Origin of the sequence: Gelidibacter salicanalis (assembly GCF_007997285.1) — a bacterium.
In the GTDB taxonomy this organism is placed as follows: Bacteria; Bacteroidota; Bacteroidia; order Flavobacteriales; family Flavobacteriaceae; genus Gelidibacter; species Gelidibacter salicanalis.
This window is the reverse complement of sequence record NZ_VORX01000003.1, coordinates 576,714-634,384: the sequence shown is the minus strand read 5'-3', so window position 1 is coordinate 634,384 and position 57,671 is coordinate 576,714. Positions and strand designations below refer to the sequence as shown.

At 38.9% G+C, this 57,671-nt stretch carries 53 protein-coding genes (2 of these 53 cut by a window edge); 32 read left to right on the top strand and 21 right to left on the bottom strand.

From position 1 onward, the window contains the following. The 3 genes from ES711_RS09015 to ES711_RS09005 form a co-directional block, all read left to right on the top strand. On the top strand, window positions 1-700 hold the end of the coding sequence (locus tag ES711_RS09015; protein WP_146892753.1) for an SGNH/GDSL hydrolase family protein. Its footprint begins 917 nt before the window's first position; 700 of the gene's 1,617 nt are visible here — the last part of the coding sequence; its start codon lies off the left edge, out of view; it ends in the stop codon at window positions 698-700. A gap of 190 nt (window positions 701-890) precedes the next feature. Continuing rightward, entirely contained in the window at window positions 891-2,399 is a 1,509-nt protein-coding gene (gene atpD, locus ES711_RS09010) for a F0F1 ATP synthase subunit beta (protein ID WP_146892751.1), read from the top strand. Window positions 2,400-2,475: 76 nt separating this feature from the next. Further along, on the top strand, window positions 2,476-2,751 hold the full coding sequence (locus ES711_RS09005; RefSeq protein WP_146892749.1) for a F0F1 ATP synthase subunit epsilon: 276 nt from the start codon (window positions 2,476-2,478) through the stop codon (window positions 2,749-2,751). Between the two features lie 59 nt (window positions 2,752-2,810). Here ES711_RS09005 and ES711_RS09000 read toward each other — a convergent pair whose 3' ends face one another. From ES711_RS09000 to ES711_RS08990, 3 genes are all read right to left on the bottom strand, one after another. After that, window positions 2,811-4,598: a M61 family metallopeptidase gene (locus tag ES711_RS09000; protein ID WP_146892747.1), complete on the bottom strand. Its 1,788-nt coding sequence runs from the start codon at window positions 4,596-4,598 to the stop codon at window positions 2,811-2,813. 90 nt (window positions 4,599-4,688) lie between these two features. Beyond that, on the bottom strand, window positions 4,689-4,895 hold the full coding sequence (locus ES711_RS08995) for a helix-turn-helix domain-containing protein (protein ID WP_146892745.1): 207 nt from the start codon (window positions 4,893-4,895) through the stop codon (window positions 4,689-4,691). A 2-nt stretch (window positions 4,896-4,897) separates the two neighbouring features. Continuing rightward, a complete protein-coding gene (locus tag ES711_RS08990) occupies window positions 4,898-5,374 on the bottom strand; it encodes a DUF2975 domain-containing protein (protein ID WP_146892743.1) in 477 nt (158 codons plus the stop codon). A gap of 500 nt (window positions 5,375-5,874) precedes the next feature. On the opposite strand from ES711_RS08990, the gene ES711_RS08985 reads away from it, so the two are divergent. From ES711_RS08985 to ES711_RS08940, 10 genes are all read left to right on the top strand, one after another. Further along, entirely contained in the window at window positions 5,875-7,041 is a 1,167-nt protein-coding gene (locus ES711_RS08985; RefSeq protein WP_246139160.1) for an aminotransferase class I/II-fold pyridoxal phosphate-dependent enzyme, read from the top strand. Then, window positions 7,038-7,454: a putative signal transducing protein gene (locus tag ES711_RS08980; protein ID WP_146892741.1), complete on the top strand. Its 417-nt coding sequence runs from the start codon at window positions 7,038-7,040 to the stop codon at window positions 7,452-7,454. Before ES711_RS08985 ends, ES711_RS08980 begins: the two co-directional genes overlap by 4 nt. Then, the gene (bioD, locus tag ES711_RS08975; RefSeq protein ID WP_146892739.1) at window positions 7,451-8,059 is read left to right on the top strand and encodes a dethiobiotin synthase; all 609 of its coding nucleotides are present in this window, start codon (window positions 7,451-7,453) and stop codon (window positions 8,057-8,059) included. Before ES711_RS08980 ends, bioD begins: the two co-directional genes overlap by 4 nt. 79 nt (window positions 8,060-8,138) lie before the next feature. Further along, entirely contained in the window at window positions 8,139-9,404 is a 1,266-nt protein-coding gene (bioA, locus tag ES711_RS08970) for an adenosylmethionine--8-amino-7-oxononanoate transaminase (RefSeq protein WP_146892737.1), read from the top strand. Window positions 9,405-9,528: 124 nt separating this feature from the next. Then, a complete protein-coding gene (locus ES711_RS08965; protein WP_146892735.1) occupies window positions 9,529-10,695 on the top strand; it encodes a beta-ketoacyl synthase N-terminal-like domain-containing protein in 1,167 nt (388 codons plus the stop codon). Window positions 10,696-10,780: 85 nt separating this feature from the next. Beyond that, the gene (locus ES711_RS08960; RefSeq protein WP_170245252.1) at window positions 10,781-11,626 is read left to right on the top strand and encodes a serine hydrolase; all 846 of its coding nucleotides are present in this window, start codon (window positions 10,781-10,783) and stop codon (window positions 11,624-11,626) included. A 48-nt stretch (window positions 11,627-11,674) separates the two neighbouring features. Beyond that, entirely contained in the window at window positions 11,675-11,890 is a 216-nt protein-coding gene (locus tag ES711_RS08955) for a hypothetical protein (protein ID WP_146892731.1), read from the top strand. Between the two features lie 178 nt (window positions 11,891-12,068). Then, entirely contained in the window at window positions 12,069-13,163 is a 1,095-nt protein-coding gene (gene bioB, locus ES711_RS08950) for a biotin synthase BioB (protein WP_146892729.1), read from the top strand. 167 nt (window positions 13,164-13,330) lie between these two features. Further along, entirely contained in the window at window positions 13,331-14,197 is an 867-nt protein-coding gene (locus ES711_RS08945; RefSeq protein WP_146892728.1) for a cupin-like domain-containing protein, read from the top strand. A 59-nt stretch (window positions 14,198-14,256) separates the two neighbouring features. Further along, window positions 14,257-14,748 (top strand): DUF6646 family protein, encoded by a 492-nt coding sequence (locus tag ES711_RS08940; protein WP_146892726.1) that lies wholly within the window; start codon window positions 14,257-14,259, stop codon window positions 14,746-14,748. A gap of 121 nt (window positions 14,749-14,869) precedes the next feature. Here ES711_RS08940 and ES711_RS08935 read toward each other — a convergent pair whose 3' ends face one another. Continuing rightward, complete coding sequence (locus tag ES711_RS08935) at window positions 14,870-15,340, bottom strand: regulatory protein RecX (RefSeq protein WP_146892724.1); 471 nt, start codon at window positions 15,338-15,340, stop codon at window positions 14,870-14,872. Between the two features lie 115 nt (window positions 15,341-15,455). Here ES711_RS08935 and ES711_RS08930 point away from each other — a divergent pair, with 115 nt between their 5' ends. Next, window positions 15,456-18,773, top strand: a complete 3,318-nt coding sequence (locus ES711_RS08930) for a choice-of-anchor D domain-containing protein (protein WP_146892722.1) — start codon at window positions 15,456-15,458, stop codon at window positions 18,771-18,773. A gap of 35 nt (window positions 18,774-18,808) precedes the next feature. On the opposite strand, the gene ES711_RS08925 is transcribed toward ES711_RS08930, so the two are convergent. From ES711_RS08925 to gdhA, 4 genes are all read right to left on the bottom strand, one after another. Then, window positions 18,809-21,220, bottom strand: coding sequence for a TonB-dependent receptor plug domain-containing protein (locus ES711_RS08925; protein WP_146892721.1), 2,412 nt, complete (start codon window positions 21,218-21,220; stop codon window positions 18,809-18,811). A 17-nt stretch (window positions 21,221-21,237) separates the two neighbouring features. Next, on the bottom strand, window positions 21,238-21,957 hold the full coding sequence (recO, locus tag ES711_RS08920; RefSeq protein WP_146892719.1) for a DNA repair protein RecO: 720 nt from the start codon (window positions 21,955-21,957) through the stop codon (window positions 21,238-21,240). Between the two features lie 19 nt (window positions 21,958-21,976). Next, a complete protein-coding gene (gene porZ, locus ES711_RS08915; RefSeq protein ID WP_146892717.1) occupies window positions 21,977-24,349 on the bottom strand; it encodes a type IX secretion system anionic LPS delivery protein PorZ in 2,373 nt (790 codons plus the stop codon). A 127-nt stretch (window positions 24,350-24,476) separates the two neighbouring features. Then, complete coding sequence (gene gdhA, locus ES711_RS08910) at window positions 24,477-25,817, bottom strand: NADP-specific glutamate dehydrogenase (RefSeq protein ID WP_146892715.1); 1,341 nt, start codon at window positions 25,815-25,817, stop codon at window positions 24,477-24,479. 291 nt (window positions 25,818-26,108) lie between these two features. Between gdhA and ES711_RS08905 the strand changes: the two genes are divergently transcribed. Then, entirely contained in the window at window positions 26,109-26,918 is an 810-nt protein-coding gene (locus ES711_RS08905) for a THC0290_0291 family protein (protein WP_246139158.1), read from the top strand. 68 nt (window positions 26,919-26,986) lie between these two features. On the opposite strand, the gene ES711_RS08900 is transcribed toward ES711_RS08905, so the two are convergent. After that, entirely contained in the window at window positions 26,987-28,126 is a 1,140-nt protein-coding gene (locus ES711_RS08900; protein ID WP_146892713.1) for a cystathionine gamma-synthase, read from the bottom strand. 97 nt (window positions 28,127-28,223) lie between these two features. On the opposite strand from ES711_RS08900, the gene ES711_RS08895 reads away from it, so the two are divergent. Both ES711_RS08895 and ES711_RS08890 read left to right on the top strand, forming a co-directional pair. Beyond that, window positions 28,224-28,949: a DUF3298 and DUF4163 domain-containing protein gene (locus ES711_RS08895; RefSeq protein ID WP_170245251.1), complete on the top strand. Its 726-nt coding sequence runs from the start codon at window positions 28,224-28,226 to the stop codon at window positions 28,947-28,949. 46 nt (window positions 28,950-28,995) lie between these two features. Continuing rightward, complete coding sequence (locus ES711_RS08890) at window positions 28,996-29,352, top strand: arsenate reductase family protein (RefSeq protein WP_146892709.1); 357 nt, start codon at window positions 28,996-28,998, stop codon at window positions 29,350-29,352. A 5-nt stretch (window positions 29,353-29,357) separates the two neighbouring features. Here the strand turns inward: ES711_RS08890 and ES711_RS08885 are convergent, their stop codons facing one another. Then, complete coding sequence (locus ES711_RS08885) at window positions 29,358-29,840, bottom strand: acyl-CoA thioesterase (RefSeq protein ID WP_146892708.1); 483 nt, start codon at window positions 29,838-29,840, stop codon at window positions 29,358-29,360. Window positions 29,841-30,036: 196 nt separating this feature from the next. Here ES711_RS08885 and ES711_RS08880 point away from each other — a divergent pair, with 196 nt between their 5' ends. Genes ES711_RS08880 through nadD form a run of 3 tightly spaced genes read left to right on the top strand, consistent with a single transcriptional unit; the run spans window position 30,037 to window position 32,162 of the window. Then, window positions 30,037-30,894: a YicC/YloC family endoribonuclease gene (locus ES711_RS08880; protein WP_146892706.1), complete on the top strand. Its 858-nt coding sequence runs from the start codon at window positions 30,037-30,039 to the stop codon at window positions 30,892-30,894. Between the two features lie 46 nt (window positions 30,895-30,940). Then, window positions 30,941-31,534 carry a guanylate kinase gene (gene gmk / locus ES711_RS08875; protein ID WP_146892891.1) on the top strand — a complete coding sequence of 198 codons (594 nt, stop codon included), beginning with the start codon at window positions 30,941-30,943 and terminating at the stop codon, window positions 31,532-31,534. A gap of 46 nt (window positions 31,535-31,580) precedes the next feature. After that, window positions 31,581-32,162, top strand: a complete 582-nt coding sequence (gene nadD, locus ES711_RS08870) for a nicotinate (nicotinamide) nucleotide adenylyltransferase (RefSeq protein WP_146892705.1) — start codon at window positions 31,581-31,583, stop codon at window positions 32,160-32,162. Between the two features lie 184 nt (window positions 32,163-32,346). Here the strand turns inward: nadD and ES711_RS08865 are convergent, their stop codons facing one another. The 3 genes from ES711_RS08865 to ES711_RS08855 form a co-directional block, all read right to left on the bottom strand. Next, window positions 32,347-34,146, bottom strand: a complete 1,800-nt coding sequence (locus ES711_RS08865; protein WP_246139157.1) for a hypothetical protein — start codon at window positions 34,144-34,146, stop codon at window positions 32,347-32,349. Window positions 34,147-34,455: 309 nt separating this feature from the next. Next, the gene (locus ES711_RS08860; RefSeq protein ID WP_146892703.1) at window positions 34,456-34,815 is read right to left on the bottom strand and encodes a YraN family protein; all 360 of its coding nucleotides are present in this window, start codon (window positions 34,813-34,815) and stop codon (window positions 34,456-34,458) included. Window positions 34,816-35,079: 264 nt separating this feature from the next. Then, a complete protein-coding gene (locus ES711_RS08855) occupies window positions 35,080-36,099 on the bottom strand; it encodes a S66 peptidase family protein (RefSeq protein WP_146892701.1) in 1,020 nt (339 codons plus the stop codon). A gap of 160 nt (window positions 36,100-36,259) precedes the next feature. Between ES711_RS08855 and metG the strand changes: the two genes are divergently transcribed. The 4 genes from metG (at window position 36,260) to ES711_RS08835 (ending at window position 42,215) form a co-directional block, all read left to right on the top strand. Beyond that, window positions 36,260-38,341, top strand: coding sequence for a methionine--tRNA ligase (gene metG / locus ES711_RS08850; protein ID WP_146892699.1), 2,082 nt, complete (start codon window positions 36,260-36,262; stop codon window positions 38,339-38,341). A gap of 78 nt (window positions 38,342-38,419) precedes the next feature. Then, complete coding sequence (locus ES711_RS08845) at window positions 38,420-38,887, top strand: META domain-containing protein (protein WP_146892698.1); 468 nt, start codon at window positions 38,420-38,422, stop codon at window positions 38,885-38,887. An 87-nt stretch (window positions 38,888-38,974) separates the two neighbouring features. Then, complete coding sequence (locus ES711_RS08840; RefSeq protein WP_146892696.1) at window positions 38,975-39,760, top strand: copper resistance protein NlpE N-terminal domain-containing protein; 786 nt, start codon at window positions 38,975-38,977, stop codon at window positions 39,758-39,760. Window positions 39,761-40,088: 328 nt separating this feature from the next. After that, window positions 40,089-42,215, top strand: a complete 2,127-nt coding sequence (locus ES711_RS08835) for a Tex family protein (RefSeq protein ID WP_146892887.1) — start codon at window positions 40,089-40,091, stop codon at window positions 42,213-42,215. 1 nt (window position 42,216) lies between these two features. On the opposite strand, the gene ES711_RS08830 is transcribed toward ES711_RS08835, so the two are convergent. From ES711_RS08830 to ES711_RS08820, 3 genes are all read right to left on the bottom strand, one after another. Next, window positions 42,217-43,176, bottom strand: coding sequence for a calcium/sodium antiporter (locus tag ES711_RS08830; RefSeq protein ID WP_146892694.1), 960 nt, complete (start codon window positions 43,174-43,176; stop codon window positions 42,217-42,219). Window positions 43,177-43,354: 178 nt separating this feature from the next. Continuing rightward, on the bottom strand, window positions 43,355-43,858 hold the full coding sequence (locus ES711_RS08825; protein WP_146892692.1) for a hypothetical protein: 504 nt from the start codon (window positions 43,856-43,858) through the stop codon (window positions 43,355-43,357). A gap of 81 nt (window positions 43,859-43,939) precedes the next feature. Beyond that, entirely contained in the window at window positions 43,940-44,284 is a 345-nt protein-coding gene (locus tag ES711_RS08820) for a hypothetical protein (protein ID WP_146892690.1), read from the bottom strand. 148 nt (window positions 44,285-44,432) lie between these two features. Here ES711_RS08820 and ES711_RS08815 point away from each other — a divergent pair, with 148 nt between their 5' ends. Beyond that, window positions 44,433-45,383: a hypothetical protein gene (locus tag ES711_RS08815; protein WP_146892688.1), complete on the top strand. Its 951-nt coding sequence runs from the start codon at window positions 44,433-44,435 to the stop codon at window positions 45,381-45,383. 68 nt (window positions 45,384-45,451) lie between these two features. Continuing rightward, window positions 45,452-46,354, top strand: a complete 903-nt coding sequence (locus ES711_RS08810; RefSeq protein WP_146892686.1) for a histone deacetylase family protein — start codon at window positions 45,452-45,454, stop codon at window positions 46,352-46,354. A gap of 79 nt (window positions 46,355-46,433) precedes the next feature. Here ES711_RS08810 and ES711_RS08805 read toward each other — a convergent pair whose 3' ends face one another. Further along, complete coding sequence (locus ES711_RS08805; RefSeq protein ID WP_146892685.1) at window positions 46,434-46,769, bottom strand: single-stranded DNA-binding protein; 336 nt, start codon at window positions 46,767-46,769, stop codon at window positions 46,434-46,436. Window positions 46,770-46,951: 182 nt separating this feature from the next. Here ES711_RS08805 and ES711_RS08800 point away from each other — a divergent pair, with 182 nt between their 5' ends. Beyond that, window positions 46,952-47,596 (top strand): spermidine synthase, encoded by a 645-nt coding sequence (locus ES711_RS08800; RefSeq protein ID WP_146892683.1) that lies wholly within the window; start codon window positions 46,952-46,954, stop codon window positions 47,594-47,596. 60 nt (window positions 47,597-47,656) lie between these two features. After that, a complete protein-coding gene (locus ES711_RS08795) occupies window positions 47,657-48,007 on the top strand; it encodes a hypothetical protein (RefSeq protein WP_146892681.1) in 351 nt (116 codons plus the stop codon). Window positions 48,008-48,018: 11 nt separating this feature from the next. Here the strand turns inward: ES711_RS08795 and ES711_RS08790 are convergent, their stop codons facing one another. Together ES711_RS08790 and ES711_RS08785 are read right to left on the bottom strand one after the other, a co-directional pair. Then, window positions 48,019-48,756: a hypothetical protein gene (locus ES711_RS08790; RefSeq protein WP_146892680.1), complete on the bottom strand. Its 738-nt coding sequence runs from the start codon at window positions 48,754-48,756 to the stop codon at window positions 48,019-48,021. A gap of 40 nt (window positions 48,757-48,796) precedes the next feature. Next, window positions 48,797-49,291 (bottom strand): CBS domain-containing protein, encoded by a 495-nt coding sequence (locus ES711_RS08785; RefSeq protein WP_146892678.1) that lies wholly within the window; start codon window positions 49,289-49,291, stop codon window positions 48,797-48,799. 111 nt (window positions 49,292-49,402) lie between these two features. Here ES711_RS08785 and ES711_RS08780 point away from each other — a divergent pair, with 111 nt between their 5' ends. The 3 genes from ES711_RS08780 to ES711_RS08770 all read left to right on the top strand — a co-directional run bounded on the left by ES711_RS08780 (window position 49,403) and on the right by ES711_RS08770 (window position 53,298). Beyond that, complete coding sequence (locus ES711_RS08780; RefSeq protein ID WP_146892676.1) at window positions 49,403-51,703, top strand: M28 family peptidase; 2,301 nt, start codon at window positions 49,403-49,405, stop codon at window positions 51,701-51,703. Further along, a complete protein-coding gene (locus tag ES711_RS08775; protein WP_246139156.1) occupies window positions 51,696-52,505 on the top strand; it encodes a Rossmann-fold NAD(P)-binding domain-containing protein in 810 nt (269 codons plus the stop codon). The genes ES711_RS08780 and ES711_RS08775 overlap by 8 nt, the downstream gene beginning before the upstream one ends. Window positions 52,506-52,608: 103 nt before the next feature. Beyond that, on the top strand, window positions 52,609-53,298 hold the full coding sequence (locus ES711_RS08770; protein ID WP_146892674.1) for a tetratricopeptide repeat protein: 690 nt from the start codon (window positions 52,609-52,611) through the stop codon (window positions 53,296-53,298). A 175-nt stretch (window positions 53,299-53,473) separates the two neighbouring features. On the opposite strand, the gene ES711_RS08765 is transcribed toward ES711_RS08770, so the two are convergent. After that, on the bottom strand, window positions 53,474-55,540 hold the full coding sequence (locus tag ES711_RS08765) for a M13 family metallopeptidase (RefSeq protein ID WP_146892673.1): 2,067 nt from the start codon (window positions 55,538-55,540) through the stop codon (window positions 53,474-53,476). A gap of 162 nt (window positions 55,541-55,702) precedes the next feature. Further along, entirely contained in the window at window positions 55,703-56,236 is a 534-nt protein-coding gene (locus tag ES711_RS08760) for a hypothetical protein (protein ID WP_146892671.1), read from the bottom strand. A gap of 217 nt (window positions 56,237-56,453) precedes the next feature. On the opposite strand from ES711_RS08760, the gene ES711_RS08755 reads away from it, so the two are divergent. Further along, window positions 56,454-57,671, top strand: the 5' portion of a protein-coding gene (locus ES711_RS08755) for a hybrid sensor histidine kinase/response regulator (protein ID WP_146892669.1). Its footprint extends 1,221 nt past the window's final position; only the first 1,218 of its 2,439 coding nucleotides appear in the window; it begins with the start codon at window positions 56,454-56,456; the stop codon falls past the right edge of the window.

Sequence of the window (57,671 nt, the reverse complement as noted above, 5' to 3'; positions counted from 1 at the left end):
TGTGTTTTCTGAAACGGCAGCAAGCGCAGTGGTTATCTACGACGAAAGTTTACAGAATATTTCACCAATAATTGAAGGCGCTCTTAACGCAAGTCCAACATTTCCTGCATTTATTGCACAATTTGGTTTGCCAGCTCAAGCTGCCCCATTAGTTGCGAATTTATTAGCTACAACTTATGGTCAAACAAGACAAGCTACAGCTAGTGATTTATTAGTATTACCAAGCAGTTCAGTTATTGGCACAGTTAACATGAGTTCTGTACAAGCCTTAATGGCTAAAGGTTTACCTCAAGCTTTAGCAGGTCAATTTTCTGTAGAAGGTGTCACCTTACCACTTGCCGACAAATGGGTTTTAATCCCAAGTGAACAAGCTGAAATTAAAGCCGCAACTGATGCTTACAATCAAACTATCGCAGCCGTTGCAGCCGCTAAAGATTTAGCTCTTGTAGATTTTAAAACCATTTTAGAGACCGCATCTACAGTTGGTTTTGCTGATGGCGATTTTATCTTTAATACAAAATTAGTAAGTGGTGGACTTATTAGTTTAGATGGAATTCATTTAACTTCTAGAGGTTATGCACTTATGGCCAATGAATTCCTGAAAGCCATTGACGCTCAGTACGGCTCCAATTTTATTGCTGCTGGCGTAACGGCAAATGCAGGAGAATATCCAACAAACTATAGTAAAGACTTAAGATAATTTACAGTAAAATAGAGATTCCAAAACACCTTTCAAAAGAAGGTGTTTTTTTATGCTTAAAAAAGCCAATAAAGGAGTTTATAATTAGGTAAAAAACTATATCTTTGCAGCGCGAAAAACTAAGTATTCGACTTGTTTGGGTATCAATGTTTTTGCAGAAAATTTCAATTCAACATTAAACATATAAGTAATGTCAAAAGTTACAGGTAAAGTTGCACAAATCGTTGGTCCAGTTATCGACGTAGCCTTTAAAGCGGGTTCAAGCCTTCCAAAAATCTATGATTCTTTAGAAATTAAAAGACCTGATGGTTCTTTATTGGTACTAGAAGTTCAATCTCATATTGGTGAAGATACAGTTCGTACCATCGCTATGGATTCTTCTGATGGACTCAGCAGAGGAACTGAAGTTGTAGCAACAGGCGCTCCTATTCAAATGCCAATTGGCGAAGATGTTTACGGACGTTTATTTAATGTTATTGGAGATGCTATTGATGGATTAGGCGATTTGCCTAAAGCTGGCGACGCTGGTTTACCAATCCACAGACAAGCACCTAAATTTGAAGATCTTTCAACTTCTACTGAAGTTTTATTCACAGGTATCAAAGTAATCGATTTGATCGAGCCTTATGCAAAAGGTGGTAAAATTGGTTTATTTGGTGGTGCTGGTGTTGGTAAAACAGTATTAATTCAGGAGTTGATTAACAATATTGCAAAAGGTCACGGTGGACTTTCAGTATTTGCTGGAGTTGGAGAACGAACTCGTGAAGGAAATGACCTTTTGAGAGAGATGTTAGAGTCAGGCATTATCAAGTATGGTGATGACTTTATGCACTCTATGGAAGAAGGGGGATGGGACTTATCCAAAGTAGATAAAGAAATAATGAAAGATTCCAAAGCGACCTTCGTTTTCGGACAAATGAACGAACCTCCTGGAGCACGTGCACGTGTGGCCTTATCAGGTTTAACCATTGCAGAATATTTCCGTGATGGTGCTGGAGACGCTCAAGGTAAAGACGTCCTTTTCTTTGTGGACAACATTTTCCGTTTTACACAAGCGGGTTCTGAGGTATCTGCATTATTAGGTCGTATGCCTTCTGCTGTAGGTTACCAACCAACATTGGCAACAGAAATGGGTGCCATGCAAGAGCGTATTACCTCAACAAAAAGAGGTTCTATTACATCTGTACAAGCGGTTTACGTACCTGCGGATGATTTAACGGATCCTGCACCGGCAACAACGTTTGCCCACTTAGATGCCACAACGGTATTGTCTCGTAAAATTGCTGAGTTAGGTATTTACCCTGCGGTGGATCCATTGGATTCAACGTCACGTATCTTATCTGCAGATATTTTAGGGAGTGAGCATTACAACTGCGCAACTCGCGTTAAAGAATTATTACAACGCTATAAAGAACTTCAAGATATTATTGCCATCTTAGGGATGGAAGAATTATCTGAAGAAGATAAATTAGCGGTAAATAGAGCAAGACGTGTACAACGTTTCTTATCGCAACCCTTCCATGTTGCTGAACAATTTACTGGAATCCCAGGAACATTAGTTGACATCAAAGAAACAATTAAAGGATTCAACATGATTATGGAAGGTGAGTTAGATCACTTACCAGAGGCTGCATTCAACCTTAAGGGAACTATTGAAGAAGCTATCGAGTCAGGAGAAAAAATGCTTGCTGAAGCTTAAAAATAAGTAGGTAGGCTTCAGTTTTCAGTCTTTAGTGATTGGATACTGCAGCCTGCGGACTGCAAACTAAAAAACTATGTATTTAGAAATTGTATCCCCAGAAGCATCCTTATTTAGCGGTAACGTTGTTAGCGTTACGGTACCTGGTGTTGAGGGCGAATTCCAAATGTTGAATAATCACGCCGCTATTGTAGCGATTCTAGGTAAAGGAAAAGTAAAGTTTAAAGGCGATGCAAGCTTCGTTGATGGACAAGAAAAGAACTTTGTTCAAGAAGATGGCCAATGGGTGCTCGATATCAACAGCGGGACTGTAGAAATGAAAGAAAATAACGTTATTGTTTTAGTAGATTAAAACTAAACGAACACTTATAAGATAAAAAAAATCACGCCTTTCAGCGTGATTTTTTTGTGTTATACTTTACTATTTAACCAATCGGCTTGCTGCTCCTTAATTTTTTTGGTGAATTCTTTAGCACTGCCCTCCATATAGTGCAGCTTATAGGAGATTTCTGTTCCAATAATTAGGGACAATTCTTTTTCACTGCCGTGGCGCTCCACCTTTACAGCCACCTTATCACCTGTTTTAAACGTGCTTAGTACGGAATTGATACTCACGTTGCCGTCTAGCATTACCGCCCCAACTTGAAGGAGCTTATCGCCTTTCTGGAAGCCTGCTTTATAAGCCGAGGAGCCCATCTTAGGGTTATTAACTAATCTCTGGCTTCTGACCATGGCACCAAAATCAATAGCATCTTTTGTCTCCAAAATTATTCCCATGTTTTTCAATAGGCTTTCAAAATCTGGCATTCCACTCTTATGAATATAATTTCCAAAGAAGTCATTTGCAAATTGCTGTCCTGCAAAATCACTCAAACTTTGCTGTAATTGCGCTACAGTATAAGGGGTTTCAGGCTTTCCATACTGCTTCCAAATTGACCTCATATAAGCATCCAAAGTTAGGTCTTCTGCCCTGAGAAACATATCAAGCGCCAAACCTAACATACTGCCGTACGAATAATAAGAAATAAAAGTGTTCTCTCTATTGGTTTCGTCAACAGATCTCGCCGCATCCACAAACGGTGCTTGGTAACTCATTTCAATAGGATTAAAGAATTGTCGTCCCGGAGAGGTCCAAACGTAATTGAAGGTTCCTGCCAACCCTTTCAAGTATTCTTCCCTACTTATGATTCCTGATCGCACTAAAGATAGATCGTCGTAATAACTGGTAAATCCTTCAGCAAACCATAAATCGCCACTCATATTGGCTTTTGAAAAATCGAAAGGCTCCAAGGATTTTGGACGTAAACGTTCCACATTCCAACAATGAAAAAATTCGTGCGCCACAGTGCCTATATTTCCGTCCATCCCACCTTGGGTCAAACTCCTCGAACTTGGTATTGAAGTGGAATTACGGTGTTCCATGCCATCACCAGAAGCATTGGGCATATAGCAGGCTAAGAATAGATACTCGCCGTAATCAAAGGTTGGAAGTTCGCCAAATACCATCATTTGCTCTAAAACTACCTTCTTTACCTTTTCAAAATACATATCTAACTCTGAGTCTGAAGCTTCCTCATCATGCAGCACCAACACAATATTTTGTCCTTTTAGGTCAAAAGATCGGGTTCTAAAATTTGCAATTTCGATAGGACTGTCCATCAAATATTGCAAATCTCTAGCGTAGTAGGTTTGGTCTTGTTGCTGTTTTAATTGGGTGGCCACCTTCCAATCTAAATCATCTCTCAGCTTAAAAGTGACTTCCATTTCTTGATGTTCAAGTTCCGGAACGTACATAAAGGTAGCTGGGGCATTTAGATGCGCATGAGTCTCATCTATTTGAGCATAAGTGCCATCACCATGGTTGGCAAACAAAGTATAGCTCACCTGAATAGTTCCATCATGACCCTTCACTTCCCATGAATACGGATCAGGCCTGGTGGCAATCAATTCATTTCCTTTACCATCGGTTACTTTTACATTGTATACGTTTTTTGCAAATTCATGCAACGCATAACGTCCAGGGGACGACCTGCTCATCCGAAACGTTGCCGTTTCAGATTTTAAATTTGTGAAATTTGCTTGAATGTTGGCCTCATGATGAACAGCATTCTCAAAAGAAAGAATATACTTTGAAGAAATTTGGGCTTGAAAAACAAATGATGATAAGACAAACGTCAAACCAAAAATAATACGAACCATAATTTAAAATTTTGATTCTCAAATATACAATGTTTTAGATTCCTTTCTTAGACCTCACAGGTTTTTAAAACCTGTGAGGTCTGTACAGAACTACTCCTCAATAAACTCTAAAATATCTCCCGGTTGACAATCCAAGGCTTTACAAATAGCGTCTAAAGTTGAAAACCGAATGGCTCTCGCTTTACCCGTTTTTAAAATGGAAAGATTGGCGGGAGTAATACCAATGGAATCCGCTAGCTCGTTACTTTTCATACCTCTTTTCTCTAGTATGAGGTCAAGATTGATTATTATGGACATGCTTAAATGGTTAATTCATTGTCTTGCTGCATTAAACTTCCATTTTCGGTAATATCAGCTATAATAAAAAGACCATAACCAATGAGCAAAACAAACATATCTTGACCCATAAAACCTAAATGAGTAACATCCTGCGTAGCATAAAACAAATATGATTCTAGACTCAGACGAGCTATTCCAGAAATAATAAAAAACGTACCTGCAATTTTAAAAACCTTGACGTTATGTTCAATAAAATATCCCTCTTGAACAACTTTTTTCAACCCTAAATAAATATAGATTAATCCGAAGATTAAAATGAAAGAAAAAATAGATTGGATATCTCTCGTATGAGAACCTAAAATTAGTTTTTCATCTATTTTGTTGATACCTGCACCAAATTCTGTGAAGCTTGAGATATATAGATTTCCAACGAAAAAAACAAGATTCATTAAAATCAGGAATAAAACAAAGCCGTTTAAAATTTTAATTTTCTTCATAACTAGATTGTAAGCATTTTATCTTTTAAACATAAGCTACCTTCTTTCAATATGTCATCCATAATATGATAAAGCTTGAAGATAGAAAGATTATAAAATCCAAATAATTACATTAGATAAATTTAAAAGTGATTTCTTATCAAAACAATAAAATTATCGTTTTTCAATAACAAATATAAATAAATTCATTGTTGTCCGATAAAGAATCAAGACCGCTTGCGCTGTTAGAATAAAGAATTAAGACTTGTTTGCAACTCACTGACAAACAACGATCATTTAAATTAAAATCGCACATTCCCTCTCGGTAGAAACAGTTTCTAAAATGCAAGGTCTCATTTCGGAAATCTGCTAATGTCCATTGCTTTAAATGAGTTTGTTAATTTATTATTTATTTTTATCGGACACTAATGAAATAAATTATCGATTATCAATAATTTATTGCTAAAAATTTTTAAAATTTCATACTTCTAGTTGCGTCTTTATGCTACAAAGAACATTAAATGACTTCGTATCTTTACGCCATGATTCCAAAGAAACTCCTAGACAAATTAGAGGCACGAAAAAAAGAAAATACCTTTCGCAAATTGAGCCCACCACACCAATTGGTCGATTTTGCCTCAAATGATTACTTGGGCTTTTCCATGTCTAAAGACATTTTTGATCATACCCATTATTATTTAGAAGAGGCCTTTATTTTTCAAAACGGTTCGCGCGGGTCTCGCCTTTTAACCGGGAATCACGAGTTGTATAAAGATCTAGAAGACTTAATTTGCAAAACACATTATTGTGAAAGCGCCTTGATTTTTAATTCGGGCTATGATGCCAACCTAGGTTTCTTTTCCTGCGTTCCGCAGCGTGGTGATGTGGTGTTTTACGATGAATTGATTCATGCGTCAATCCGTGACGGAATTCGCTTGGGTAGCGCCCATGCCTTCAAGTTTAAGCATAATGACCTCGAAGATTTAAAGCGCCTATGCCAACGTCATTTAGAAAAAAAACAGAATAATTCTGAAGTGTATATTGTTACGGAATCGGTATTTTCTATGGATGGCGATACACCCGATTTAAAAGCAATCGCAACGTATTGCAACGCTCACAAATTCAGATTTGTGGTCGATGAAGCCCATGCAGTCGGGGTTTTTGGAGAAAGAGGAATTGGGTTAGTCCATAGTTTGGGTATTGACACTTCAATTTTTGCACGTCTCATCACTTTCGGTAAAGCACTAGGATGCCACGGCGCCGCCATTTTAGGAAGCGCCCACCTTTCTGATTACTTGGTCAATTTCTCAAGACCGTTCATCTACACTACTGCCCTACCGCCGCATTCGCTGATGACCATTAAAGCGGCTTATAAAGAATTGGAGCAAACCCACACTATTGAACAATTGCACAAAAATATTATTCTTTTTAAAGCCCGAGTAAGTGAACTCCAGCTTCAACCTCACTTTATTGACAGTAATTCTGCAATCCAATGTTGTGTCATTCCCGGAAATGATCAGGTAAAACAAGTTGCAAAACATCTCAACCAACAGGGTTTCGATGTTAAGCCCATTGTCTCCACTACTGTTCCTGAGGGTCAAGAACGACTGCGTTTTTGCATCCATGCTTATAATACAAGGGAGGAAATAAATCAAGTATTACAACTTCTAGCAACATTTATAAAATGAAAAATGGAACCTTTACAACTGTTGCGGTGTTTCAATATTCGTCAGAAGCACAGATTATTAAAGGCCGATTAGAATCGGACGGCATTGAGGCGTTCCTTGCAGATAATCTTACCATTGATACCGATCCGTTAGTCAGCAATGCCATTGGTGGCGTGAAGTTGAAAGTACTTTCTACTCAAGTTATGGCCGCAAAACAGATTTTAAACGCCATACAACCTTATGCCATAGACGATGAGGGAAAACCCCTGCAATGTCCCAATTGTAAAAGCACCCATGTCGAATTATTCTCTACAATAAAAGACCTAAAATCCTTTTTCTGGTTTATTTTTGGTTTCTTATTTTCATCACTTCCATTTTATACCAAACACAAGTATACATGCGAGGTGTGTGCAACCGAATTTGACCTAAAATGAACACATATTTTATAACCGGAATTTCTACAGATGTTGGAAAAACCATCGCTTCAGCAATTTTAGTAGAAGCCCTCAACGCCGACTATTGGAAACCTATCCAAGCAGGCGATTTGGAGCATTCAGATACTACCAAGGTTCAGCGCCTAGTCTCCAATAAAAAATCGAAGTTCCATGCAAGCAGTTTCTTACTGAACACGCCCATGAGTCCGCACGCAGCAGCGGAAATTGATGGCGTCTCCATGTCTGCTAAAACCATAAAAGCACTAAAAACCAAAAAGAATTTGGTCATAGAAGGTGCCGGTGGCATTTTGGTGCCCATCAACGATTCTGAAACAATTTTAGATCTGATCAAACCTGGCTACAAAGTCATTGTGGTGTCGAGACATTATTTGGGCAGCATCAACCATACGCTTTTAACGGTAAATCTCTTAAAATCTAAGGGTTTTGAGGTGGCTCTGATTTTTAGTGGACAAGCGCATCCGTCTACGGAAACTATCATCGAAAAAATGACTCAAGTTCCCGTGATTGGCCGCATCGATGAAGAACCTTATTTTGACAAGAATGTGGTTTTGGAATACGCTGAAAAATTTAAAGAGACTCTATAATACCACGAAGAACTTCCTGAGAGGTTAACCCATCACCTGCATTTCGACTGCTCTCAATGCGACAAAATACCCTATACAAATGACCCTAAAAGAACGCGATAAAAAACACCTTTGGCACCCTTTAACACAACACAAATTGCATCCAGAAACCATCGCTATTGTAAAAGCGAAAGCGTGCACTCTGACGGATGAAGATGGCAACACCTATATTGATGCTATTGCCTCTTGGTATACCTGCATGTACGGACATTGTAATCCGTTTATTACAGAGCGCGTAACCACACAAATGCAGCAGTTGGATCAGGTGGTTTTTAGCGGATTCACGCATGAACCTGCCGTGAAACTTTCTGAAGCGTTAATTGCAATTCTTCCAGACAATCAAAATAAACTCTTTTTCAGTGACAATGGTTCGACCAGTGTTGAAATTGGAATCAAAATGGCCCTACAATACCATTTTAACCACGGGGACAAACGCAGTGTATTATTAGCTTTTGAAGATGGCTTTCATGGCGACACCTTTGGTGCAATGAGTGTTTCTAGCTTATCGGTATACAATGGACCTTTTGAAGACTTTTTTTTGGACGTAAAGCGCATTCCGACCCCGAACGGCGACAATCACGAGGCGATCTTAAATCTCCTAGAAAAATTAGTTTTGGAACATGATATTGCCGGTTTTGTTTATGAACCCTTAGTACAAGGGGCTGCGGCCATGAAAATGCACAATGCAGAAGGCTTAAACCAAATTTTAAAATTTTGTAAGGCTCATCAAATCATTACGGTGGCCGATGAGGTGATGACCGGATTTGGAAAGACGGGCAAGCACTTTGCTTCTGATTATATGGACACGATGCCTGATATCATTTGTATGAGCAAGGCCTTGACTGCAGGATTATTGCCAATGGCTATTACCTCGTGTTCTCAAGACATTTACGATGCATTTTATAGTGACGATATGAGTAAAGGATTGTTCCACGGACATACCTATTCCGCTAATCCCTTGGCCTGTACGGCGGCTTTGGCTGGTATAGAGTTGTTACAATCAGATGACATTCAACAAAACATTCAGAGAATTTCGGCAGCCCACCAACAATTTAATGCCCGAATCAAAAACCACCCAAAGGTAAAAACGACTCGGCAAACTGGGATTATTTTTGCCTTGGACTTGGATATAGAAATGGAGCGTTACGGGAATTTACGCGATAAATTGTTGGTGTTTTTTATGGACAACGGGGTGTTTTTAAGACCCTTGGGAAGCACTATCTATATTCAAGCCCCATATATCATTACGGACAGCGAGTTGGAAAAAGTTTACAAAACTATTGAAAATGCCTTAGAAATTCTTTAAAAATACCTGTTTCTAAATTAGATGCCGCAGAAGTAAAAGTTCAAACTGCAATTCCTGTCAAAATAGTCCCGCCTTTTCTCCTGAAGCCTCTGAGATAGTTTTATTTTTACAAAAATTCAAAATTTTGCAACATCCCGTTTCTATTACTGCCATCAGTTCTGTGTCTCCTCTGGGAGAATCCAGCTCAGACATTTGGAGCACTTATCAACATAACCAGCATTCCCTTTCTGAAAAAGTATTTGGTGAGCAGAAAGCAATTGTTGGCCAATTACCAACATCGGTTAAAAAAGCTATAAACAATTTAAAAACCGATAATTCCCATTATAAAAATTTAGACCATTCGGTACTTTACTCCATATACACTGCGCGAAAAGCGGTTGCTCAAGCAGGTTGGAGTGCTCATGATAATTTCGGCATCAACATTGGCTCTTCGCGCGGCGCGACGGCACTGTTTGAAAATTATTACGAGAGATTTCTCAAGCAAGGTAGAGCAGAAACCTTGAGCTCGCCTACCACAACCTTGGGTAATATAGCCTCTTGGGTGGCTCATGATTTGCAGACCCAAGGCCCAGAAATAAGCCATTCCATTACCTGCTCTACCGCATTGCACGCCTTATTGAATGGTGTGGCTTGGATTAATTCCGGCATGTGCACTAAATTTTTAGTTGGTGGTAGCGAAGCGCCTTTAACCGGATTTACAGTAGCGCAAATGCAAGCTTTAAAGATTTACGCGGTATTACCTCAGAAAGGAATTCAGAAGGCTTATCCGTGTCGGTCTCTAGATCCTGACAAGAAAAAGAATTCAATGGTGCTCGGTGAAGCAGCGGCCATGGTCTGTTTAGAACAAGGAATTATTAAAAATGCATTAGCCACCATCATTGGTGTCGGCTACGCCACGGAAATATTAGAACACAACGTGTCCGTTTCTTCAAACGCCATATGTTTTCAGCGCTCCATGAAAATGGCCCTTGGCCAACATCATCCTGACGAGGTGGATATTATCGTTACCCATACCCCAGGAACTTTAAAAGGTGATGCTTCAGAAGTCAACGCGATTAACGCTGTGTTCACCAACAAGATTCCTGCACTAACCTCCAATAAATGGAAAATTGGCCATAGTCTTGGTGCTTCTGGAGTTTTAAGTTTAGAACTGGCACTACTCATGCTGCAACACCAAGAATTCATCAATGTGCCTTTTATAAAGGCGCAAACCCCTAAACGGATCGCGAAGATTATGGTGAATGCTGTAGGATTTGGTGGCAATGCCGTATCCATTTTAATATCAAAGTAAAAGAAGAGACTTGTCTTTGATGTTGAAACCCGTTTTGAATTGGTTAAAAATTTCTATTCTTAAACCTTTTCTTTATTTTTATGGTATGAACTATGTCAGCTTCCTTGCATTCCTATTTATAGTGGGTTGTGCCTCCGTCAGTCCAATTAAGAAAGCCATAACTTCTGATGATGTGAAGCTTAAAAGCGTCTTCTCCAATTTACCGTCACATGAAGTTCAAATCCTGTTTTCTGAAGTTTTTAGAGATAAAGATGGCCAAGTACATTTTAAAGACGATCAATTTCAGGTCGATGACGCCACCTATTTCTACCCAGCCAGCACCGTTAAATTACCCATCGCCTTATTGGCCTTAGAAAAGCTGAACCAAAATCCATTAGTGAACAGAAACACAGCTTTTCAAGTGGAGAATGACAGCATCATTTCAACTTTTGCCAAGGACATCATAGATATTTTCGCCGTAAGTAGCAATACGGCCTTTAATAGATTATTTGAATATTTAGGCCAAGACGCCATCAACGAACATTTGAAAGACAAGGGCATAAATGCTCAAATTAACCACCGGCTGTCTGTCCCCAATTCTGCCGAGCTCACTACAAAATCGGTGTTGTTTTACAAGGATAATCAAGTGATTTACAAGACTGAATCCAAGACAAATAGGCAAATAGCGCCCTTACGAATGCATAATCTGAATAAAGGTGTGGGCTATACCATAGGCGACAGCCTAGTTAACCAACCCATGGATTTTTCCACTAAAAACTATTTACCCATTACTTCTTTACAGGGTATTTTAAAACGCTTGCTGTTTCCCGAAGCCTTTCCAAAACACCAACAATTTGCGCTGAATGAGTTGGATCGAAAATTTATTATTGACGCGATGGCCATGATACCAAAAGATGCGGGATATGACCCTGTAGACTATCCTGATACTTAGGTAAAACACCTCGTGGTAGGCGATTCTAAAAGTGCAATCCCAAAGCATTTGAAAATCCATAATAAAACAGGTTATGCCTATGGGTATCTAACGGACTCGGCCTATATCATCAATAAAAAGACCAACCAAGAGTTTCTGATTACCGCCACCATTCACGTCAATAAAAACAAAATTTATAATGATGGTATGTATGAATATGATGCTGTTGGAATTCCTTTTTTAGCAGCACTCGGTCGGCAATTGATACGGGAATACTCCAAATAATGTTTTAAAAAATGAAATTCTGCAATACCGATAATGATTTATTTTTTATGGCCATTGTGCAGCTGAAAGACAATAGTTTGAATGTCCCGCAGAAGACTTTGCTGAAATTTATGGACCTATTGGAGAATTCTTTCATATTAAATAAGTTATTTTTACCTCATCATTGAAATTGACTAACATGACCAACATCAGACACAACTGGACTAAAGAAGAAATTCTTACTATTTATAATAAACCATTTATGGAGTTGCTTTACGAAGCGGCAACCGTTCACAGACAGCACCACGACCCTAATACGGTTCAGGTGTCGACCTTGCTGTCCATAAAAACGGGGGGTTGCCCTGAAGATTGTGGGTATTGCCCACAAGCAGCGCGCTATCACACAAATGTAGAAGGCAATGATTTGATGAGTGTGCAACAAGTAAAGGCCCAGGCTTTGCGCGCAAAATCTACCGGAAGTTCTCGCGTATGCATGGGCGCCGCCTGGCGAAATGTAAAGGATGGCGCTGAATTTGACCAAGTTTTGGAAATGGTACGTACCATCAATAAATTGGAAATGGAAGTGTGTTGCACCTTAGGCATGATTACTGAAAATCAGGCACACCGTCTTGCTGAAGCAGGTTTATACGCTTATAACCACAACTTAGATTCTTCAGAAGAATATTATAAAGAAGTCATCTCAACCCGAGGGTACGAAGACCGCTTACAAACCATAGATAACGTGCGCAAAACTAATGTGACCGTATGCAGTGGCGGAATTATTGGCATGGGAGAAAAAATTGAAGATCGCGCTGGTATGCTCGTTGCCTTATCTACTTTAAATCCGCAGCCAGAATCTGTGCCTATTAATGCTCTCGTTGCTGTAGAAGGCACCCCGTTGGCGGACGAAAAACCTGTTGAAATTTGGGATATGATCCGTATGGTAGCGACGGCCAGAATTGTAATGCCGGAAACTCAAGTCAGATTAAGTGCAGGCCGCACCCAAATGAGTAGAGAAGGCCAAGCTATGTGTTTCTTTGCTGGAGCTAATTCCATCTTTGCTGGCGATAAACTATTGACCACACCAAACCCTGACGTAAATGAAGACCTGAAAATGTTTGAAGCTTTAGGCCTTAATCCGCAAAAGCCATTTACTAAAAAGGTACAACCTCAAACCGTGGAAGCAGCAGAATCTCAATTTCAAGCTTTAGGTGAAAAGCCAAAATGGACCCGCCCAGAACATAAGATTGAACGTAATGAAGTGGCCAAACAGCAGTCTAAAATTCTAAAATAAGCCGGAATTGCGTTAGGGATGGCAGCGGCACCCTTTTTGCATTTTTTTGCAAAAAGGTATAGCGTACAGCCCGACGGCGCGTTAGCGCAGTAACGCCCAAATATTTAACATTCCTTTTAAAAGCATTACTTACGATTTCTTAACTTTGCAGGCTAAACTTTTAAACTTTGGAATTAGACCTTAAAGACATTCCCCGTGTAAAGACTATTACCAAGGAAGATTTTATAAAAAATTACTTTAAGCCTCAAAAACCTGTCGTCATTGAGCACTTTATTGAAGATTGGCCAGCTTATGAGAAATGGAGTTTAGATTACATTAAAACTATTGCTGGTGATAAAATTGTACCGCTTTATGATGACCGTCCCGTGCATCATGAGGATGGTTTTAATGAGCCTCACGCCAAAATGAAAATGGCGGACTATATTGATCTACTTAAACGTGAACCCACCAAATTCCGAATTTTTTTATGGAACGCATTAAAGGAAATTCCCCAACTTCAAAAAGACTATTCCTATCCTGATTTTGGTCTCAAACTGATGAAGGGCTTGCCCATGCTTTTTTTTGGCGGTCAGGATTCGCACACGTTTATGCATTATGATATTGATTTAGCCAATATATTCCATTTCCATTTTAGTGGCAAAAAATTGTGCATATTATTCGATCAAAATCAGAATAAATACCTGTACAAAATTCCACATTCTTTAATTACGAGAGAGGACATCGACTTTAGCAATCCGGATTTTGAGAAATGGCCAGCGCTAAAACATGCCAAAGGCTACAAAACGGAGTTAAACCATGGCGAAGTACTCTATATGCCGGAGGGTTATTGGCATTATATGAAATACCTGACCCCTGGATTTTCCATGAGTTTACGTGCCATCGCAAGACATCCAAAGAATTTAGGAAAAGCAATCTATAACATTGTCGTCATGCGGCATTTTGACACGTTGATGCGCAAGCTGAAAGGCCAAAAATGGATCGAGTGGAAAAATGAACAAGCGTTTAAGAATACCCAAAAGACTTTAGGCCAATAGTATTTGCATTTTAAAAAACATAAGTATCTTTGCCTCACCTAAAACACAAATATTTTATAATGAAAAAACTAATTGTACTATTAAGCATATTAAGCGTTTCTTTTGCAAATGCACAGGCTTTTAAAGGTAATACGGATAACAAATTACAAATTGGTGCCAATATTCAAGAAAATGCAACAGGAATAAATGTCGCTTTTGACTACGGATTGGGCGAAAACATTTCTGTAGGTCTTTCGGGAGCCTATGCTTTAGGTGTTAAGGAAGAATTAGATGCCAGTTTTGGAGATCGTTTTGATATCAAAGGGCGTTTAAATGCCCACTTAGGAAGTGTTTTAAACATTGATGAAAACTTTGATCTTTATCCAGGTTTAAACTTGAGTTTAAAGAATTTTGGAGGTCATGTAGGCGCGCGCTATTTTTTCTCTGATGGTTTTGGAATTTATGCCGAGTCCGTATTTCCATTAGCAAAATACGATAATGACATTATAAATCCAGCACACCTGATCCATAACCAGTTTGTGTTTAATTTAGGTGCTACATTTAGCTTATAAAACAATTGATAGCGTATATTTAAACTGCATTGTTCTTAAGGATGATGCAGTTTTTTATTGGACTATTCTTACAAAAAGTATCCATACGACTTCTCACTCCTCACTCCCCACTCCCCCAATTTCAAAACAACTCATTAACCTTATCATAGACCAAATGGCTTTCCCATCCTCTGTACAACAGATAATCGGCAAGTTTTTTCTTTTTCTTCTGTGGGTTGGATTCTCGGATGGTTTCAGCTTTCTTTTCTGCCAGTATATGGAAGGTTTCTAAATAGTCCTGATCATTGATGGTTTGAAGCGCCATAGTGATTAGCGTTTTACCAATATCTTTCTGTTTGAGCTCTCGGGTTAAGCGCTGTTTACCCCATTTCTTAATTCTGAATTTTCCGCTGACGAATGCTTTCGCATAGCGCTCTTCATTTAGGAAATTATCCTGCATTAATTTTACCACAATATGATCGATAGCTTCAGGAATCATTCGTATGGTGTAGAGCTTTTGGGCAACTTCCTTATGGCAGCGCTCCTGATAACTGCAGTAATGTTCCAGCTTTTTTATGGCTTCGTCTACCGTATAGGTCTTTTGTGAGTGCATATACAAAAATAGAAACATTTTGTTAATAAATTCAAATTCATAACCATCTGACTGTTAGCGTTTTTGAATTATATTTACTTACTTGTGTAGGTAACAGGGAATTATTTATGTAGCTATGGATAAACTTAACCTCGTCTTATTTGCCTCATTGAGCTTTGCATTTTCCGCCGTTGGCCAAATTCCAGAAATTAAAGTTGAAGGAAATGTGGGCACCTTTCCAGAAATTGTCAATGGCGATTCCAATCCGCAGGGCACAGATAACACCTTATTTGCAGCTCAATTTATAGGGGCAACCCAATCTAAATCTTATCGAATTCGCAACTTAGGTAACGGAGATCTTCGCATCACAAAAGTCAATGTTATTGGCGTAAATTCTTCGGATTTTACCATCACCGTAGTCCCTGAATCTGTGATTGCTCCTCAAACCTTTTCCTTATTTGAAATTCAATTTTCTCCCTTGGCTGCTGGGGTAAGAAATGCTATCGTTTCCATCATCAACGACGATAGTGATGAAAACCCATACACTTTTGCCGTTCGAGGCACGGGACGCTGTATGTCTTCAAGTACAGCTTTAACACCACGTAGTGGACCAAGTGGAACGCTTGTAACGCTAAACGGGTCTAATTTTGGTCCAACCACCTCAGCTACTATCAATGGGAAGGCCATGCAAGTCCATGTGATCAATTCAAATACAGTGCAAGCGCTAATTCCTGTTGGGGCTGCCACTGGAAATATAAGAGTTGTGGACGATTTAGGCTGTACGAGTATCTCACCATTTACGGTGATTGACAGCAGTATTGGCGGGTGTGAAGGCAGTAGTACGCTTTCAGATCTGATCATAAGTGAGGTGACCGATGCAACCGCTGGAGGACTGAGTTATATTGAAATTTATAATGGCACCGGGACTAGCATAGCGTTGGAGAACTACGCTTTGGGCATTTACCATAATGGGGCGGCTAACCCCACCAACACCATAAAGCTCAATGCTGTAAATTTAGCCCACAATGCGCTCTATGTCCTTGCAGTTGGCATTACTAATTCGCCCACCGCCAGCAATACCTGCCCACAACTTGGTGGCAACGGACAGCTGGCGCGTCAAATGAGTACATTGGTCGGCATTAATAAAAAAGATGGTGAACATGATGTTTTTAGGTTGCTAAAATCAAATAATACCGTAGTTGTTGACGAATTTGGTGTGTATTTGGATAAGAATTGGATGGACGCCACGATTATTACTGGCGATCGCGGTTTTAATTTTAGACGCCTACCTTCAGCGTCCAAACTGCCTAATGCCAATTTTAATCTGGCCGATTGGAATATTATCGATTGGGTGGGGTCTGGCGAATCATCATGTAAAACCAATGATTATTCTAATATTGGCATCTTCGATTTTTCAGGTGGTGCAGCTCCACAAATCACTCATCAACCCTTGGTTTTAGCTTCTAAATGTGCCGTGTTTGCTTCCTTAACTGTAGCTGCTCAAGAAGGGATTTTGGGAGGTTTCCCGTTGGCCTACCAATGGTTTTACAACGCACCAAATAGCACCGATTGGCACGAAATACAGCCCATGGATTCTTCTTATTCTGGACAACAACATTCTACCCTTAACATCTTAAGTTTAGAAAATCGTAATGGCTATCAATACTACGCTCAGGTTCGGGAAAACAGCGCCACATGTTATAAATCGAGCACGGTCATCCCTATCCATATAGAACAGAGCAGTTGGAATGGGCAGCATTGGTTCCCTACAGCCCCAAACAACAATACCCTTACGATCATGAATGATAATTATTCTACAGGTGCATCAAACCCGAGCTTTACGACCTGCAGTTTAGTAGTCAAGTCAGGGTATACACTCACCATAACCGATGATCATTATGTAGAAGTTTTGACTGATGTAGTCGTAAAAGGGCTTTCGCCTGAAGCATTTGGAAAAATTGTGATCGATACTAAAGGCGCTTTCATCCAACGTGGTGACGGTAATGCCGCAGGCACTTTTACCCTGCATGACCACGGGACTGCAGTCGTTAATAAGTCGACACCTCTCAAACAAAAGTGGTATACCTATACCTATTGGAGTTCTCCAGTACGTCATATGCTTGTTGAAAACGCGCTCAACATGGCCTTACCTAACCGACGCTTTTATTTTGAGGCATCAAATTATTTGGATACGAATGGCGATAATATTGATGACAATGGTGATGATTGGCAACTGGCCACCGGCAGGATGATTCCTGGCGTGGGCTATGCTGCAACTTCCAAATCTACCAACATTCCTTTTCCCAGAATTGATGAGACGACATTTATTGGCCCCTTTAATACTGGTAATATTGAAACACCGATTATTACGAACAGCTTTCCTACCGATAACGATTGGAATTTAATTGGAAACCCTTATCCTTCTGCCATCCATTTCGATATGCTTCATCAGGAAAACAACACTGTTATAGATGGCGCTGCCTATTTATGGTCGCAGTTTTCACCCCCTTTGGCCAGCAACCCTGGGAATCAAGTACTTAATTTTAACAGTGCAGATTACGCTATTATCACCACAGGAAGCGGTAATACGGCTGGGGCTAGCAAAATTATGCCCACTAATTTTATTCCGTCAGGTCAAGGCTTTTTTGTGAAAGGGATCCATAACGGCGGAACCTTGACATTTAAGAACTCCATGAGGATGGCAGATCATACTAGCAATGCACAATTTTTTAGAGATGATATGACACCGGTAGCCAACAAACTATGGATCAACCTGACTTCTGATACCGGACTTTTTAATCAGATTTTAGTAGCTTATGTAGAAGGTGCCACAGATGATTTTGACGGTTTTACCTATGATGCGGAACGACTTGCTTTATCAGTAGGTGCGAGCATCCATACTCTTATCCCAAACCGTACGCAAACTTATGCAATACAAGGTAAGGCGCCCAGTAGTTTAACCTCAGAGGAGGTGATTCCAATTGCCTTTCAAACCACACTTTCACAACCCACGGTGTATAGGCTTTCTGTGGCCCAAACCCAAGGTTCCTTTTTTGACGACCATCACCTTCAGCTTCAGGACAATTTACTGGAGCGCTCACACACGCTTTCTAATAGCGATTATAGCTTTACCTCTGCAGCAGGTGTATTTAAAGATCGGTTTGAAATTCATTTTAAATCTCTTACTCTTGCCTCAGAAGCACCCATCACCCTAACTGAAGAATTGATAATTAACGAACTTAGTAACGGTCATGTTCAATTTTCAATTGGCCAACACCTAACCATTAAATCTGTAGAAATAATAGATCTTTTGGGCAGAATAGTTCATAGTTTTAAAGCCAACAAACACACTGAAATTTATGATCTGAAACATATAAGTCAAGCCGTCTACATTGCGCGCGTTGTGCTTTCCAATGATCGAGTAGTGACCAAACGCATCTTAAAACGCACTTAAGTTTTAAAACAGACCGGATGTTGGGCACCTGTTTTTTACAATGTATACTTTAAGGAAAATATCAAATTTCGACCTGGAGCAGCGATTCCCGAGGAATAAGTTTTATAACGTTGGTCTGTGATATTTTCTAAACTCGCCGTTAAGGATATCGCCTTATTAAATTGATATTGGGTTCTAAAATTTAACGTATGCCAGCATGGTGCATAAGGATTTCCATTCGCATCTGAAGCATACATATAACCTTTACCTTGCTCGGACGGCGCCAATTGATTGTTGGACAATTCGCTATTGTAGGTTGCAAAGGCATCAACATGCAATTTTTTACGTTGCCATATGAGATGGGTAGCTCCAAACCTTGGGGCGGCATGACGTAGCGGGGTTCGGTTTCCAAAATCATCTTCCTCCCTACCCCCAATAATATTATAGTCAGATTTTAGTTTTAAAGCCTCGGTAAAATTGACCATAAGGCCCACTTCAAGTCCGTAAATTCGAGATTCTGCGGCATTTTGAATGGCCTGAACAGTGCTCAACTCCCCGTCATACATAATTTCAGTAGCCCCATTAAGAGTAAAATCCCGTCGTACCAAGGTGTTATCTAATAAAGTGTAGTAGGTAGCCATGTCCAAAATTACTTTATTTTCAATATTGAATTTTATCCCAAGTTCGAGCCCGTAGGCATATTCCGGTTGTAAATAGTCATTTGGCACTACTACAGCACCCGGCTCTGAATCGAATACTTTCCCAATGTCATCAATGTTTGGGGCTCTAAAAGCCGACGATGCGTTTAATTTTAGGGCAAGCATTTGGTTAGGATTCCAATTGACACCAGCTGTCCCCGTAAAGGCACCTGTGTTGATTTTTGTTTTGGTATATGGCAGATTTAAATAGGCGTTATTCTCTGTAAAATCAGCATGAAGTACAACGTGATTGTAACGAACTCCAGTTTGAAAAACAAATTTCGGGTTGGGCTTATACTTTAAACTCGTATACGCTGCTACTGATTGCCAATTGGAACCATTCGGATAGCGTGAAACTGTAGGAAATGCGGTGCCAGTTCCGATATGTTCTTCACTACCTGAAGAGGCTACTTGATTGTATATATATTCTAAGCCATAAAACAATTCTGTTTTTGTGCCCAACTGTTTTTCTAAATCCAAATTGGCCGAAATTGCATCAACAGCCTCTTCCCTGATATTTCGCTTTGGCTTTCCAAAATCTCGATCCATACGACTTTCCTGAAAATTCTGGTAGGCCATAGTTGCCTGAATCTTGTCGTATAAATTAGAATTACTACTCAGTTTAGTAACCTGAATATTTCCCATAAACCAACGTTGAGGTCCGTAATTCCATTCTGCGGAACGCAAATGATCCCCTTTATAACGGATCAATCGGTCGTATCTCGAATAGTCAGAAGTTGTGGTGTAATACAGGCCTAAATCAAAGGTCCAATCTTCTTGAGGTTTATAACGTACTTTCTGTAAAAAATTAATCTGGTCATACCCCGTCGGCATCTGAATTAACGGATTGATATTGGCAACCATCAGATCCGCGCCATCAATCGTACGCACGTATTCAGGTCTTAAATATTCTGAAGGCCCATGGCTTCCCATACGCAAATCGTCAAAATCAGTATAACTGACACTACTATAAAATGCCCACTTTTTCAGACCAAAATTCAGGTCGAGATGTCCCGTTTTTTCTTTATTGGCGGTGGCGTATCGCACTACAGCATTGGCTTTAAATGACAAGGTATCAGAAGTAGACAATTGCGGATTTTGAGTATAAAAACTCATTACCCCTCCAAGCGCATCACTTCCATATACCACGGAACCCGCACCAAGTGTCACTTCAGTGTTTTGAATTGTAAAAGGATCTATTGAAATGACATTTTGTAAATTCCCGTCTCTAAAGATGGCATTATTCATCCGTACGCCATCTACGGTAATTAAGAGCCGATTGGTAGACAAGCCTCTAATCATAGGGCTTCCACCTCCCATTTGACTTTTTTGAATATACACATTCCCGCTACTCTCTAAGAGATCTGCACTGGTTTGCGGATTGGAAAACGCTATAGATTTTGCACTGATACTGATGATTTTTTGAGGAATATCGCGCTTGCTCTGCTGAAATTTTGAGGCCGAAAGTACAATTTCATCCAACCCTTCAATTTTTGGTTTTAAGAAAATGGTTTTCTCTAGGATGGCAGACAATTTAAAACTGCTTGTTTCATAAAGCAGATGTTCAATAAACACCCAATCATCAGAAGAAAATTGACCCAGTTTGGCTACACCATCAATGCCAGACATGACAGAGGTCGCCTTTGATTCATTATAAATGATTGCCCCGACAATAGGAAGGCTTGTAGTTTCTTCTATAATTTTGACTTTTTGTGACTGTGCTGAAATGCACATTAGCAGAAAGACACCTAGGGACAACAAAAATTTCATATGAGAGAGGGTCAGTTTTAGTTAAAGACTTGCTGTAATACTTGTAGGGATTTTGGTTTTCTAAAATCGGACAGATGTAATTCAAAATAAAATAATAATGTGTTTAATAACGTTTGCCGCTGTGCAGACGCCATTTTTACTGTACTTAGCTCATCAAATTTTATGCCCATTAAGGCTTTTAAGAATTTTAAGTTTTCACCTGAAACGGTATAATTTTGATGCGGTTTTAACTCGAAACTCCCGGTACTTAAATTGAAATACGGAAAGCTGGATTGCTCCGTATCTGGATAAAATCCCAAATGTTTGCTTAATTCTAGCAAAAACAGGAGATGGAAGTTGGCAAAATCAGTTTCATGATCGAGCCACTGCAAAGTGGTTTCCAAAAACTCATACAGTGTCAAATTACTTTCTTCCTCTTTTAGGGTGGTCGCTAGAACTTCAGATAAAAACATGACGATTGCAGCTTTTAAAATATTGGTATGCATGCTATGGTACGGCACGCTAAGTTTGACGTCCGTTATAAAATGTAAAGACTGATGTGCCTTGTAATTTTCTTCTATTTCTAATTGTGAAAGTGGTTGGTAATAGGCAATTTTTGAATTGCTGCGTTTACTTTTTAAGATGCCTTTCAACAAATAACTGACCACCCCACGATTTTTTGTGTAGCACTTCACAATCACATCATGGTCACCATACTTCAATTTAGAAAGTACAATGGCGTTGGTTTTGACTAACATAGTTTCTTAAGTAAGATCATTATCTAATAATCAGCAATTTTAATACTTTGCTTTCAAACGTATCCAGGTCAGAAATCATAATTAAATAAACGCCTGACGATACAATGTGATTGGCCAAGTTTTTTCCATTCCAAATGGCGGTTCCCCCATCAATAGCAAAGTTATAACCAGAACGTGAGGCCCGTAAATTGACCCATGACTGTGCTTCAGCCACAAGATTTCCTTCAATATCTGTAATCTTAATATTAACGTTTTCAGTGAGGCTCTTAATTTTAACCCCCTTGGTTATATCATTTAAATTGTTTGCACCCAGACTATGATATTCAGGTCGAACGGGATTGGGATATACATACGCTTGAGACAACGCCTCTTTAGGGCTGGACGCTCCGGAAGTAAAGGACATAAGTCCTTTTGCGGTGGCTATAAATACCTTTCCATTTTGCGCATCTATAGAGATGTCTTTTACAAAGTTAGAAGGCAAGGGCGAGTTGGCCGTTGTAAAATGATAAATGGTTTGCTGTCCGTCTGGAGAAAAACAGAATATTCCTGCATCAAGCGTTCCAATCCATTTATTATTTGAACCATCAACCTTAATATCCGTAATGTATTGATTGGACAATAATTCTTGAGGAATGCCTTCATCCAGCACCACTATTTCCTTGACGGTGGCGTTGGAGTCTTCAAAAAATCCTGCCGTATTGTAAAGTACCCTAAGACCTTTGATGGTGCCAATCCACAATTGGTTATTATGATCTACGGCCACTGCATTTACCACGCTGCTTGGCAAGTTTTGTGCTTCAGTATTTAAATTTTTAATCTTCGCCCCGTTTTCATTGTATCCTATCAGCCCTTTGTTAAAAGCGCCAATCCATTTGGTGCCATTTCTATCCATAGCGATATCTCCAAAACCCAATTCGTCATGAAAGGCATCCGGAATAATGTCCTTAAAACTATAACCCCGCCACTCGCCCGTACTGGGATTAAATGATTTTAATGCTTTATCTACACGGCATGTGAGCGTCCACAATACGCCATTTCTATCAAACATTGAGCCCGTTTGTCTTACTGAAATTGTAGATGGAGACGACGGCACGCGCATCGATTCCAATCCGCTATTGGTGTGATCTAATAAATTTCCAGCAGTATCGTTATTCAGTTCAAGAAGGCCTTGTTGACATGCACTTATAAATACTTGGGAGGGATTAAACGGATTGACCGCAATATAATTTAAGTTTTGGGCATTGAGAAGTTCATCAAAGGGGGTATTATTCCAAGTCTCATTATTTAAATGACTTATCCCATAACTTCGCAAGGGAAATGGGTTGTAGGACTCCGTATAATCGCCATAGGTGACCCATAAATTGCCATGAGCTGCTTCAATTTTAAAAGCATCGTTCAGCAAAGGACCTTCAGGTTTGATTACCTCAAAAGTATTGGAATTGAAAAAATTTGACTGTAAAACCCCTAAATGTTGTGTTCCCACAAAAATTGTTGATTCAAGGATTACAGCACTTGTAAATTGGGTGTCGTATTCTGAAGTAAGGGCAACGCTAGTGATCAGATTCAAATTACTATCGTATATGTAGACATGATCTTTGGTGGTGAGGACCAACTGATCCTTGACAGATGTGGCATCTAAGGGCAAACTTGCATACTTGAAACGTGCCGTGACGATGTTGTTGGTGATTTCGTAAATACTTTGATCAGTTTTGACGGCATACAAACGTGTGCCCACCTGTTGTACCGCAACAAAACTTCCTGTGCCCAAGGTTTGCCATTGCTGAAAATCTATAAGGTTTGGGTTAGATAACGCTGCTGATTTTATAGCGTTATTGTCGCCACAGGCAGCGTACAATGTCCCATTTGATGTGGTGGTCTGTTGGACTTTAACGTGACTGCCTTTAGCCCCCATAAAATAGGAATCGCCAAATTCAAGACGTTCTAAATCGTAAACTGAAATCCCAAAGTCTGTGGCAATGTACACTTTGTCTTCAGCAATATTAAAATGATTGATGGCTTTTAAATTGGGAGGTATCGTTTGTTTATCTAATATATCAACAACCGATAAAATCTGATTTTCTGGTCCTGAAACAATTTCAATAAGGCCGTTAGCGTAACCAATCATCAAAGTATCATAACGATCACTGTAAGCAATGGTGGTGATGGTCTGCCCGGACAAACCCTCTATAGTGGTAATCGTCTTTAGTGCTTTTGTAGACAGATCATAGGTAAACACCGCATTCTCTGAGGCAGCAAATATTTTATTTGGACCTGCAACAACATCTTTAATCGTATTGTAAGAAAAGTAACCTTGCCATAAAGCTGAAAAATCCTGAGCATGACAAACACTTATCATACACAAAAGAATAAGCGTTGCAACCTGTTTTATCATAGGTGTTTCATAAACCTCAAAGATATTTATAACTGAGGACTTTTTAATAGTATTCAAGCGGCAAAGCGCATAAAAAAAGACTTCTATAACACTTTACAGAAGTCCATTTTTAAACATTAGATATCTTTTAAACCACACCTTGCGCCAGCATAGCATCAGCAACTTTTACGAACCCAGCAATATTTGCACCTTTTACATAATCAATAAAACCATCTTCCTGCGTACCATAGGTCACACAGGATTGATGGATATTATCCATAATATCGTATAATTTGCCATCCACCTTCTCACGGTCCCAATTGAGACGTAAGGAATTTTGACTCATCTCTAATCCTGAAGTGGCCACGCCACCAGCATTGGACGCTTTTCCAGGGCCAAACAAAACCCGTGCCTCTTGAAAGGCTTCTATAGCTTCTGGAGTGCAGGGCATATTTGCCCCTTCCGCAACTGCGATCACCTTATTATTAATGAGCGCCTTGGCTTCTTCTTCATTAAGTTCATTTTGGGTGGCACATGGCAAGGCGATATCACAGGCAACATGCCATGGGCGACCGGTGTGAAACGACGCCGATTCATAATGTTCAGCATATTCGCTAATTCTTCCCCGTTTCACATTTTTCAACTCCATAATAAATGCGAGTTTATCAGCATCTATCCCTTCAGGATCATGGATATATCCTGACGAATCGGACATGCTTACTATTTTTGCTCCAAATTCAGTGGCTTTTTCACAGGCATACTGCGCGACATTGCCCGCACCTGAAATAGAAATTATTTTCCCTTCTAACGTCATGTTCTGAACGGCCAACATGTTTTTTACAAAATAGACACAGCCATATCCTGTAGATTCTGGTCGGATTACTGAACCTCCATAGGACATCGCTTTGCCAGTCAAAATGCCCGTAAATTCATTGCGAATTTTTTTATACTGTCCAAACATATAGCCAATTTCGCGTGGACCTATACCGATATCGCCCGCTGGAACATCAGTATTTTGACCAATATGACGGTATAGTTCGGTCATAAAAGATTGGCAAAAACGCATTACTTCATTATCTGTCTTACCTTTAGGATCAAAATCAGAGCCGCCTTTACCGCCTCCTAAAGGCAAGGTGGTCAAGGAGTTTTTAAAGGTTTGTTCAAAGCCTAAAAACTTAAGAATGCTTAAGTTTACCGTAGGATGAAAACGCAGCCCACCTTTGTAGGGGCCTATAGCCGAATTAAATTCGACTCTAATACCTCTATTCACATGAATATTGCCTTTGTCATCAACCCAAGGCACCCTAAATATGATGGTGCGCTCTGGCTCTACCATGCGCTCAAGCAACATTTTACCTTGATATTTGGGATGCTCCTCAATAAAAGGTATTATGGTTTCTGCAACTTCATGCACTGCTTGTAAAAACTCTGGCTCGTGGGGATTATTTTTTTTAACCAGCTCTAAAAAAGAATCAATTTTGTCTTTCATGTATTAGCTTTTTAAGAATAAATATAATATTTGGTATCTCAAAGATACATTATATTGAAGTTTTTTGGGCTACACTTGTCCACGCAATAGGCTGTTTACACGAAAATTATGCTAAGAAATCGATTGCGTTCAAAGTTTTTTTGACCTCTGTTCCCAAAACATGAAATAACTAAGGATTTTTTAACGTTACCTAAAGCAACTGGCAATACTCCCCTATGAATCTTTAGTTTGTAGGTTACGTCGGTTTTCCTATATTTGTTTTGACCAATCATCGTAACTACAATCGAGCATATGACGCTTAAAATAAATCAGTTAATCTTTTTAGCGCTTTTTGCTTTAAGCTCTTTAGCCGGATTTGCTCAACTAGGTTTTTCTCATGAAATTGGAATTATTGCCGGCCCAGTCGCATTTCAGTCCGATTTTGGCCAGCGCTATGATTTCGATACTAATTCAGGTAACACAGGCATTGGCATCGGTTTGATCCACTACATCAATTTTTCTTACCGCGCAGATTGCTCCTGCTATACCACTGACACATATTTTAACGACCACTTTAAGTTAAGAAGTGAGATTTCATGGAATTCTACTGAACTCAACCATTTTGGGGAATGGGTCAAACCCTCTAGAAGCGGCCCCAATGTGGAAAAATTAAGAGCCCATTCTGGTCGGGCCACCAATTTAGATCTAGGCATGCAATTGGAATACTATCCATTTAGTATCAGGGCATTTTCTGTTCAGGTTGGGTCTTGGGCACCCTTTGTCAGTTTGGGAGCGCATTTAACCAAATACTACCCAAAGGTAGCGACATCGTACGGTGACCAAGATGTGACTAATCTGGATAATTTCTATGGTCCATGGCACTATCCTTACGGACGGGTAGACAATAACTTTGTAAATGTGCACAACGGCACTACTTGGTCAGTAGTTGGCAGTGTTGGCACCCGTTATAAATTATCAATTCTTTCCGATTTAATGGTAGATTTGAGATGGCAGTACTATTTTAGAGATAACATTGATGGTTTAGACCATCAGTTAGATTCAAATAAAGCGAATGACTATTTAGTATGGTTAAATTTTGGCTATATTTATTATCTCGATTAGCTTTAAAATCATCCCACATAATAATGTCCTTAGCTTAAAGTCGGCAAATCTTACAAATACGTCGCGCTCTACCCTATTGCCTGTTTCAGATCGGCAATCAAATCCTCTTCGTCTTCAATACCTACACTCAAACGGATTAACGAATCTACAACTCCAGTCTTTTCACGTACCTCTTTAGGAATACTAGCGTGGGTCATACTCGCAGGATGCCCCGCAAGGGATTCTACTCCGCCTAATGATTCTGCCAAGGTAAAAATTTGTAGCCGTTCAATAATTTTAATAGCTTCGTTATACTTGTTTCCTTTTGTCGTAAAGGATACCATTCCTCCAAAATCCTTCATTTGCGCTTTTGCAATTGCGTGGTTGGGATGGTCCTCGAACCCTGGCCAATACACCGCTTCAATTTTAGGGTGGTTTTTTAAATATTCAGCAACTGCTTTTCCATTTTCGCAATGCCGTTGCATTCTGATATGCAACGTTTTAATCCCTCGCAACACTAAGAAACTGTCTTGAGGCCCACAAATGGCACCACTCGCATTCTGTATAAAATATAAGCGATCGGCTAAAGCTTTATCGTTTACTATCAGCGCTCCCATAACCACATCACTATGGCCTCCTAGATACTTTGTGGCAGAATGCATGACGATATCGGCTCCCAAATCTAAAGGTTGTTGCAAGTAAGGCGTCGCAAAAGTATTATCCACCGCCAATAAAAGCTGGTGTTCTTTTGCCACCGCCGCTGTGGCTTTAATATCAATAATAGTCATCATCGGATTGGTTGGAGTCTCTACCCAAATCAACTTGGTGTTTTTATTAATATAAGAAGCTATGTTGGCTACGTTTTCCATGCCCACATAGTGGAATTTAATTCCAAACCCTTCAAATATCTTCGTGAACAATCTATACGTGCCACCATAAAGGTCATTGGTAGAAATGACTTCATCGCCAGATTTCAAAAGCTTTAACACCGCATCAATCGCCGCCAAACCTGAACCGAAAGCCATGGCATGGGTTCCGTTCTCAATGCTTGCCAACGCATTCTCTAAAGCCGTCCGTGTTGGATTGGCACTTCGGGAATATTGGTAACCCTTATGTCCGCCAGGCGTAGTTTGCGCATAGGTTGTGGTTTGATATATCGGCGGCATGACGGACCCGTAAGCCTTATCTGGTTCTTGATTTCCGTGAATGGTTTTTGTGTTGAATTTCATAATATCAATTTTTAATGCTAACAAATTTAACCTTTAATTGGTTGGATTCGAAAGGATGTAATACCTTTATTGAATGTTTAATCAAACCCTATCTCCCTTGAAAAAATTAAGTTATTTACTGTTGATTGCCTTAGTGGTAACCGCTTGTAATGAAGATGTCAAACTAAACTTTGAAACCCAACATATCGAAACATCAGCTGATGCGGAGATTGCGATTAATTATCCAAAGGCTATCGGCACTAAAGCGGTGGCAGAAAAAATAAATCAGAAGATTGAACACTCTATTGCCAATGAGATGAATATGGCAGAAACCACTGAACACAACATGTCCTTAAAGGATGCGGTTTCTGAATTTGACAAAGAGTACAAATCCTTTAAAAATGATTTTCAGGACACCAGTCAGAAATGGGAAGTAAAAGTTGATGGGAAGGTACTTTACGAATCTGCCGAAGTTATTTCAATCAGCTTAAAATCTTACATAGATACTGGCGGTGCGCACGGCAACAGCCGATTGACTTACTTAAATTTCAATCCTGAAACAGGAGCACTTTTAGACGAGGACGATATTATAAGTAATCCTAGCGAATTTAAGGCTGTGGCCGAAAAAGCCTTTAAGGAACAAACAAAACCTGAAAATGCAGATGAAACTATTGAAGATTTTTTCTTTGGCGAAGATTTTCAGATGCCTTCTAATATAGGATTTTCAAAAGAAGGCTTGATCCTACTCTACAATAACTATGAAATTGCCGCTTATACCCAAGGGGCGACAAAAATTGTATTGCCTTATAACACGGTGAAAGGCTTATTGCATATAAATCCGTAGGTCAGTTGCCTCTTAATTACAATCCACCAACCACAACCCTTATATTTTGAACACCATTTACCATTTAAAAAGCTGTAGTACCTGCGTCAGGATTATCAAAACGTTGAATTTACCCTCAGATGTGATATTACAAGACATTAAAAGCCAACCCATAACGCCCAGCCAGTTGGAAGAACTACAAAAATTGGCGGGTAGTTACGAGGCACTCTTCAGTAAACGCGCACAACTTTATAAGACCTTAGGTTTAAAAGATCAAGTGCTCACTGAAGATGATTACAAAAACTACATTCTTGAACATTATACATTTTTGAGCAGGCCCGTCCTAGTGTACAACAACCAAATTTTTATTGGCAATAGCCCTAAAACAGTTGAAGCTGCCCAAAACGCGATTCATAGGGGTTAACAATCTTAACTCAACCTAACCGGTTTTTTTCCGAATTTTCGCGTGTCTTCTTTGGTTAAGGTTCTAAAATCAGCCGATATTGGAAACGTATCCATTTCCGTTAAAAATTCTGACGGTAAGGCGGATAATTCCCGCGTTTTTAAATTGATCCAAGCTCCCATAAGCTCACAAGATGCTAAATTCTCACCTTTATGATTGTAGATATTGTGCTCAATTTCAAAGAACATTCCATCCTCACTCAAACCTTTTACTTCCAAGCTTACTCTGATAGGCGTGCCTAAAAAAGCTTCTTTAAAATAGTAGATGTGTTCATAAAAAACAACTGGGCTTATCTTAAATTTAGCCAGATTGGACAATGAAAAGTTATGGTCTTCAAAAAATGCCACACGGGTATGACTCATAAAATTTACATAAGCTGAATTGGCCAAATGCCGGTTGGCATCAACATCGCTCCAGCGTATTTCAAAATCCTTTAGGTAGGTTTTCATAGTTTTCGTTTTAGGATCAGTGCACGTCTTCAATAAAATTCAAAATCAAATCAGCCTCAAATTTATTTTATCTTTTCATGCTTTATCCACCCGTAAATTTATAATATTTTAAGCTTTTAGCTACAATTCCGTCTACTTATTACTCTTTCAAACCTGATGATTTTCATTACCTTTGTGCAACTTTTAAAATCAGTCCATGATACAATCCATGACAGGCTACGGGAAATCAGTTTTACAACTTCCGTCCAAAAAAATATCTATTGAAGTCAAATCTTTGAACAGCAAAAACCTCGATTTGAACACCAGAATGCCGTCTTTATACAGGGAAAAGGAGCTCGGTATTCGCAAATTGATCGCATCAAAATTAGAACGTGGCAAAGTAGATTTCTCCTTGTACATGGAAATTACTGGCGAAGAAACCTCAACCCAGATCAATAAAACAGTTGTAAAGCAATACATCAAACAGTTAAAGGATGTTGTAGATGGTGATGAAACTGAATTGCTGAAAATGGCCATTCGATTACCGGATGCGGTGACCACGGAGCGCGATGAGATGGATGAGGATGAATGGGATGAGATTGCGGCTGAAATTAATACGGCCTTGGATAAAATTCAGCAATACCGTTTGGATGAAGGCAAAAGCCTAGAATCCGAGTTTTTTGATCGGGTTAAAAATATAGCTGATTTGTTGGACGAAATCATTGCCATGGATCCTGAGCGCATTGAAGGCGTTAGAGAGCGTTTACATAAAGGGGTTGCCGAGTTGAAAGAGAAAGTAGATGAAAACCGTTTTGAACAAGAATTGGTGTTCTACATTGAAAAGTTTGACATTACGGAGGAAAAAGTGCGTTTAAAAAATCATTTGGAGTATTTTGTTTCAGCACTTAATAGTGACGATTCCAACGGCAAAAAATTAGGCTTTATCAGTCAAGAAATGGGTCGTGAAATCAACACCATTGGCTCAAAAAGCAACTATGCTCCTATGCAAAAATTAGTAGTCCAAATGAAGGACGAACTCGAAAAAATAAAAGAACAATTATTGAATGTACTTTAGGAAATAGAGTATATAGAATGACATTAATATAGCATTTGTGACCAAAATTAAAGACATTACCCCCCAAGGCAAACTCATTGTATTTTCTGCACCTTCAGGCTCTGGTAAAACCACCTTAGTACGACATTTACTGCAGCAGGAAGAATTAAATTTAGAATTTTCAATTTCTGCCACCTCTAGAGAGAAACGCGATAATGAAACCGATGGAAAAGATTACTACTTTTTAGATGCGCAAGCGTTTAAAAATCGCATTAAAAACGACGAATTTCTGGAGTGGGAAGAAGTGTACCGCGACAACTTTTACGGTACCTTAAAAACTGAAGTAAAGCGTATTTGGGCAAATGGTAAAAATGTTATTTTTGACATTGATGTGTCTGGAGGCTTGCGAATTAAACGAAAATTCCCAGAACAAACCATCGCTATTTTCGTGAAACCACCGAGTATTGACGAATTGAAGATTCGTTTAAAAAAGCGTCAAACGGAAACCAACGATAAGATAAATATGCGCATCGCCAAAGCTTCGGCTGAATTGGCAACTGCGCCGTTATTTGACGTCATCGTCATTAATGATGATCTGGATAAAGCGATTGAGGAATCTTACAAATTGGTGTCTGATTTTATAAATACACCTGAAGATTAATTAAAGCTTATTATCATTTTTCAAAATTACATTGTAAATTATACTTATGAAGATCGGACTCTACTTTGGCACATTTAATCCCATTCATATTGGCCATTTAATTATTGCCAACCATATGGCGGAACACAGTGATCTGGACCAAATTTGGTTTGTGGTCACGCCCCAAAGTCCATTCAAGGTAAAAGCGAGCATGCTCAACAATCACGATCGTTTGGAAATGGTTTACCGCGCTACAGAAGATTATGACAAATTGCGCCCTAGCGATATTGAATTCGGCTTGCCTCAGCCTAATTACACCATCAACACGCTCACTTATTTACAAGAGAAATATCCTCAGTATGAATTTGCCCTAATCATGGGCGAAGACAATCTTAAGAGTCTTCACAAGTGGAAAAATTACGAATTGATTTTAGAAAACCACAACATTTACGTCTATCCAAGAATTTCTGAAGGAGTGGTTGAATCTCAATTTGACCAACACCCAAAAATTCACCACGTGGCTGCGCCCATAATGGAAATCTCTTCCACATTTATCAGGAAATCGATTAAAAAAAGGAAAAATGTGCAACCTCTGTTGCCGGAATCTGTGTGGAAGTATATTGATGAGATGCGTTTTTACAGCACATAAATGCCTCTCCGCCAAGTCCTACTTGGTGAGAGACATTTGACAATCACTTTAAATATTGCTGATTTTTAAGCAGTACCGACTTTCCCTTAAAAGAGATTAATTTCCCAATAAAGAATCCCAACCTTTTGTATAGGCAAGCTCCATTTATACCTTTTAACACGTTTTGTTTCCGAAGGGATGAAATTTAAAGTACGGGAATTTTAATCGTATGTATCTCATTCTTACTAGTTATGAGTTCAGATTGAATATTACGATACTCTACAGTACCTGTGTTTTCAAAAAGCTGTTGGTAATACCCAACACCATCTAACAAATTAGATTTAAAGGCCGACCATTTTTTTATGCTCTTAATAGATAATTCATCAGTATACGTGGCTATATCGTTTTTTAAATACGCAACATACATCTGTAATTCTTTAACAAACATATTTGGTCTGTAAGTCTCTGAAAGCACTGTTGTTTTTCCATAAATGTGTCGTATCATTTCAGACAACGAGACTTCTTTATCAAAATAGGCCAAATTAGGTCCTGGACAAATGACCACACCCTGTTGTTGTCCTTTAATTGGAATATCATTTTCAAGATAAGAAGCATTTGCCAGGCCAACACAAAGACAGGATTTTTCAGTAATCTTAGTTTTAGCCATGTCATAGGTAGACGTGGTCATCGATTCCTTTCTAGCAGCAAGCGCGTCCAACTTAACATCTTGATACTTTTTGGAAGCCGTACAAATTCCTTCAGGGCCAAATTCCTTGCTCAAAGCTAAAAACTTTTTAGGACAAGAACTTCCCGCTTTGTTATTTGTTATCCGCTGTTGTTTATAAAATTCATTAGAAGAGCCCTTAATGGTGTTAAATGGCACTCCTAACGGAGAAATATCGCTCAGATATAGATCTGATTCTTTGGCTTCCGCCAATAATTTCCGCGTATCTACGTCTACAGATGTGGCTTCTGGAACCAGCAAAAATGGACTTCCCCAACCTACAGAATCAACCTGGTAATTGGCAATTAAAAAATCGTGTTCAGCAGCGGTTCCCACACCGCCTTGTACGGTAACTTTAACATCTAGCGGGGCGCTAGGAATTTCGATCTGTTTATCTGCCAAAGCCTTTACAAAAACAGCATGTATATCTTGTTGTAATTCTTCCTTTTTAATTTTAAACTCCTCTAAAATGGGTCCGAGCAAGAATCCTTCAGTGGCGAAAGCATGTCCACCACAGTTCAAGCCAGATTCAATGCGATATTCTGAAACCCACAACCCTTTTTTAGCCAGAAATTTTCCTTGAATCATTGCTGACCGATAGTCGCTGACCTTTAATGTGATTTTCTTTCTCAAACGGTTTTGAGTGTCTGGATAGAAATCTTTAAAGTTTTCAAAATAGCTATAAAGTCTTGGATTCATTCCGGCTGAAAGCACCACTGACGACTCCAAATTACTGTTGGCAAAACCACGAAGGGATGCATGCGCATCATTAAATTCTATAGGTAATTGCTCCGTGCCTTTAAAGTTATCTTTGTCAATCTTTGTCATAATGTTCACATCAATATCACCAGGCTGCATGTGCTCATCAAAATAGTTTTTAATGGTCTCCTTAACGAACAATCCCTCTTCGATCATCTTAGAAAGTCCATCCTTTATGCTCGATTTATTAGGGAGCATGTCTATGAAATTTTCCAAAACTAATTTGCTTGCTGAGACTTCTTCTTTAAACTTTATAAACTTATCCTTGACAATAGTATCTACTAAATTGAGATATGCTGTGATCCGCTTGGCGCGATAATCCTCAACCTTTTGAGATATTTCTTGGTAGGGCAAATTGAATTTCTGACTATAAAAAGCATTCATTTTTTCCAAAAGATCATCGTCAATAATACTTATGACGGACGAGATGCCGTATTGGGCCACTCTGATTGGACTATCTATAGTATATGCTAAACCCATTACAGGAATATGAAAATCATGGGTCTGTTTCGACGCTATCATAATAGGGATATTTTAAAATAAACAAGCGCCAAATATGAAACATTTTATACCATTATAATATGACAATTATCATACATCCTAAATACTAACCAAATGATTTCAGGATCACTACCCATTTATAAGGGAAGATGTTTAATTCTTTTCAATTTCGGCACTGCGTCAAAAGCATGTCAATGCGATCACACAAAAGAAAACGAAAATGTGGTGTGAGGCAAGCAATATAGAAAGTTAAGTATTTGTTAATCAAGGTTAAAAAGATTTGAGCAGAGAATTTGGCCATGGTGTTTTGGGCATGTCAGACAAGAGGGCTTAAAAATGGTAAAACGCATTCTCATAGTGCGTGAGTTCTTCCCTGTACTTATTTTTTAGAACGGCAATAATATCAAAGCGCGACTCCAAGTCGAGATCATTTTCAATTATATAGGCATCCATGGCTTTGACCAATAATTTGATTTTACTCGGCGTGACAAAATCTTGAGGATCGCCAAAAAAGTCAGAATTTCGAGTTTTGACTTCCACACAAATCATCATATTTTGATGCTTTGCAATGATATCTATTTCCGCTTTTTGATAAAAATAATTGGTGTATACAATCTCGTAACCTTTGGAGATCAAATATTCTAAGGCTAGCTTCTCGCCTATTTTCCCGAGTTCATTGTGTTGTGCCATGTTTTAGTATTCAGTTGGCAGTTCTCAGTTGGCAGTTTTCAGTTGGCACTATTCAGTTTGCAGTCCTCAGTATCCAGTCTTCGGGTGCTCTTCTCTCTTCTCTCTTCTCTCTATTCTCACTTCACACTTCTCACTTCACACTTCACACTTCACACTTCACACTTCACACTTCTCACTTCACACTTCACACTTCTCACTTCTCACTTCTCACTTCTCACTTCTCACTTCTCACTTCTCACTTAAAATTGTCTTACAAAAACTACCCTAATTTCTAAATTTCAACGTACTCGCCTCCTTACCTACAGAAAGTTCAACAGTATGACCCAGGATGAGTGCCCGATTGTCTTCTTCATGACCTGCTGGCATTTTAAAAGCAATAGGAAAATTGTATTCTGATAAGGCATCTAAAATTAATTGCTCAATAGAACTTCCCCATGGCGTGGTGTTTTTTCGGACTTTAGAAAAATCGCCCACAATCACACCTTTGCAGTTGTCAAAATATCCAGCCCGCTTTAAACTTTGCAACATCCGGTCTACGCTGTAAGCATATTCCCCAATTTCTTCGATAAATAAGATCTTTCCTGAAACGTCAATGCTGGTTTTAGACCCTAACATACTGTATAATAAGCTCAGATTTCCGCCTACCAATGGCGCTGTAACGGCTCCTGGTTTATTATAGCCTGAGCCTTCTAAACTATAACTTAAAGGCTTTCCGAAAAGCGCATCCTTAAAAGTTTGCACGGTTTCCTTAATGTCACTTAAATCTTCAGTTACACTCACCGCCATCATGGCGTGCATAGACTCAAAACCCTCTACATTCAATTGGCTGTGCAGGGCCGTGATGTCAGAATAGCCGATGACCCATTTCGGATTTTTTCTGAATTTTGTATAGTCTAATTTATCAATAACTCGAATGGTACCATAACCCCCACGAGCGGCCCAAATAGCGCTAACTGTGGGATTATCCATCGCTTCCTGAAAATCAGCACAACGTTCAGCATCAGTACCCGCAAAATGATTGCCATCAGAAAAAACATGTTTCCCTACAACAGTGTGCAACCCCCAACTACTCAACAAATCTTGGGCGCGTTTAATTTCCGCCGTTCGGTTTTTTAAAATTCCAGATGGCGCGACAATAGCCACGGTATCACCAACCTTTAAATAAGGGGGTCGGACCAGGTCATGCTGATCTTTAGATATTGTTTGTTGTTGTGCTGAAAACTCTTGAGTTCCAAACAGCAGTGCTAGGCAAGTTATAACGATGGTAAAGGTGATTTTCGACATAATGTAAAAATACATTTTTTTTCTAAATCGAGGTCAAATTGTGTATTTTTGTGCGGTCTTTAAGAAGACAGATCTCAGGTTCTATACTGTAGAAACCAGAACAGATTTAAAATTAATAAAAATCCACTCGACTTCGCGCGAGCACATATATTTCACAACAATGAACCATCCAAAACGCTATACCATTACCGCTGCATTGCCCTACACTAACGGCCCCATCCATATTGGCCATTTAGCGGGAGTTTATGTGCCTGCAGATATTTATGCTCGTTATTTAAGACTTGTTGGAAAAGACGTCGCATTTATCTGCGGAAGCGATGAACACGGTGTGCCCATTACCATTAAAGCTAAAAAAGAAGGCGTAACACCTCAAGATATTGTGGATAAATACCACGCCATCATCAAAACATCTTTTGAGGATTTTGGAATTAGTTTTGACAACTATTCACGTACTTCTGCCAAAATCCATCATGATACAGCCCAAGAGTTTTTTAAAACTTTGTACAACAAAGGCGAATTTATTGAAGAAACTACGGAGCAATTATATGATGCTGAAGCTGATCAGTTTTTAGCAGATCGTTTTGTAACAGGTACCTGTCCTAAATGTGGAAATGAAGAAGCGTATGGCGACCAATGTGAAAAATGTGGCAGCAGTTTAAATGCCACGGATTTAATTAATCCTAAATCGGCAATTACCGGCAACGTGCCGTCATTAAAGCAGACTAAACATTGGTTTTTACCATTAGATAAGCACGAAGCATTTTTAAAAGAATGGATTTTAGAAGGCCATAAAAAAGATTGGAAACCCAATGTTTACGGTCAAGTTAAGTCGTGGATTGACGATGGCTTACGCCCAAGAGCAGTGACTAGAGATTTAGATTGGGGCATTCCTGTACCGGTTGAAGGCGCTGATGGAAAAGTATTGTATGTGTGGTTTGATGCGCCAATTGGCTACATTTCCTCAACTAAGGAATGGGCTGATCGGGTTGGAAAAGATTGGGAACCGTATTGGAAAGACAAGGACACAAAACTGGTGCATTTTATAGGGAAAGACAATATCGTATTTCATTGTATTATTTTTCCAGCCATGTTAAAAGCGGAAGGCTCTTATATTCTCCCAGATAACGTGCCGGCCAACGAATTTTTGAATTTGGAAGGCAACAAACTCTCCACTTCCAAAAATTGGGCGGTTTGGTTACCTGAATACTTGGAAGATTTTCCAAATCAGCAGGATGTGTTGCGTTATGCCTTAACGGCCAATGCGCCTGAAACCAAGGATAATGATTTTACCTGGAAAGATTTTCAGGCACGAAACAATAACGAATTGGTGGCTATTTTTGGAAACTTTATCAATCGTGTGGTGGTGTTAACTGATAAATATTACGATGGTGTAGTGCCGGAAGCATCAGAATTTAGCACAGTAGATCAGGAAACTTTAGCCGCATTAAAAGCTTATCCAGATGTCATTGCCAGTTCTATTGAGCGCTACAGATTTAGAGAAGCGAGTCAGGAATTATTAAATCTTGCCCGTTTAGGAAACAAATATTTGGCTGATGAAGAGCCCTGGAAATTGGTAAAAACCGACGAAGTTCGTACTAAGACCATCATGTTTGTGGCCCTTCAAATTGCATCTGCTCTAGCCACCTTAAGTGAACCATTTTTACCATTTACGGCTGATAAATTAAAATCGATCCTGGGCATTGACGCAACTGAAAATCCAGCAAATAATTCCTGGAAGGATATCACTTCTAAAGACGTCTTGCTTCCAACAGGGCATCAAATTGGAAAAGCAGAACTGTTATTTTCAAAAATTGAAGACGATACCATTCAACAGCAATTAGACAAATTAGTAGCCAGTAAAAAAGCGAACGAAGTGGCAAATAAAAAAGTTGAGCCTCAAAAAGACACCATCACTTTTGAAGATTTTTCAAAATTAGATATGCGTGTAGGTACCATAATTGAGGCTGAAAAAATGCCAAAAGCTAATAAATTACTGGTGTTAAAAGTGGATACCGGGATTGATGTGCGCACCATCGTTTCAGGAATTGCAGAAAGTTTTACTCCAGAAGACGTAATTGGAAAACGCGTCACGGTATTAGTCAATTTGGCGCCAAGAGCTTTAAGAGGTGTGGAAAGTCAGGGCATGATTTTAATGACCGAAGCTGAAGATGGCGCATTGGTATTTGTAAATCCGGATACGACAACGGGAGCAAAAGTGCCTAACGGATTGCATATAAGTTAAAAAGGGACTTTTCTTTTTTAACATAACTTAAAACAGTTCATTATCTTTGAGTAACATTATCACATAACTTTATACATTATGAAATACGTTTTAGGTTTATCGCTTTTATTTTGTCTCTTCCTATTTAATTGTAAGACTCAAGATGCGCCACAAAAACAAACTGACACGAGTAGTCCTTCTAAAACTGATGTACAACTCGTAGGAGCAAAATGGATTTTAACCAAACTCAACGGAGATGTTGTGAACTTGAGCAACACTGAGTTACAACAGCCTTTTATACGCCTTACATCCAAAGACAATGGTGTTGGCGGGACTGGGGGTTGTAATCCTTTTGGCGGGACCTTTAAGCTAAAAGCCAATCAGACTATTGCGTTTTCTGAAATGTTGGCCACCATGCGCTATTGTGATGATAATGGTATTGAAAGCGTTTTTATGGGCAATCTTCGTAAAGCGGTCAGTTATACAATTATTGATAACGAATTAACTTTTAAAGACGAAAACGGTTATGTGCTCTCAACTTTTGAGTCCGTCGATGACAAAAAATAGCCTGAACGCAACCTGCTAAGGTTCATTCAAATAATTCCGATTAGCGTTTAATTTCAATACTTCCCGGTAAACTCAAAACTTAAACTTATGAAAAAATCACTTATATATAGTCTCTGTCTTGCCTTAACCTTAGTTGTGTTCAGTTGCAATTCCGGAACTAAAAAAGACACACAAACTACAAACCCTTCTGATATGGAGGCGAAATCAGACACTAGTCAAAACTCTTTAGATTGGGTAGGAACTTATGAAGGTACCGTACCCTGTGCTTCTTGCGAAGGCATCAAAACTGTCGTCACCGTTAATGACGACAATACTTATATGATAAAAGAGACCTACTTAGGGACGGAGCCAAGCGTTAATGAATCTAAAGGCACTTTTAAATGGGATGATGAAGGTCAGCGTCTCTTATTATCTGATGCCAAAAGATACCCTTATTTTGTTGGAGAAAACACCCTAACCTTATTGGATGCAGACGGAAACAGACCAACAGGCGATTTAAAATCGGCTTATGTGCTGCAGAAAGTTACGGATAAATTAGTGGGCGAGAAATGGCATTTGGTGGCTTTTAGGGGCAAGAAAATTCAACTTCAGGAAGCTAAAGGTGGACATCCATTTATAGAGTTTAATGATGATTATACGATTCATGGGTATACGGGATGTAACGATTTGCAAGGCGCTTATGATGTTGGGGATGCACTAAAAATCAGTTTTTCTAAATTGATCAACACCTTAAAATCATGTCCTGAAATGGAAACCGAAAATGAATTGATTAAAACCCTCACCAGCACCGCATCTTACGGTTTTGAAGACCGCGCTTTAGTCATGTATGATAAAGAACATCAAAAATTGGCCACATTTAAGGCTGCCAATTAAGTCTAAATTTTCAATTTATAGATTCTAAAACATTGTTGTCCGATAAAGAATCAAGACCGCTGCGCTGTTAGAATAAAGAATTAAGACTTGTTTGCAACTAACTGACAAATAACGATCATTTAAATTAAAATCGCACATTCCCTCTCGGTAGAAATAGTTTCTAAAATGCAAAGTCTCATTTCGGAAATCTTCTAATGTCCCTTGCTTTAAATGAGTTTGTTAATTTATTATTTATTTTTATCGGACACTAATGATTCTAAAACTGTTTGAAACTTCAAGCAGTTTTTTTTATCTTCCTATCTTTGCCAACCAAATTCAAAGCCAACCGATGCAGTTGATTTCCTATATTATTGCCCAGACCAAACTTCCAGAATCTTCCGTTAAAAACACGGTTGAATTATTAAACGAGGATGCCACCGTTCCGTTTATTTCGCGATACCGTAAGGAACGTACCGGAAATCTTGATGAAGTTCAAATTGGGGATATTGTAAAATTTAAAGAACAGTTTGAAGCGCTTGAAAAGCGAAAAACCGCCATCCTAAAAGCAATTGAAGAACAAGATGCGCTCACGCCTGAACTGCGCCAAAAAATTGAGAGCATTCAAGAATTGACGGCGTTAGAAGATCTCTACCTTCCTTTTAAGAAAAGCAGAAAGACGAAAGCGGAAACCGCACGGCAACACGGCTTGGAACCTCTGGCCAAAATACTGATGAGTCAAAATCCGTTAGACATTGAATCTTTGGCTCATAAATATGTCAAAGGTGATATCGCTTCTGCGGAAAATGCTTTAGAAGGCGCACGGCACATTATTGCAGAATGGATCAATGAGCGTACCGATGTCAGAAACAATATACGTCAGCAATTGGAGCGTTTCGCTATGATTTCAACTAAGGTTGTCAAAGCAAAAGCTAACGATGATAACGCACAAAAATTCCGCGATTATTTCGACTGGGAAGAAGGATTGAGTCGCATCCCATCCCACAGATTGTTAGCCATTTTACGTGCGGAAAGTGAAGGCTTTATCAAGTTTAAAATTAATATTGATGATGATAAAGCGCTCTCTAAAATTGAAGACCGTATTGTGCGCTCCAATAAGGCCTGTGCAGACCAAATTAGAATTGCCATTCAGGATGCTTATAAACGCTTGTTATTACCCTCACTCTCTAATGAAGCGCTCCAAAATGCTAAGTTAAAAGCTGATGAAGCGGCTATTTCTGTCTTTGCTAAAAATTTGAAACAATTACTGCTCGGCTCTCCTTTGGGAGAACAACGCATTCTGGCCATCGATCCCGGATTTAGATCAGGTTGTAAAGTGGTGTGTTTGGATGCGCAAGGCGGCCTGCTTTATAACGAAACCATTTACCCACATCCACCAAAAAATGACACTTTAGGTGCGATGAAAAAGATAAGTTCTTTAAGCGAGGCCTATAACATTGAGGCAATCGCTATTGGAAATGGTACCGCATCTAGGGAAACCGAAGCTTTTATCAGAAAAATTAGATTTAAAAACAATATCCAGGTTTTTGTGGTGAGTGAAGCTGGCGCCAGTATTTATTCCGCTTCAAAAATTGCCCGAGACGAATTTCCAAATTATGACGTTACCGTGCGTGGGTCAGTATCTATTGGGAGACGCCTGCAAGATCCGTTGGCAGAATTAGTTAAGATTGATGCCAAATCCATCGGCGTTGGGCAATACCAACATGATGTCGATCAAACAAAACTGAAAAAAGAATTGGATGTTGTGGTGGAAAGTTGCGTGAATGCTGTTGGAGTCAACTTGAACACAGCCAGTACAAGTTTATTGAGCTATGTGTCGGGCATCGGTCCTAAATTGGCAGAAAACATCGTGAATTACCGCGAAGAACACGGCGCATTTACCTCTAGAAACGCCATTAAAAAAGTACCGCGGTTAGGCGGAAAAGCTTTTGAACAGGGCGCAGGATTTTTAAGAGTTAAATCGGCCAAAAACCCATTGGACGATTCTGCAGTGCATCCAGAAAGTTATCCTATTGTTGAACAAATGGCGAAAGATTTAGGTAAAAAAGTGGACAATTTGATTGGCAACACGGCTGAACTCAAAAAATTAGATTTAAAAAAGTATATCACCGATACTGTGGGACTTCCCACCTTGCAGGACATCATTAAAGAATTGGAAAAACCAGGCTTGGATATTCGGGAGCAAGCCAAAGTGTTTACCTTCAATCAGAACATCAAAACCATCAATGATGTTGAAGAAGGACAATTGTTGCCAGGCATCGTAAATAATGTGACCAATTTTGGAGCCTTTGTGGATATCGGTATTAAAGAAAGTGGCTTGATTCATGTGTCCAATCTTTCCGATTCGTTTGTGAGTGATGTCAACACCCACGTGTCCTTACATCAACAGATTATTGTTAAGGTTTTAGAGGTGGACGTACCGCGAAAGCGCATCCAACTAAAATTGCACAAACCCTAATCTATTGTATTTCTTGAAGCACGAGATAGGTGGTATATCCAATAAATACGGCTAACAATACTCCAGATTCCCAACGGTCTAAAATCTTTTTTTTGCCGGTAAACATGGCGACAAATAAGAATAAGGTACCACCTACCAGAAAATAAATGTCCGTGTTAAACACGGGACTAAATTCAATTGGACGGACCAGAGAACTTATGGAAAGTATCAGGAAAATATTGAAGATATTAGAGCCAATAATATTTCCTATGGCAATATCACTGTTCTTTTTAAGGGCCGCAACCACACTCGTCATCAGTTCTGGCAACGACGTTCCAGCCGCAATAATAGTAAGACCAATAATCTTCTCACTCACGCCTAAATTGCTGGCAATAGACACAGCGTTATCGACAATCAATTTCCCGCCAATCACCAAACCAATCAATCCCAATACAATAAATCCCCATATTTTATAATTAGAGGCCGTAATGACTACCACGTCTTCAGTCGTGGAGACATCACTTTTCATCTGCTTGTAAATGTAAAATAGAAAGGACAGAAACAAGATGAGCAAGATGATGCCGTCAACTCTCGACAAGCCTATATTGCCAACTACATAGCCGTTGGCCAGTATCAAAAACACCAAAGCAGCCACCAAGGAGATGGGAATTTCTTTCCAAACTGTAGAGGATTGCACGGCAATGGGAAATATAAGCCCGACAATTCCTAAGATCATAAACAGGTTAAAATTGTTACTGCCGATAATATTGCCCAATACTATATCCGAATGATTTTCATAAGAGGCTACAGTATTTACTACCAATTCTGGTGCTGAAGTCCCGAATGCCACAATGGTTAACCCGATGGCCAAATCTGGAATCTTATTCTTTTTAGCCAAAAGTGTGGAGCCATTAACCATCCAATCTGCACCCTTAATAAGAAAGATAAAACCTAAAACAACTAAAAAACCAGAAAGTAACATAGCTTATATTATGAAGTAAATGTAGTGGAAAAATTGACACAACACAGGCCGTCCAAATTATTTTCTAAACTAGTTTCAGATAAGACATTAAGACTTCCACGAAGACGAAAAAGAAAGTAAAAGCCACTTCTATTTTACAATACAAATGAAATAGAAATGGCTTTTTAAGTGACGCACATTATGCGGCTACATTCTTACTTTTAGAATTTCTTTGCTTTTCAATGAATGCCAACCATTTTTCGGCACGCGCCTGCTCTTGATTTTGCGAGAAATTATCTTCAGCATTAAACAAAGTCAGGACTTCAGGTTGACGATTTGAGATAAAGCTAAACTCCAAATCGAGTCTAGACAACTCAGAATACTGCTTATCACCATTGGTATAATCTTTAGTAATTTTAGTAATGCTGCATTTTCTGACCTCATCCAAATTAATCTTTTGGATTTTAGGTTCTGGATTTTGTGTATTGATATACAATAGTATATTTCCGTGTTCCTGATGCCCCAAGCAAGTATTATTCCAGATGTCTTGGGTTGTAAATTGCACATTGTTTGCTTTTGCAACAGCATCAAAAGTTTTTTTGTTTTTCGACATTCCTGATTTATCTGCTAAGACGAATAAAACTACGGGTACGATAACGAGTAATGATACAAGGATCATCACCAAATTCATTGATATATGCATTGGTTTAAATTTTAAATTATTGACAGACGGATTAGGGTGTAATGAAACACCTCATGTTTTATTTTTTAAAAAAATAAGTGTCTATGTAAACCAGTGAAATGGGAAAATAATGGCTTTTGTAGATAGTTTGACCACTATTTGCTGGCCAATAGCGTAATATGAAAGCTGATAGTTTAAAGGCGTAATGTTGTTTTCACTAGGCTTATAAGGCTGTGGAATAAGTTTTACTCCTGGAACTTCATAGGTAAACGATTGATTGAAGTCAATAACCGCATCAAAAGTAAACGGCACATGGTCATGATCCTGTGACGCTACAATAGTATCCACTGGCATATAAGATGACACTGATGAAGCTGTCAGATCAGAAGACCCTAGCAACATCACCCATCCTAAAACATAAAATATGGCGCCTTTAATAGTGAACATTATAACATTCTAAAGTACAAAGGTATATCAATGTCATGTTAAAAAATCCAAAACAAGTTAATTTTATTTCCTTACAATTAAATAACGTTACCTTAACATGTGATGGTAGGAACAGAAATACATTTGCTTAAATAAAATACACATTCCTATGGAATTAATGATTGGAGCTATCGGGTTTATAATTTGTGCCTATGCTGTAATTGCAAACGACGTGATCCAAACATTGGGCACGTTTATGGCCTCCAATCACAATTTAAAATGGTGGTGGTTATGGCTGTTTGCTGTTACTATTTTATCTGCCACTTTAATCTATGGATGGGTGACCCACTCGGGTGACGTTTCCTATGGTCGATTGCTTAATATTCCTCTACCCGAAAACATGGAATGGTGGCTTTTGTTAGCACCTTTAACTTTATTAGTTATTACGAGGATAGGAATTCCTGTCAGCACCACGTTTATGATTCTTAGTGTGTTTTCCACTGGTCAGATTATCGAAAAGATGATTTTAAAATCGGTTTATGGATACGCATTGTCTTTTGTTTTTGCCATTGTGGTGTATGTAATCATTTCGAAAAAATTTGAATCGCCTTTATCCTTAGAAAAGTTAGACAAACATTCCCGCAAACACTATTGGTTGGTAGCCCAATGGATTTCTACCGGGTTCTTATGGTCGCAATGGCTCATCCAGGATTTTGCCAATATTTTCGTTTTTCTTCCGCGACAACTTTCGTTGACTGAATTACTGTTAGCACTGAGTGTTATTCTCGTACTTATGGCTTATATTTTCAAGAAACGAGGCGGCAAGATTCAAGAAATTGTGAATCAGAAATCGAATACCAAAAACATCCGATCTGCAACCATCATCGATCTTATCTATGGAGTTTTCTTGTTCATTTTTGGAAACCTCAACACCGTTCCAATGAGCACTACTTGGGTTTTTATAGGGATTTTGGCGGGTAGAGAATTGGCAATGACGTATTTGCTCAACAAAAATAAAATCAAATACACCTATATCATTATCGCCAAAGACTTAGGAAAAGTAAACATCGGATTAATGGTCAGCGTGGTTATTGCATTTATCATTCAATATCTAAAATAGATTTTATAATTTGCGCATTTCTGTTTGAAGACCAATACAAAACAAGTTCAGTCGTAAGTTAAACTCTCATGCTTAAAATAGCATTTCATCCTATTTACAAACATTCGTTACCTGAAGGTCATCGGTTCCCGATGCTTAAATATGAATTGTTGCCAGAACAATTAATATATGAAGGCACCTGCACCAAGGCCAATTTTTTTGAACCTGTAGTTCCAAATGATGCTCCAATTTTAAGAGTGCATACCCCCGACTATTACAATCAACTTAAAAATCTAACCCTCGATGCCAAGGCGGTTCGGAAAATCGGATTTCCATTGAGTGAGAGCTTGGTAAAACGCGAGGTGATGATTGCCGATGGCACTATGAAAGCAAGTGAATTTGCTCTAAAATTTGGCATCGCGATGAATATTGCTGGTGGCACTCATCACGCTTATTCTAATAGCGGCGAAGGGTTTTGCATGCTAAATGATCAAGCTATTGGCGCCCGTTATTTGCAAGATAAAGGCTTGGCTAAGAAAATCTTGATTGTTGATTTGGATGTGCACCAAGGCAATGGTACCGCAAAAATTTTTCAGGATGATCCTTCCGTTTTTACTTTTTCTATCCACGGGAGGGGCAATTATCCCTTCAAAAAAGAAGAAAGTGATTTGGACATTGCGCTCGAAAATGGTTGTGACGACGACACCTACCTTTCGATTTTAAAAGACTCCTTGCAAAAATTAATTACTGATGAACAACCCGATTTTATCTATTATCTGAGCGGGGTAGATGTGATTGCTTCCGATAAACTAGGAAAATTAAGTTTATCTATAGAAGGATGCAAAGCGCGCGACCGCTATGTCCTACAAACCTGCAAAGACCACAACATTCCTCTAATGTGTAGTATGGGCGGCGGCTATTCGCCAGATATCAAAATAATTATTGAAGCACATGCCAACACGTTTCGATTGGCTCAAGAGCTCTATTTTTAAAAATAATAACCAAAAAAAATTCCAAGCCCCAACTGGTACCAATTGGAATTTGGAATTTTATACTATTGGGATTGGCGTGTTATTTCCCTCCCAACATCAGCAGTTCATTACACTGAATTTCTGTCATATACTGCTTATGTCCATCTTTGTCATCCCAAGAGCGGTTGGTCAATTTGCCCTCAATGGCGATCTCCTTGCCTTTGGCGACATATTTTTCAACCACGTCTACCAATCCACCTCTAACAACTACGTTATGCCAATACGTACGCTCCACTTTGGTGCCACTTTTGTCTTTGTAACTGTCATCAGTAGCCATAGAGAATTTAGCAATTTTGTTTCCATCAGGGAAACTTACGATTTCTGGATCTTGTCCTAATCTTCCAATCAACTGTACTGTGTTTCTTAATGCGTTCATGAGTTCTAAAATTTAAAGGTTAAACAGTTAATACTATTGAATATCGTTCGGTCAATTCAACATGGCAAAGATGTGACAGGATCCTAATGTTAATCGGTAGTTAACTATTTAAAATCGTTTGTAAATATTTGTAGTCGTTTGTAAACGGGTAAATCAGACCATTAAAACACTATATTTGAGTCATGGCAAAGCTTCTCAGTTATTTCTACCCTCTTACAAAAAAAGTGCACTCAGACCATAGTGGCACTTTAGAAATTACCTGGTACAATGGCAGAAAGCATCTCGACACCAAAAACGCCAATTATTCTTATGGCTCCTTACAACGGATTTTAAAATTTGGTTTAGAAAAAATCAATCTAAAGCAAGTCAATTCTGTTTTGCTTTTAGGTCTAGGAGGCGGCAGCGTAGTTGAAACTTTGCGCCACGATTTTTCATATTCAAAAACCATTACGGCCGTGGATATCGATCCCGTAGTAATTGATATTGCCAAAAACGAATTTAACTTGAAAGACGATGCGCATTTGCATGTAGTTTGTGAGGATGCATTACATTATATGCAGACCAACAATAATCGTTATGATTTAATCATCATCGATTTATTTATTGATACGGAAGTGCCTATGCCCTTTTTAGCGCTCCCGTTTTGGAAACAGGTTCTCACGGCTTCAACCAGTAACGGCGCCATCTTGTTTAATGCCTCCTTAGAAAAAACAAAAAGTACTGCGCTTATTGCAGTGATTGAATTTTTAAAATCCCATAAATATCACACGGAAGTCTTTGAAAAAGTCAATAACACCAATACCCTGATTCTTTCAAAAGGATTGTAATTTAAAATACAGAAAGAAAGTATATCTTTAATACCCTAACAACAACCTCAAACCCATAACATGAACAAAGAATGTTTAGAATGTGGCGACAAGATTATCGGGAGAACCGATAAAAAATTCTGCAGTGATGCCTGTAGAAATTCCTATAACAATACCATCAATAAAGACAGCAAAAACCTTATTAGAAACACCAATAACAGGTTGCGTAAAAATTATCGGATTTTGGAAAGTTTAAATCCAGAGCAAAAAACAAAAGTTTCCCGTGGGAAACTTATCGAAAAAGGTTTTGATTTTAACTACTTCACAAGCATCTACACCACCAAGATAGGTACGGTGTATTACTTTGTTTATGACCAAGGCTATTTGCCTATTGAAGGGGATTATTATGCCTTGGTTAAACGGGAGAGTTAGTTTTACAGATCCTATTGATATTCAAACTGACTTATGTATATAGCAGATTTATCATCTTCAATTTTAAAAACTCTTTGTTCTGAATCAAAAGTGTATCGGTAATCATAAAAAGACATAGGAACGCTATAATCATCGCCTTCAAACGGATAAACTTTTTCAACACTAAAGATATTCGTAAAAAACGGCTTGTAATCTATTCTTAAAATCCCAATGGATTTAATCAGATTTAAAGGATTTCTTTTACTTGTATCATAATCTAAATACTCAATTTTCGTCTCCCCGTCAACATTTAATGACTGTATGTTCTTATTAGAATCATAAATTAGGCTTATATGGCGCTCATGACTGGTGTTAAATTGGGTTTTATAAGACGTAAGCATATCGCCATCAAACGTAAACTCTGCTATTTTTTCGTCTTTTGCATTTAACACTTCTGCAACATTGTTAGTCCACAAAATTGATTTATGAACCATTCCATCGCTAATCTCTTTAACCAACTGACCTTTAGTGTTATATTCAAAATAACTAACCCGACTGTGCTGAGGAAAAAGGAAGTTGGTGTAATCTTCCGAAATTACTTTGCCTTCTTCATCCATTGCGTAATTTTGTCTATACACGACTTTTGAAGTATCGTTTTTCTCCATCAAAGTATAGGTAAGCGTGGAAAATGTTTCGGGCGGCTCGTCTGCATCTTTTGGAGAACAGGTTAGCAACACCAAACCACAAAGACATAAAACAAAGTTTCTCATGAAATTTTCTTCCAAATAATTAAAAGTTTCTTAGGATTGATTATCCGTTATTACTTGTTCGAGTGGTTGAATTCCAATTATCCCCCTTCATTTCTAAGGCGGCCATTAAAATATCCTTTTGACTGATTTGCCCCACTAATTTGCCGTTCTCTAAAATCGGGAAGCGGCGGTGTTTGGATTCTAAAAACACGTTGGCAGCATCAAAAACATTCATATTCCCGTCTAAAGTTTCTACATTTTTAACCATGCGCTGTTCCACGGTATCATCTTCCATAGGCATATTGTAATACCTGCTTTCGCTAATTTGTTTTAAACAATCGCCTTCTGATATTATTCCGACCAATTCATTTTGGGCGTTAACTACGGGACCACCCGAAATTTTATTCTTAATCAGGATTTCTACCACCTCAATTACTTTCTGATCGGTTCTAAATGTAATCAGGTCTGTGGTCATATAATCGCACACTCTACAAGGCAACTGTGTGGTGCCTTTTTGCTGCTGCTTTCGTGCGCCTTGAAAACTCTTTATCGCCATAACTTATTAATTTAGTGAACTTTAAATTTAACGATAATTCCCCATTTAACCTAAACCGAATTACACCAAATTAATTTTGTAGATTTAACCTACCAACCAAACTGACGAATTATGCTTAAAAAAGCCATCTCACTTGCCCTTATAATTTTGGCTATCTATTGGAGCTTTTTCGCTTTAATGCCCACCCGTATTTCTGATCTGAATACTGAAAAAACAGCCTTCTCTTCTGAACGGGCTTTAATTCATCTCAAAAATATCACCAAAAAACCGCACTATGTGGGTTCTGATGAGCATGAATTGGTCAAAAACTATTTGATCACTGCCTTGAATGATTTAGGATTGGAAACCCAAGTACAGGAGGCGTATAGTCAAAATAAAAAATGGGGAAGCATTGTCAAACCCAAAAATATATTAGCACGCATTAAAGGCAGTACAAATTCTAAAGCCCTGCTCCTGCTCTCGCACTACGATAGCAAATCGCACGCGTCCTTTGGTGCTAGTGATGCGGGTTCAGGAGTGGTAACAATCTTGGAAGGCATTCGCGCTTATTTGAGCACAGGCAAAACCCCTAAAAATGACATTATTATTCTGTTTTCTGATGCGGAAGAATTAGGCTTGAACGGTGCTGATATTTTTGTGAATCAACATCCCTGGGCCAAAGACGTCGGACTCGTATTAAATTTTGAAGCGCGAGGCAGTGGCGGCCCGAGTTATATGCTGATAGAAACTAATGGTGGAAATCAGAATTTGATTATTGGGTTTAAAGAAGCTAATCCAGAGTATCCTGTCGCGAATTCCTTGGCTTATAGCATTTATAAAATGTTGCCTAATGATACTGATCTGACCTATTTCAGGGAAGACGGCGATATTGACGGTCTTAATTTTGCCTTTATAGATGACCACTACGACTATCATACCGCCTTAGATAACTTTGAGCGTTTAGACCGAAACACCTTAGAGCATCAGGGCAGTTATTTGATGCCTTTGCTCAGTTATTTTTCGGATGCCAACCTCAACACGTTAAAGAGTACAGAAGATTCTGTATACTTTAACGTGCCTCTTTTTAAAATGGTCAGTTATCCAAATTCGTGGATTTTACCAATGCTCATTTTGGCCATTCTTATCTTTTGTGCCTTGGTATTTTACGGACTCAAAAAAAGAAGCTTAAATGCCAAATACATGGCTCTTGGTTTCCTTCCGGGGATTGGCGCACTGCTCATTAACGGTGTTGTAGGCTATTTTGGATGGAAATTCTTATTGGCACTGTATCCGCAATACGGGGAGATTCTTCATGGATTTCCTTATAATGGACATCTCTATATTTGGGTATTTGCACTCTTCTCTACAGCGGTCTGCATGTGGCTATATAACAAAGTTTACAAACCTGAAAACACTGCCAGTTTAGCCGTTCCGCCATTAGTGTTATGGTTGATCATTTGTGGTGCCGTAGCCTTGAAGCTAAAAGGCGCTAGCTTTTTTATCATTCCTGTTTATTTCGGATTGCTAAGTCTTTTTGTATTGATCCGACAAAAGCGTCCAGATATTATTCTGATGACCTTTTTACTCTTTCCATTGTTGCTCATCATGTCCCCATTTATAAAAATGTTTCCGGTAGGTCTCGGACTTAAGATGATTGTTGCGACAACGGTTCTCGTCTCACTTATATTTTCCTTATGTATTACGGTTTTCGGATTTTCACGTTATAAAAATCGATGGGCGTTCTTATTGTTTTTTGCCGCTTTTGGATGTTTTGTAGCCGCACATTTCCAATCTGATTTTAATGAAGAGCGTCCAAAACCAAACAGCCTCGTCTATTTATATGATGCCGATAACGATGTGGCACATTGGGCAACTTACGATAACATCCTAGACACTTGGACCCAAGACTATCTTACTGAAGAGCCGGAGGTCTTTGACGCCGCTTCTATCAACTTTGAAAGTAAATATGGCACATCACTGTCCTACAGTAAAAAAGCAATCATTAAACCGCTAAAAACACCTTATATAGACATCCAAAAAGATACCATTATCGGAACTGTCCGACAGCTGCAGGTATTCATTTCGCCACAGCGCGCTGTGAATACCTTAGAATTTTATGCCGATACTTCAAATCAATTTATTTCCTTCAACATCAACGGTTTGGAAATTGAAAAGAACGCACTAGAAGATCATGTTTTTACGGATCGCATAAAAGACCGTTTGTTCAGTTATATGGTGACCGAACACAAAACTATAGAATTGAATTTTACGGTTCCGGCAACTCAAAAAACAACGTTCAAGGTATTTGAAGTCTCCTTTGATCTCTTGACCAATGAATTATTTCGAATTCCGGAACGTCCAAAGACGATGATTCCGAAACCATTTGTACTCAATGACGCCATAATCATAAAAAAAACTTTGACTTTTGAATAAACATATTAGTATTATGGGATGCGGATGGTTAGGTTTATCACTGGCTGCAGAATTGGTGAAAAATGGGCATCTTGTAAAAGGCTCCACCACATCAACTGATAAGTTTGAGCTTTTAAAAGCGGCAGGCATCGCTCCATTTCTAGTCACCATTTCCGAAGACAACATTCACGGCCACATTGAAGACTGCCTAAAAGATTCGGAGGTGTTGATCATTAACATTCCACCAGGATTGCGAAAAGACCCCAGTTCCGATTTTACAAAAAAAATGGCACTACTCTGTCAACACATTGAAGATTCGGATATTAAAAACGTCCTTTATGTCAGTTCGACTTCTGTTTATGAAGATACTTTAGACCTACCACTTATTACTGAAGAAAGTCCAACCGATGCACCATCTGCCACCGCTAAACAACTGATTGCAGCAGAACATATTTTCAAGACCAATCCAAACTTTCAAACCACCATTCTAAGATTTGGAGGGTTAATAGGCGACAAGCGTCACCCCGCAAAATTTCTTTCTGGAAGAACCAATGTCAAAGACCCAGAAGCCCCTGTGAATTTAATTCATCAGCAAGATTGCATCGGCATCATCAAAGCCATCTTGAAACATGAAAAATGGCAAACGGAATTTAACGCTGCCGCTCCGCAACATCGCACAAAAGAAGCCTATTACAACGCCATATGTGATGCCAAGAACATCCCTCGTCCTCAATTTGACCATTCCGAACCAAGCAAAGGCAAACGCATAGACAGTGAAAAAATACAACAGACTTTATCCTACCAGTTTGTTCATGCCCTCTAACAATTACCAGCTTTTTAAGAGTTTATTTTATTAATTTTTATAGATTTGGCGCTATTAATGTAATAACGTCCTGATTTAAAGACACTGAATATTTTATTAAACCATGAAAAAACTAATACTACTTGTTGTGGTGATGAGCTCCTTAAGCATCACTGCACAGACCAAAACAGAACTTCAAAAACATTTTGAAGGCTATTACAAGCAAATGAAGAAGCAAGGCGATATACAAGGCGTTATTAACGCCATGACGCACCTTGATGTTATCGCGCCTACTCAAGCTCGAAAGGATACTTTAGCCTACATCTACGTTTCGGAAGGTCGTAATATGGAAGCTTTAAATACAATCGGAATTGAAAAAAGCGGTACTGATTCTGATTTAAATACGGAAATTAAAGCCATTGCTTTAAAAGAATTGGGCGACCGCAAGCGTGCTTTAGAATTTTACAATGTACTTTTTACAAAAGAAGCGACTCCAAGCGTCGCCTACGAAATAGCCGATTTAATGTTACAAACTGGCGATTTAACAGGCGCAAAGGAAAAGATTGAATATGGTTTAACCAACGCCACAGATGAGATGAGACGTACGTATTTTGAAACCCAACAACCGTATCAAACCTCCTTAAAAGCTGGATTCCTTTACTTAAAAGCGATTGTCGTTTATAGTGAAGATAAAGATGCAAACCAAGAAATTGCTTTAGCCACTTTAAATCGCGCCTTAGCAATTGATCCTAATTTTAATATGGCTAAAATTAGCAAAGAGGCCTTGTTGAATCGTAAGAAAGGAACGGACTAGGAGCTAGTATTAAGACCGCTTCGCTTAAAGTATTAAGATCGCTGCGCTGTTAGAATTAAGTATTAAGATGGCCTAAAAAGCCTAGTAGGGATCTTTTATGATATCGTAAATAATTAAAAAAGGCAGTCTATTTTTCAATAGACTGCCTTTTTTATATCTCATAGATTTTAGAATACTACCAAATTCTCACACGCTTTTCAGGTGCTAAGTACATTGGATCGCCTTCTTTAATATCAAAAGCTTCATAGAATGCATCTACATTTTTTAAAGGTTGTGTAGCTCTATAAATACCTGGAGAATGCGGATCCGTTTTAATCTGCGTTCTTAAAGCATCTTCTCTGGTTAAGGTTCTCCATACGGTAGCCCAACTCATAAAGAAACGTTGCTCAGGAGTATAACCGTCAATGTTTTCAGGACGTCCGTGCTTCTTAAAATGCAACTGCAATCCATCGTAAGCACCAAGGATACCACCAAGATCACCAATGTTTTCACCTAAGGTAAACTTACCGTTAATAAATACGCTATCCATTACTTCAATACCACTGTATTGTTCTGCCAAGGCGTCACCACGTTTGGTAAACTCTTCCAAATCTTTCTCCGTCCACCAGTTTTTCAAGTTTCCATCGCCGTCGAAACGTGCACCAGAATCGTCAAATGCGTGAGAAATCTCATGACCAATCACGGCACCAATTCCACCATAATTAACCGCTGCATCAGCCGTATAGTTATAAAACGGAGGTTGTAAAATAGCTGCAGGGAAAACAATCTCATTATTACGAGGGTTAAAATAAGCGTTTACAGTTTGTGGTGCCATGCCCCATTCTTTCTTGTCTACTGCCTCATTAATTTCAGAGAAATTCTTCTCCCTTGCCCATGTACTCACCGCCAACATATTTTGTGCATACGTATTGCCGTCTTTAATTTGAAGTTTTGAATAGTCTTCCCATTCATCAGGATACGCAATCTTAACCGTGAATTTATCTAACTTTTCAACTGCTTTCTTTTTGGTTTCTTCAGTCATCCAATCAGACTTCATAATTCTATTTTGAAACGCTTCAATCACGTCAGCAATCATTTCTTCAGCTTTCGCTTTTGCTTCTGGCGGGAATTTAGCCTCCACATAGAGTTTGCCAATAGCTTCCCCAACAGCCCCGTCAACTGTACCTAAGGCACGCTCTTCAGCTGGACGTTGTTTTTGAGCTCCATTTAAGGTTTTAGCGTAAAAATCCCAGTTGGCTTTCTCAATTTCCGTAGACAAATAGTTGGCTGAGTTATCCAAGGTATTCCAAACCATTAAGGTTTTGACATCTTCAATAGGTGTTTGCTTTAAAAAGTTTTGCAAAGACGACATGTACTTTGGTTGCATCACATTAACTGTTTCAATCTTTTTGTCGATTTTTAAGTCGTCAACCATTTTTTGCCAGTTAATAGCCGGGGTCATTTTTTGCAAATCAGCAAAGGCCACAGGATTATTATAATTACGTGCATCTCTCATGGCCACTTTATCCAATCTTGGCTCCGCCAATTTGGTTTCCATCGCTAAGATTTTCTTTGCTGCTGCTGTTGCTTTGGCTTCATCATAATCGATAAACTGAAGCATTTTTGCAATATGCGCTACATATTTTTCTCTGATCTCTTTTGATTTCGCATCCTGATCTACATAATAATCTCTTTGTAATCCAAGACCTCCAGGAAAGATCCAGGTCATGTTCATACTACTATCATTAAGATTTGGTGATGCAGCAATACCCGTAAAAGGCGCACTTACACCATCAACAGTAGCCATAACCGTTTGCATGTCACTCAGGTTTTTGATGCCCTCAATAGCAGTCAACGCAGGTTTAATTGGCGTAATACCAGCTGTGTTTCTTGCTACGGTATCCAATTCACTTTCAAAAAGCAACAAGGCTTTCTTTTGGTCCGTACCATCAGCGTACGTTCCTAACTCTTTTGAAGTCTTTACAATGTCTAAAACATCCTGACGTGTTGCTTTGCGTAAGACGCCAAAACCGCCCCAACGGGTTTCATCATCAGGAATGGTGGTATTTTTCTCCCAATTTCCATTGACGAATTTGTAAAAATCATCTTTCGGACTGACTAGGGTGTCCATGTTCTCAAGGACAATCCCAGGAATTTTTTCTTCTGCCATTGCGGTGTCTTTTTTTGGTTCTTCCTTACATCCTACTAAGGTTGTAACGGCCAAGCCAGTGATTGCAAGCGCATACTTAAGATTGGTGTTCATAGTGTTTAATAGATTTTATTTTGCCTAATTTAGGTATTAATAAGAAGCTTAAAAGAGGGATTTGTTACATCTTAACAAAAAATTAAGAAATTACATTAAGAATATCATATAGCATTCTTGCGAATTAAACCTTTGATTTCCATCCGTTTTCAACAAAAACTATTACTGTATCTTTACAGGAAGTTGAATCTGTTGCGCTTCTTTCTCGAACTTTTTATTCAATTGCAGTTTAAAATTTGCATCGGCTATAAGCAGCTCTTCAATAGCTTCCAAAAGCGATGCTTTCTTAATATTATCTAAGTTGGAAAGGTTTTGCAACCTTAAAAGATTCGTTTCTAACACCGTCATTCTCGATTTGATTGCAGGTGTAATCACTACCGGCGGCTGCTGCATCTTTAATTCGGTAATAAATTCTTCCATAATGCCTTTTTCGACCCTAAAGAATGACAAATTGCCGCTTTTTAAAAGTTCCATGTGACCTTGCAGATCTTGGAAGAGTTGCCAATCTAAAATTGCTTCGGAACTTTCCGGACTTAGGACATAATCCGTATACCTAAGCTTTTCAATGTCTTCTGCTTTAATTGTATACGATTTCTCCTGAGCCTCCAAAGGATCCACAACAGGTTCTGGTTCAGATTTACAGCTAAAGCAAATGAGGACAGATAATAAGATGAGCTGTTTGAAAAATGAGGACATGGGCAATGCTTAAATTTAAACCCAAAGGTAAATAAAATTACTATTATAACTAGGTTAGCTCAAAACAGACAAGAACTGGTAAACGATGAGTGTTACGCTCTGATTCCTTGCACTTGCTCTAATCATAATCTTCCCTATTAATTTTGAGATAAAAAAGATTTGATATCGCACCTATCGCACACATTTTTTATCTTGCTTTGCGGTTACAAAAATTCTTATGAAAGCATCCAATAGAAAAATCACCTTTAAAGTCCTTTTCGGCTATATCGCGCTCGGTATTTTAGCGGCTATTTCAGGATGGTTGGTGTTTTCAGAATTAAGAAATTTTACCGCTTCACAAACTGACGACCTAAAAGATCGGGATAAGCTGATCCGAATTAGTGGTTTAGTGGCGGATATTTATGAAAACGAAAGCTTATCAAGAGCGGCGGTACAACTCAATACAGACACTCAATTTAATGCGTATCTTTTACAGAACGACAGTCTGCTTTCTACCATTGACACGTTAACCAATTTGGTAAATAACGACTACCAAAAAGCATTATTAGATAGTGTAAAGGTCATTTTTGATAAGAAACAACGCGATTTAAATGAATTACGACGTTTAAAAGACAATAACAGTTCAGAAAAATCGATAGAACTGACCATTAATAAACTAAAAAGTATTGATCCTATTTTAGGAAAGTTGACCTTGGAAGATTATGTCGAAAATCCGAAAGCCATTGACCCAAAAACCAAGGAAGTTTTGGAAGGCTTTATTCAATTTTCCAATGATTTAAAAGCCAAGGATTCGGTAAGCAAGGTCGATCAGAAGCAAATTGATTCTATCGTGACCATCTCACGCAATATGCTCAATAAGATTCAAAGAGACGCCGCTTCACAGCGGCAGTCATTAAATCTTAAAGAGCGCGAATTGGTAGAGAATGATCTCATCACTTCACGCCAGTTACGGAACCTGTTGCGCACTTTGGAACGCGAGATGGTGGCCTCGTCACAAAGCATTATGACCCAGCGCCAAACTGCTTTAGACAAGAGTACCCGTATTATTTATTTAGCGGCCATCGTCAGTTTTATATTAGTAGTCATCTTTTCTATGGTCATCTTAAACGATTTTTGGAAGTCGCAGCAGTACCGTGAAAAACTGGAAAAATCAAACGCCTATACCAATTCACTTTTGAAAAGCAGGGAACAATTGATCAATATGGTGAGTCATGATTTACGATCGCCCTTGAGCACCATTTCCGGGTATAGCGAATTACTCCAAAAAACTGCGCAAAACACTAAAGATAGTAATTATCTGGACCATATTAAAAATGCCTCGAGCTATATGAGTCAATTGGTAGACGACCTTTTGGAATTCTCCAAACTTGAGGATGGCCACATTACCATAGAAAGTATTCCGTTTAATCTCCGCACCCTGTTGGATGAAACCAGT

Excerpts from the sequence above, each read along its gene's own strand:
- ES711_RS08840 (WP_146892696.1), top strand. The coding sequence starts at position 38,975 with ATGAAAAAATCACTTATATATAGTCTCTGTCTTGCCTTAACCTTAGTT.
- ES711_RS08810 (WP_146892686.1), top strand. The coding sequence starts at position 45,452 with ATGCTTAAAATAGCATTTCATCCTATTTACAAACATTCGTTACCTGAA.
- ES711_RS08765 (WP_146892673.1), bottom strand. The coding sequence starts at position 55,540 with ATGAACACCAATCTTAAGTATGCGCTTGCAATCACTGGCTTGGCCGTT.
- ES711_RS08905 (WP_246139158.1), top strand. The coding sequence starts at position 26,109 with ATGACGCTTAAAATAAATCAGTTAATCTTTTTAGCGCTTTTTGCTTTA.
- ES711_RS08770 (WP_146892674.1), top strand. The coding sequence starts at position 52,609 with ATGAAAAAACTAATACTACTTGTTGTGGTGATGAGCTCCTTAAGCATC.
- gdhA (WP_146892715.1), bottom strand. The coding sequence starts at position 25,817 with ATGAAAGACAAAATTGATTCTTTTTTAGAGCTGGTTAAAAAAAATAAT.
- bioB (WP_146892729.1), top strand. The coding sequence starts at position 12,069 with ATGACCAACATCAGACACAACTGGACTAAAGAAGAAATTCTTACTATT.
- ES711_RS08980 (WP_146892741.1), top strand. The coding sequence starts at position 7,038 with ATGAAAAATGGAACCTTTACAACTGTTGCGGTGTTTCAATATTCGTCA.
- ES711_RS08795 (WP_146892681.1), top strand. The coding sequence starts at position 47,657 with ATGAACAAAGAATGTTTAGAATGTGGCGACAAGATTATCGGGAGAACC.
- ES711_RS08860 (WP_146892703.1), bottom strand. The coding sequence starts at position 34,815 with ATGGCACAACACAATGAACTCGGGAAAATAGGCGAGAAGCTAGCCTTA.
- ES711_RS08925 (WP_146892721.1), bottom strand. The coding sequence starts at position 21,220 with ATGAAATTTTTGTTGTCCCTAGGTGTCTTTCTGCTAATGTGCATTTCA.
- ES711_RS08985 (WP_246139160.1), top strand. The coding sequence starts at position 5,875 with ATGACTTCGTATCTTTACGCCATGATTCCAAAGAAACTCCTAGACAAA.
- ES711_RS08830 (WP_146892694.1), bottom strand. The coding sequence starts at position 43,176 with ATGTTACTTTCTGGTTTTTTAGTTGTTTTAGGTTTTATCTTTCTTATT.
- ES711_RS09000 (WP_146892747.1), bottom strand. The coding sequence starts at position 4,598 with ATGGTTCGTATTATTTTTGGTTTGACGTTTGTCTTATCATCATTTGTT.
- ES711_RS08930 (WP_146892722.1), top strand. The coding sequence starts at position 15,456 with ATGGATAAACTTAACCTCGTCTTATTTGCCTCATTGAGCTTTGCATTT.
- ES711_RS08935 (WP_146892724.1), bottom strand. The coding sequence starts at position 15,340 with ATGCACTCACAAAAGACCTATACGGTAGACGAAGCCATAAAAAAGCTG.
- ES711_RS08790 (WP_146892680.1), bottom strand. The coding sequence starts at position 48,756 with ATGAGAAACTTTGTTTTATGTCTTTGTGGTTTGGTGTTGCTAACCTGT.
- bioA (WP_146892737.1), top strand. The coding sequence starts at position 8,139 with ATGACCCTAAAAGAACGCGATAAAAAACACCTTTGGCACCCTTTAACA.
- ES711_RS08885 (WP_146892708.1), bottom strand. The coding sequence starts at position 29,840 with ATGAAAACCTACCTAAAGGATTTTGAAATACGCTGGAGCGATGTTGAT.
- bioD (WP_146892739.1), top strand. The coding sequence starts at position 7,451 with ATGAACACATATTTTATAACCGGAATTTCTACAGATGTTGGAAAAACC.
- ES711_RS08880 (WP_146892706.1), top strand. The coding sequence starts at position 30,037 with ATGATACAATCCATGACAGGCTACGGGAAATCAGTTTTACAACTTCCG.
- ES711_RS08855 (WP_146892701.1), bottom strand. The coding sequence starts at position 36,099 with ATGTCGAAAATCACCTTTACCATCGTTATAACTTGCCTAGCACTGCTG.
- ES711_RS08800 (WP_146892683.1), top strand. The coding sequence starts at position 46,952 with ATGGCAAAGCTTCTCAGTTATTTCTACCCTCTTACAAAAAAAGTGCAC.
- porZ (WP_146892717.1), bottom strand. The coding sequence starts at position 24,349 with ATGATAAAACAGGTTGCAACGCTTATTCTTTTGTGTATGATAAGTGTT.
- nadD (WP_146892705.1), top strand. The coding sequence starts at position 31,581 with ATGAAGATCGGACTCTACTTTGGCACATTTAATCCCATTCATATTGGC.
- ES711_RS08990 (WP_146892743.1), bottom strand. The coding sequence starts at position 5,374 with ATGAAGAAAATTAAAATTTTAAACGGCTTTGTTTTATTCCTGATTTTA.
- ES711_RS09005 (WP_146892749.1), top strand. The coding sequence starts at position 2,476 with ATGTATTTAGAAATTGTATCCCCAGAAGCATCCTTATTTAGCGGTAAC.
- ES711_RS08785 (WP_146892678.1), bottom strand. The coding sequence starts at position 49,291 with ATGGCGATAAAGAGTTTTCAAGGCGCACGAAAGCAGCAGCAAAAAGGC.
- ES711_RS08900 (WP_146892713.1), bottom strand. The coding sequence starts at position 28,126 with ATGAAATTCAACACAAAAACCATTCACGGAAATCAAGAACCAGATAAG.
- ES711_RS08940 (WP_146892726.1), top strand. The coding sequence starts at position 14,257 with ATGAAAAAACTAATTGTACTATTAAGCATATTAAGCGTTTCTTTTGCA.
- ES711_RS08815 (WP_146892688.1), top strand. The coding sequence starts at position 44,433 with ATGGAATTAATGATTGGAGCTATCGGGTTTATAATTTGTGCCTATGCT.
- ES711_RS08820 (WP_146892690.1), bottom strand. The coding sequence starts at position 44,284 with ATGTTCACTATTAAAGGCGCCATATTTTATGTTTTAGGATGGGTGATG.
- ES711_RS08760 (WP_146892671.1), bottom strand. The coding sequence starts at position 56,236 with ATGTCCTCATTTTTCAAACAGCTCATCTTATTATCTGTCCTCATTTGC.
- ES711_RS08865 (WP_246139157.1), bottom strand. The coding sequence starts at position 34,146 with ATGATAGCGTCGAAACAGACCCATGATTTTCATATTCCTGTAATGGGT.
- ES711_RS08835 (WP_146892887.1), top strand. The coding sequence starts at position 40,089 with ATGCAGTTGATTTCCTATATTATTGCCCAGACCAAACTTCCAGAATCT.
- ES711_RS08825 (WP_146892692.1), bottom strand. The coding sequence starts at position 43,858 with ATGCATATATCAATGAATTTGGTGATGATCCTTGTATCATTACTCGTT.
- recO (WP_146892719.1), bottom strand. The coding sequence starts at position 21,957 with ATGTTAGTCAAAACCAACGCCATTGTACTTTCTAAATTGAAGTATGGT.
- ES711_RS08960 (WP_170245252.1), top strand. The coding sequence starts at position 10,781 with ATGAACTATGTCAGCTTCCTTGCATTCCTATTTATAGTGGGTTGTGCC.
- ES711_RS08805 (WP_146892685.1), bottom strand. The coding sequence starts at position 46,769 with ATGAACGCATTAAGAAACACAGTACAGTTGATTGGAAGATTAGGACAA.
- ES711_RS08995 (WP_146892745.1), bottom strand. The coding sequence starts at position 4,895 with ATGTCCATAATAATCAATCTTGACCTCATACTAGAGAAAAGAGGTATG.
- atpD (WP_146892751.1), top strand. The coding sequence starts at position 891 with ATGTCAAAAGTTACAGGTAAAGTTGCACAAATCGTTGGTCCAGTTATC.
- ES711_RS08845 (WP_146892698.1), top strand. The coding sequence starts at position 38,420 with ATGAAATACGTTTTAGGTTTATCGCTTTTATTTTGTCTCTTCCTATTT.
- ES711_RS08780 (WP_146892676.1), top strand. The coding sequence starts at position 49,403 with ATGCTTAAAAAAGCCATCTCACTTGCCCTTATAATTTTGGCTATCTAT.
- metG (WP_146892699.1), top strand. The coding sequence starts at position 36,260 with ATGAACCATCCAAAACGCTATACCATTACCGCTGCATTGCCCTACACT.